We start from the raw sequence: 57,384 nt of genomic DNA on the forward strand, positions 1-57,384 counted from the left end.
CTGCTGGGACGGCGTCCACCTGGATTCGGCCGACCACAAGGGGCACATGGCGTACCCGGACCGGGCGACGCTGACGTGCCCCGCCGACCACCCGGTGGCGGTGCCGATGCTCGAGTTCAAGATGGCGTTCCCGGTCAGCGGCGACATGTCGGGGGTGCACCTGGCCAGCGGACGCGGGTACTCGTGGCACTACGACTTCTTCAACGCCTGGGACCCGCAAACCCTGGCCGCGCTGGTGACCCACTGCATCAACGGCGGCCTGCAGTGCGACCCGCGCGGGTTCGACCTCTACAAACCCGACCGCGGCACCGTGCTCGGGCCGAACTACCGGTTGCCCGGCCGCCCGTGAGAAGGCTGGCCTTGGGGGCGGCGGTGGTGGCGCTGTCCGTGGGCGGGTGCGCCACCACCGGCCCCACCCCCGCTCCCGGGCCGGCCACCGCCGCCTTCAACCCCACGGACGTGGCCTGGCTGCAGCTCGTGGTGCCGATGACGTCGAACGCACTCGCCGCGGCCCGGCTCGCCCCGGAGCGGGCCGGGAGCGCGGCGGTGCGAGAAGCGGCGAACGCGGTGGTGGCGCCTTCGCAACGCCTGCTGACGCGGTTGGAGTCGGTGCGCGACCGGGCCGGGCTCCCGGCCGCTGATGTCCACAGTGGACACCGGATGCCGGGCATGGTCACGCCGGCCGATCTGGCGGCGTTGCGCACCGACACCGCCCCCGAGTTCGACCGGCGCCTGATCGCGCTGCTGCGGGCGAACGCGGCGCAGGTCGTCGTGCTCGCCCGCGGCGAGCAGACGTCCGGGGCCGACCCGGAGACCCGCGAACTGGCCGGCGAGCTGGGCACCGAAGGCGCCCGCCAGAACGAGGTGCTCCCGAAGACCGCTTGAAATCCGTGAAGGCCACCTCGAAGGAACCTTCGAGGTGGCCTTCACGGCATTTCCGGCCGCCCGCCGGAGGCTCAGTACGTCACGGTGACCGGCGCCCGCCCGGGCCGGGCCGGGGCCTTCACCGTCAACGTGTGAGTGGCCGCGTCCCAGCTCCACGTCGACGACGGGGCCCACCCGCCACCGACCTTCACCCGGCTCGGGGCCGCGGACACGCCGAGGAACTTGACCGTCCACTCCCGGTCCGCCACGCGGTACCGGCCCTGCGGCGGCGCCACCGTCACCGAGCGGGAGCCGCCCCGCTCGACGTAGGTGATCTTCGTCGTCGAGCTCTGCGCCGACGACGTGCCGTTGTCCTCGTACAGGGAGAACGACCCGGCCCCGCCCGGCGCGACCGTCACCGTCACCCGGTTCAGCGGGCTCTGGACGTCGTTGGGCACGTCCGCCGTCCGGGTCGCGGTGATGCCGCCGCCGCGCTGGAACACCGGCATCGTGCCGAGGTCCGACGTGACCTGCTGCGTCGTGCCGCCCGCGTACGTCTTGCCGCTGAAGTAGTCCGTCCACTGCCCCGGCGGGAACCAGACCGACGTCGTCGCGGACGTCCCCGGCGTGGTCACCGGCGCCACCAGCAGGTCCGGCCCGTAGAAGTACTCGCTCGACGCCGCCGCGTACGCGGCCGGCTCGTCCGGGTACTCCAGGTACGTCGGGCGCACCACGGGCACGCCCGTCGTCGCGGCTTCCTGGGCCAGCGTGTAGGTGTAGGGCACCAGGTTTTCCCGCAGGTTCAGGAACTTCGTCGCCGACGCCTTCGCCGCGTCGCCGTACTGCCACGGGAGCCGGTCGCTGTGGTTGCTGTGCAGGCGGTCGATCGGCTGGAACGTGCCGAGCTGCACCCACCGGGCGTACATGTCGTCGGGCAGCTTGGCCGTCTGGCGCTGCTGGCCGCCCGAGGTGTAGGTCTCGCTGCCGCGCAGGCCCGTCGTGTCGTTGTGGCCGCCGATGTCGTGGCTGATCGCCGACATCCCCGTCGCCGCCGACTCGGCCGGGGTGATCCCGACCTCCATCCGCAGCGTGCCCCACGTCGAGGACGTGTCACCGGTGAAGTGGAGCGTGCTGCGCTTGTCCGCCCACGGTCCCGTCGACAGCCCGATCGGGCCGCCGTAGCCGCCGGCCTGCAGCGAACCGTAGGCCCGCGAGGTGACGAAGCCGCGGCCGGTCGCCGGGGCGGCCAGGTCGGCGTACTGCTGGTTGATCCACGCGTCCGGGGTGACGCCGGGCAGGCTCGACTTCGACCCGTCGCAGCACCAGTCCAGCCACCAGAAGTCGTTGCCCTGCTGCATCATCCCGGCGTGCAGGTCGAGGTAGGCCTTCAGCTGGTCCGGGTCGCCCCAGTCGAAGACGTAGCAGTCGGTGCCGCAGCCGGACTTCACCAGCTTGCCCTTCGCCGTCGCCTGCGCGCGGGCGAACTGCGGGTCCGAGCCCATGATGCTCGGGTGGGTGTTCAGGGTGTTGTGCAGCCCCTGCGCCTTGGACCACGCGAAGAAGCCGGCCGGGTCCGGGAACTTGTTCGTGTCGAACTGCCAGCCGTTCCAGGTGTCGGGTGCCTTGAAGTCGGTGTCGGTGACGAGCACGTCGAGCGGCACGCCCTCGCTGCGGAAGCGCGGCAGGATCGTGTCGCGGTAGTCGGCCGCGGTGCGGTCGATGTACTCCGAGTACCAGACGCCGTACGCCCAGCGCGGCAGCAGCTCGGGCGGCCCGGTCAGGGTCGCGAGGTCGCGCAGCCCGGCCTTGTAGTCGTGCCCGAAGGCGAAGACGTAGCCGTCCTGGTACGGGCTCCCGCCGTGCGACGGCCGCTGCGTGACCTTGCGGGTCGCGGTGTCGTACAGCGCCGAGGGGCTGTCGTCGAGCAGATACCAGCCGTCCTGGTGCAGGAGCCCCTCGGTGAGCGACGGGGTGCCGTTGTCGCCGTTGACGCCGTCGAGGCCGCGCCGGTACCCGCCGAGCGCGAGGTGCGGCTGCGGGGCCGCCGCGCCCGTCGCCGTGACCGCGACGGTGTCGACGTTGACGTGGCAGCTGGTGTCGTCGGGACAGCCGAGGACGACGTCGTTCGCGCCGACCCGCAGGTCGACCGGGACGGACGCGGTCTTCCACGCGTTCCAGTCGTCGGTCACCGGCAGGGACAGCGTGCGCGTCACGCCGTTCGCGGCGACGGTCGCGGTCCGCGTCTCGTGGCGCCCGTCGCCGCCGGTGCCGTTGGCGTACCGGACGCTCAGCTGGTACGTGCCGGCAGTGGCGACGTCGGTGATCCGCTGCGTCACTGCCGAACCCCGGTTGAGCTCGGCGACGAAGCCGCGCCCGGCGTAGCCCGGGTGATCGGTCGCGACTACGGCCGAGCCGGTCCGCAGCCCGGCTTCCGCCTCGCAGCTCACGCCGGCCGGGCAGCCGGTGTAGGCGCGGGCCGACGCGGGCGGGAAGGCCGCACCGGCGGGGAGCGCCGCGAGGGCGTCGACGTTGACGTTGCCGGAGTCCGCCGCGGTCCGCTGCAGGCGGACGCTGTGGTGGCCGGCGCCGAGGGTGACCGGGACGGACGCGACCGCCCAGGTGTCCCAGTCGGTGGTCGCCGGCAGGGTGAGCTTCTGCGGCGCACCCGCGTCGACCGAGACGCTCAGGGTGCGGGTGACGTGCTGGCCGTCCCCGCCCTGGCCGTTGGCGAAGCGGACGGCCAGCGAGTACGTGCCGGCGGCCGTGGCTTCGACGTCCGCGGTGGCCGAGGTGCCGGCGCTTTCGAAGCCCGCGAGGAAGCCTTCGCCCGTGTAGCCGCGGTGGTCGGTGGCGATGCCGAGCCCGTCGGCGGTCAGGTCTTCGGCCTCGCACAGCGCGCCGGTCCGGCAGGTCAGGTGGCGCCAGGGCGCGGCGAGCACCGGGGTCGCGCCGGCGGTGGTGCGCACTTCGAGGTTGCCGCCGTCGAACGGGCCGGAGTCCAGCCGGTAGGTCAGGGTCGTCGCGCTCGTCCGGATCGTGAGCACGCCGCCGGAAACCGTGGAGGTGTAGGGCGTCGGCGTGAACGAGCCGCGGCCGACGGCGTTGAAGGTGGCGGCGTCGGTGAAGCGGCCGTCGCCGGCGTACTCCGTCCGGATCACCGTCGGGGACAGCACCTGGAAGCGCGCGTTCCCGGCGGTGACGGTCTGGCGCCGGGGCGCGGCGGTGGCGGGGGTCGCGACGGTCACCGTAGCCGCGGCGACGGCGACCACGCACGTCAGCCGGAGGGCTCTCGCTGTTCTCGTCCGCACGGCGGAACTCCGTTCCGGTAAGGGGACTCGGCGTTTTACAACGTTGGAAAAGCGTTCAGATCCGACCACAGCGAGAGGGGTGATGTCCAGACCACTGACCGGAACTGTCCGGACAGATCAGCGGCCGGTGACGCCGTCGAGCTGCTCGCGCAGGATGTCGGCGTGCCCCGCGTGCCGGGCGGTCTCGGACGTCATGTGCGCGAGCACCCACCGGAGGGTGTGCGCGGTGCCCAGGACGGGGACCGCCACCGGCGCCGCCGGGTCGCCGGCCGCCCGGATCGCCGCGTCGCTCGCTTCGATCGCCGCCCGGTAGCCGGCCAGCACGTCCGCCGTCGACCGGCCTTCAGGGACGGTCATGTCCACGTCGCCGGGGTTTTCGCCGCCGGCGACGTGGTGCCCGAACCAGACCCGCTCGGCGAACGTGAGGTGGTGGACGAGCCCGAGCAGCGTGGTGCCGGACCCGACGAGGACCTCGCGCAGCTGCTCGTCGGTCAGCCCGTCGGTCTTCTTCAGGACGGACTCGCGGGCGAAGGTCAGGAACGCCGTCGCGGTGTCGAGCTCGCCGCCGTCGTTGCGCGGCACGGGTTTGCGCTGTGTCTCGGCCATGGGCCCAACGTAGTGCTCAGCCCGAGTCGCGGACCACGAGTTCCGGGTCGAAGATCACCGATTCGGCGCGCAGGTCCGGGTCGGCCATGCGGTCGAGGACCATCCGGGCCATCGCCGCGCCCATCTCCTCGACCGGCTGGCGGACCGTCGTGAGGCGGGGGCGGCAGCTCAGCGCGACGCGGCTGTCGTCGAAACCGACCACCGCCACGTCGTCCGGGACGCGGCGGCCGGCTTCGCGCAGCACCGTCAGCGCGCCGTACGCCATCAGGTCGTTGGCCACGAAGAGCCCGTCCAGCGCGGGTTCCTCGGCCAGCAGGCGTTCCATCGCCTGTTCGCCGCCGTGCTCGGTGAAGTCGCCCTCGGCGACCGCCACGTACGCGTGGCCGTGGCGGGCCATCGCGTCGCGGAAGCCGGCCAGCCGGTCCTGGCCCGCCGGGGTGCCCGCCGGGCCCGCGATCGTCGCGACGCGACGGCAGCCGCGCGAGACGAGCCGCTCGGCCGCGAGCCGGGCGCCGTCCTGGTGGGCGACGTCGACGTAGCACACCGGTGCCGGGCGGGCGGGCCGCGCGAACAGCGCCGTCGGCACGCCCGCGTCGGTCAGCGTGCGCGGCAACGGGTCTTCCGCCGGGTGCAGGGAGATCAGCAGGACGCCGCTGACCTGCTCCTGGCGCAGTTTCGGGACCAGCTTCGCGCGGTCGGTGTCGCTGTCGACGAGCATCAGCAGCGGGTGCAGGCCGTGCGGGCGCAGGTGGGAGACGACGCCCTCGACGACGCGGCCGAAGAACGGGTCGCCGAAGACCCCGCCGGTGAACGCCTCGACGTGCCGCTCCGGCTCCGACACCACCAGCGCGATCCCGCCGGTGCGCCGGGTGACCAGTGACCGCGCGGCCCGGTTCGGGACGTAGCCGGTGTCGGCGATCGCGCGTTCGACCGTCTCCCGCAGCTTGGGGTCGACGTTGCGGACGCTGTTGACCACGCGCGACACCGTGGCCCGCGAGACGCCGGCGACCCGCGCGACGTCCTCCAAGGTGGGCGGCTGCGTCGTCACCCGTCCTTTGTAGCACGCTGTGAGAGCGCTCTCCCAGTGCCGCGCCGCTGACAAATGTCATGACGGCCCGGTGTGCGACGGCACTGCCCCCGTGAGCGCCCGCGCCGGAGCATTTCCGGCATGACCACCACGACCCGCACCGCCGGTTTCCGGCCCGTGCTGCTGCTCACCGGCGCCTACGCGGCGCTCTCCGTGCTCACGCTCGCCGTGATCGTCCTGTTCCGCGACCACCCCGCGATGGTGACCGACGCCGTCTGGGTGCGCGCCACCCTCGTCGTCGCCAGTTCGCTGCTGACGTTCGCCTTCGCCCGCAGCGCCGCCCGCGGATCGGAGAAGGGGCTTCTGCGGCTGCGGATCGTCTCGGCGGTGATGCTGGTGGCGATCGTCGTCATCGTCGCGCTGCCCGGGCTGTTCCCGCTGTGGCTGCGCGTCGAACAGGGCGTCTGCGGGCTGCTGCTGCTCGGCGTCACCGTCCTGATCAACCGCCGTCGGGCCCGGTAGCGTTCCGGTGGTGGACGGGGCGAGCGACGTGCAGCGCTGGGTGCGCGGCTGGCGGCTGCGGCTGCTCGACGCCGGGATGCTCGTCTACCCGGCGGTCACGCTCGCGGGCGTGCTGCAGCACTCGACGGGCACCGCGGCGGTCGCGGGCTGCGTGGTCGTGACCGCGTTCGCCGTCGCGTACCTGCTCGCCGCGGCCGCCGCGGCGCGCCGGGCCGCCCGGCCGTTCTGGGTGCTCACGAGCACTTGTGCCGTGCTGTTCGGCGCCGCGCTCCCCTTCGCCGACGCCGACGCGTTCTTCCTCGCCGCCGTCGTCCTTTCCCTGGCCGCGCCGCGGCTCCCCCGGCGGGTCGCGGTCGCCCTGGTGGCCGCGGCGGCGCTCGCCGCCGTCGCCGTGCCGTGGCCGGACGGGCCGGGCTGGGCGCAGGCGGTGGCGCTCGTGTTCACCGTGCTGATGGTCGGCGCGTTCGCCGAAGCGATCCGGGCCAACACCGCGCTGGTCGCGGCCCGCGCCGAGGTCGCGCGGCTGGCGTCCGAAGCCGAACGCACCCGGATCGCCCGGGACCTGCACGACCTGCTCGGCCATTCGCTCACCGCGATCACGGTGAAGAGCACCCTGGCGCGACGGCTCGTCGATGCCGACGCCGTTCGCGCGGGTGAGGAGATGACCGCCGTGGAAACGCTGGCCCGCCAGGCCCTGACCGAAGTCCGCGCGGCGGTGTCGGGCTACCGCGAGGTCTCGCTCGCCGGCGAGCTCGCCCGGGGCCGCGAACTGCTGCGCGCCTGCGGGGTCACCGCCGACCTGCCCACGGCCACCGACGTCGTGTCCCCCGCCCACCAGGAACTCTTCGGCTGGGTGGTGCGGGAGGGGCTGACGAACGTGGCCCGGCACGCGCGAGCGAGCCGGTGCGCGGTGACGCTCTCGGCGTCCACTGTGGAGGTTCTCGACGATGGCGTGGGCGGTCCGGCCCAGGGCGGGTCCGGGCTCGAGGGACTGCGCGAGCGCGTCGACGCGGCCGGCGGTTCCCTCTCGGCCGGGCCGGTGGACCCGCGCGGCTGGCGGTTGCGGGTGACGGTGTGACGATCCGCCTGCTGCTCGCCGACGACCAGGAGCTGGTCCGCCAGGCGCTGTGCGCGCTGCTCGCGCTCGAGGACGACTTCGAGGTCGTCGCGTCGGTCGGCCGCGGGGACGAGGTCGTCGCCGCGGCCCGCGAACACCGGCCCGACGTCGCGCTGCTCGACATCGAGATGCCAGGCCTGGACGGCCTCGCCGCCGCGGCGGTGCTCGCCGCGCAGGTGCCGGACTGCCGGGTCGTCATGCTCACGACGTTCGGCCGCGCCGGCTACCTGCGCCGCGCGATCGAGGCGGGCGCCGCCGGGTTCGTGGTCAAGGACGCGCCCGCCGACGTCCTCGCCGACGCGATCCGCCGCGTCCGGGCCGGCGAACGGGTGGTCGACCCGGCGCTCGCGGTCGCCACCCTGGCGGCGGGCGAATCCCCGCTGACCGCCCGCGAACGCGACGTCCTCATCACCGCGCGGACCGGCGCGACGATCGCCGAGATCGCGTCCCGGCTCTACCTGTCCGAAGGCACGGTCCGCAACTACGTCTCCGCGGCGATCGCGAAGACCGGCGGCCGCAACCGCGTGGAAGCGGTCCGGATCGCCGACGAGCGGGGCTGGCTCTAGGGTCGCGCGCCGAGGTTGCCCGCCGGCCGGGCGACGGACCTTGGACGCGCGATGCTAGGCGTTCTCGTCGAACGGGATGCCGGCCGGCTTGGCCTTGGCGAGGTTGCCGGCGAACTGGTCGTCCTTGATGCCGAAGGTGGCGCTCCCGAAGTCGGCCTGGGTGAGCTTGTCCCGCAGGCCCGCCGGGTAGCCGTCCCAGCCGACGGGGGCCGGGTACTGCCAGGTGCCTTTGTGGTTCTCGGGCGGGTCGTCGTTGCCGTTGGCCGCGCGGAAGCAGTGTGTCGAGCCGCCGTCCTTGTGGTAGACGACTTTCGCGTGGGTGCCTTCGAAGCGCAGGCTCGCGCGGTCGTGGACGGCGAAGCCGCCGTGCTGGGAGGTGGCGACGTACTCGACCTGGTCGTCCTTGACCCAGACGACGACGTGCTCCCAGTCGTGCCGGTGGCCGGCGCTGCCCGGGCCGAGGGAGGCCTGGTCCTTCTCGAAGTAGAGGGTGAACATCACCGCGCACCAGCCGTTGTCGCACTTCTGGCGCGAGTAGGAGTTCGTGTTGTCGAGGTCCCAGGAGTCGCGGCAGTGGCCGTTGGTGTCGCCGCCGAGGGACAGGCCGGGGGCGATCATGCCGTCGGGGCCGATGGCGGGGGTCGGGTAGCAGCCGTCCTTGTCGTAGTCGAAGGCCGGCTGGAACGTCTTCTCGAAGTCGCTCGCGTTCGCGGGCAGGGCGCCCGGCGGGTCGGCGAGAGCGGTCGCGGGGAAGAGGACGGAGAGGGCCAGCGCGCCGGCGGCAGCGGCGGCCAGGGTGCGGGAACGGTGCGCCATCGCGGGCTCCTGCGGGTTCGTCGGTGATTTTCCGACCAGGCTCGTGTGATCGCTCCGGATTGGCAACCGCGGCGGCGCGAGTCTGCCCGGCTGCCGCTATCCGTGGGGCACGAACGCGCAGAACTGGTTCCGCGGCCGGGGCGCGGCTACGTTTGAAGCATGCCCGAACCCATCCTGATCTCCATCGCCGCCGCACTGGCGGCGAAGGGGGCGACTGGCCTCTACGACCTGGTGAAACGCAAGTTCGCCAAGGACCCTGCGGCCACTTTGGCCCTGGAAGCGGCCGCGTCGGCGCCGTCGTCCGACACCCAGCCGATCCGGGCGCTCGCCGAGCGGCTGGAGTCGGCCGGGACGGAGGACCGGGAGTTCGCGGAAGCCCTGCGCACGGAGTGGGAGAAGCTCCCGGAGGGCCGCGTGACGTACGGCGGCGTGCACAACACGGTGACCGGCACCGTGACGGGCAAGGTCATCCAGGCCGGCGACGTGCACGGCAACATCAACCTCTGAGCCGGGCCTCGGCGGCGTCCCAGTCCCCCTGGCCCGACGGCTCGTAGCGGCGGATCTCCTGCGTCTCCCGCACCAGCGCCCGCATCGCCGCCAGGTCCGGCAGGTCCTCCCCCAGCGCCCGGGCCTGCACCAGCACGTTCCCCAGCGCCGCCGCCTCCACCGGGCCCGCCAGGACCGGGACGCCGCACGCGTCCGCCGTCGACTGGCAGAGGAGTTCGTTGCGGGCGCCGCCGCCGACCAGGTGGACCGCGTCCACCACGCGGCCGGTCAGCTGGGCTGCCTCGCGGATCGTGCGGCGGTGGGCCACCGCCAGGCTGTCGATGATGCACCGGACCATCGCGGGCCGGTCCGCGGGAACGGGCTGACCGGTGGCCGTGCACGCTGCCGCGATGCGGGCGGGCATGTCGCCCGGGGGCAGGAACTCCGGGGCGTCGATGTCCACCACCGCCGCCGGTGCCGGGGACGAAGCCGCGGCCGTCAGCAACCCCGGGAGGTCCGGGGATGACCACGTGCGCAAGGTCTCCGACAGCACCCACAGGCCCATCACGTTGCGCAGGAAACGAATGGTGCCGTCGACGCCGCCCTCGTTCGTGAAGTTCGCCGCCAACGCCGCGTCGCTCAGCTCCGGTGCGGGCAGCTCCAGGCCGGCCAAGGACCACGTGCCCGACGAGATGTAGGCGAAGTTCTCCCCCGGAGACGCCGGGACCGCGACCACCGCCGACGCCGTGTCGTGCGAGCCCACCGCGATCACCGGGACACCGGAAAGCTCCGGAGCCGTGCCGACCACCGTGCCGGGATCACGCAGCGGGGGCAGCAGGCGCGACGGGATGCCCACCCGCGAAGCGAGCGGATGAGCCCACTCCCGGGAACGCACGTCGTACAGCTGGGTCGTCGACGCGTTGGTCCGCTCGGCCCCGATCGAGCCCGTCAGCCAGTAGTTCAGCAGGTCCGGGATCAGCAGCAGCGCCGACGCGGCCTCGAGCCGGTCGCCCTCGGCCACCAGCTGGTACAGCGTGTTGAACGGCAGCTGCTGCAGGCCCGTCACGTCGTACAGCTCGCGCGCGGACACCGAGGCCGCCACCTTTTCCGCGACGCCGTCGGTGCGGGGATCGCGGTAGCAGAAGGGATTGCCGAGCAGCGCGCCCCGGGCGTCCAGGAGGCCGTAGTCGACGGCCCAGGAGTCGATGCCGACGCCGTCCACCGCGCCGGCGTCGCGGATCCCCGCCAGGGTTTCGCGGTAGAGCCCCAGGACGTCCCAGTACAACGCCGGCCCGGCGCGGACGCCGCCGTTCGGGAAGCGGCGCACCTCCGCCAGGCTCAACGTCGAAGGACCGACGGTGCCGGCCATCACGCGCCCGCTGGACGCGCCGAGGTCGACGGCCGCCACCCGCTTCACGGGCGCACCACCGTCAGCTCCAGGCCGAGCAGGTCCGCGACCGCCGTCAGCTCGGCGACGCGGTGGCCGGTGCCCAGCGCCCAGTGGTGGGCGATGCCGCTGGCCGACCACGCGTCGGTCCACTCCCCCGGGTCGCAGCCGAAGTCGACGCGGGAGGTCGTGTTGCCGATGCGCAGCAGCGGCCCGGGCACGACCGTGCCCTCGGACGCGATGAGCGAGAACGTCCCGTCGCGCCGCTGCCCGAGGCCGCACAGCGTGACCGGGCCCGGCTTGACGTCGAACTCCACCGACACGCCCCAGCCGCGCTTGCCGTGGTAGACGCCGAGGCCGCGCAGCAGCGGCTTGCGGGCGCTGATCCCGAGGTGCGCCGGGCCGTCGTGGCCCATTTCGACGACGCCGTCGTGGAAGTTCAGCGCCTGCAGCTCGGTGAACGAGCCGCCCGCGCCGAGCCGGTCCATGATCAGCATCGCCAGTGACGTGCGCAGCTCGTACTCGCCGACCGCGGGGATGCCGCGCGCGGTGAGCAGCGACGCGCCGAGGATGAAGCCGGCGCCGACGCGTTCGTGGGTCTCGCCGTCGAGGCCGCGGTGGTAGTACGCCAGCGAATCCAGCGAGAAGTCCTCGACGAGCCGGTCGAGCGCCACGGAAACCCGGGCGCCCCAGGCGAAGTCTTCGTCCACGACGGACTCGTCCACGGTGAACACGTCGCACGCCAGCGCGACCCGGGCGGCCGTCTCGTCGTCGGACACCTTCTCGACGCGCACCCGCAGGTCGTCGACCTCGAGGATCTCGACGTGCCCGCCGAGCTGGGCCGAGACCAGGGTCGGGTCGGTGGAGACGTCCATCATGCCCGGGTAGAGGTGCCCGAGCAGGCCGTGGCGGCCGTGGCGCAGCGCCGCCCGCACGCCGGCCGCCTTGATCCAGCGTTCGATGCGGGTCCACGCCCGCGGATCTTCCAGGTACCCGGACACCGAACGGAATTCGACGCCCAGCCGGCGGAACGCGTTGGCCATCTCCGGCAGCGGGCACGCACCGCAGTAGGCGAGCCAGGCGCCGGTGTCGAAGGACTCGTGGTCCATCGACTCGGTGGGCTGCAGGTTGAGCAGCAGCACCGGCGCGCCCGAGCGCTGCGCGACCGGGGCCAGCATGCTGGACGTCAGGTACGTGGTGAGGAACCCGATGATCAGGTCGCACCCGGCGACGCGCAGCTTCTCCGCCGCGGCCGCGCCTTCGGCCGCGTCCGAGACGAACCCGGCGTCGACGACCTCGCAGTCCAGTTCGGACAGTCGCGAAGAGACGCGGCGCGCCGACGCCTCCAGCTGGGGCAGCAGCGAAGGGAACTGCGGCCAGTACGCGCCGAGCCCGCCGGAGACGAGCCCGACCCGGGTCTGGCGCGGCGTGATGCGATCGAGGGTCATCGGCTCTCCTAGCGCAGGAACGCGGCGGCCACCCCGGCGTCCACCGGCACGTGCAGGCCGGTGGTGTGGGTGAGGTCGCCGCCGGTCAGGGCGAACACCGCGGCCGCGACGTGCTCGGGCAGCACCTCGCGCTTGAGGATCGTGCGCTGGGCGTAGAACTCGCCCAGCTTCTCCTCCGGGACGCCGTAGACGGCGGCGCGCTGGGCGCCCCAGCCCCCGGCGAAGATGCCCGAACCCTGGACGACGCCGTCGGGGTTCACGCCGTTGACGCGGATCCCGTACCCGCCGAGCTCGGCGGCCAGCAGCCGCACCTGGTGGGCCTGGTCGGCCTTCGCGGCCCCGTAGGCGACGTTGTTGGGGCCGGCGAACACCGCGTTCTTCGACGAGATGTAGACGATGTCCCCGCCGATGCCCTGGTCGATCATCACCTTCGCCGCGGCACGGGCGACCAGGAACGACCCCTTCGCCATGACGTCGTGCTGGAGGTCCCAGTCGCGTTCGGTGGTTTCCAGCAGCGGCTTCGAAATCGACAGCCCGGCGTTGTTGACCACCAGGTCGAGCCCGCCGAAGGCGAGCACGGTCGCGTCCACCGCGGCCTGGACCGCGGCGGCGTCGGTGACGTCCGCGGTCACCGCGATGCCGCCGGTCTCCGCGGCGACTTCGGCGGCGGCCGAAGCGTTCAGGTCGGCGATGGCCACGCAGGCGCCCTCGGCCGCGAGCCGGACGGCGATGGCCTTGCCGATGCCCGACCCGGCCCCGGTCACCAGCGCGATCCGCCCGGCCAGGGGCTTGGGCTTCGGCATCCGCCGCAGCTTCGCCTCTTCCAGCGCCCAGTACTCGATCCGGAACTTCTCGCTCTCCGGGATCGGCGCGTACGACGAAACGACCTCGGCCCCGCGCATCACGTTGATGGCGTTGACGTAGAACTCCCCCGCCACCCGGGCGGTCTGCTGGTCGCGGCCGAAGGAGAACATCCCGACGCCGGGCACCAGCACGATCGCCGGGTCCGCGCCGCGCATCGCGGGCGAACCGGCGACCGCGTGCCGCTCGTAGTAGGCGGCGTACTCCGTGCGGTAGGAGGCGTGCAGTTCCTTCAGCCGCGCGACGACGTCGTCCAGCGGCGCGGTCGCGGGCAGGTCCAGTACCAGCGGCCGGACCTTCGTGCGCAGGAAGTGGTCCGGGCAAGACGTCCCGAGCGCGGCGAGCGGTCCGAGCTTCTCGCGGGCCAGGAACTCCAGCACGACGTCGCTGTCGGTGTAGTGGCCGAGCACGCGCTGGTCGGTCGAGGCCAGCCCGCGGATCACCGGCGCCAGGGCCGCGGCGCGCGCGTGCCGCTCGGCCTCCGGCAGCGCCTCGAACCCGGGTACGACCGGCCCGAACGGCTCCGGCGCACCGCGGGAGGCGAGGAACTCCTCGGCCGTCCGGATGATCTCCAGGGAGTTGCGCTCGCACTCCTCCGAAGTCGCGCCCCAGGCGGTGATGCCGTGCCCGCCGAGGATCACGCCGATGGCCTGCGGGTTCGCCGCCTTGACCGCGGCGATGTCCAGGCCCAGCTGGAAGCCCGGCCGGCGCCAGTCCACCCACGCGACCCGGTCGCCGAAGCACTCCTTCGTCAGCGCGGGTCCGTCGGCCGCGGTGGCCAGCGCGATGCCCGAGTCCGGGTGCAGGTGGTCGACGTGGCCGGCGTCCACGAGACCGTGCATCGCCGTGTCGATGGACGGCGCCGCGCCGCCCCGGCCGTGCAGGCAGTAGTCGAACGCGGCGACCATCTCGTCCTCGCGCTCGACGCCGGGGTAGACGTCCACGAGGGACCGCAGCCGGTCCAGCCGCAGCACCGCGAGCCCGGCCTCGGTCAGCGTGCCGAGGTCGCCGCCGGACCCCTTGACCCACAGCAGTTCCGCGGGGGTGCCGGTGACCGGGTCGACCGCGGTGCCCTTGGCGGAGGTGTTGCCGCCGGCGTAGTTGGTGTTCCGGGGGTCGGCGCCGAGCGCGTTGCTGCGCGCGACGAGTTCTTCCGGGACGGTCATGCTCATGCTCCCCACCCGGCCTGCGTGCCGCCGGCGCGCTCGGCCACGATCTTCTCCTGGTACCCGCTGCGCTGGTAGGCCGCGACCGGGTCCGGGTCGAGCCCGGCGTCCGCGCGCAGCTCGCCCAGCAGCGGCCGGACGTCGGTGTTGTAGGCGTCCATCAGCACGGCGTTGGCCCCGAGGACGTCGCCGGACTGCTGGGCCGCGCGCAGCGCCGTGCGGTCGACCAGCAGCGCCTTGGCCGTCGCTTCCTGGACGTTCATCACCGACCGGATGATCGCCGGGATCTTGGCCTCGATGTTGTGGCACTGGTCGAGCATGAACGCGATCCCGTACGACGGATCGAGTGCTTCGCCGCGGACGATCTCGTACATGATCCGGAACAGCTGGAACGGGTCCGCCGCGCCGACCATCAGGTCGTCGTCGGCGTAGAAGCGCGAGTTGAAGTCGAACGCGCCCAGCTTCCCGGCCCGCAGCAGGAACGCCACGATGAACTCGATGTTCGTACCGGGGGCGTGGTGGCCGGTGTCGATGCACACCGTCGCCTTCTCCCCCAGCTCGACGCAGTGCGCGTACGACGTGCCCCAGTCCGGGACGTCGGTGGCGTAGAAGGCGGGCTCGAAGAGCTTGTACTCCAGCAGCATCCGCTGATCCGGGCCGAGCCGGTCGTAGGTCTCCTTCAACGCCGCCGCGAGCCGGTCCTGGCGGTCCCGGATGTCGTCCTGGCCCGGGTAGTTGATGCCGTCGGAGAACCACAGCTTCAGGTCCCGCGACCCGGTCGCGTCCATGATGGAGATGGCTTCCAGGAGGTGGTCGGTCGCCTTGCGGCGGATCCCCGCGTCGGGGTTGGTGACCGAGCCGAGCTTGTAGTCCTCGTCCTGGAAGACGTTGGTGTTGATGGCACCGATCTCGATGCCCAGGTCCCGCGCGTACGCGGTCAGGGCGCCGAAGTCGTCGACGCGGTCCCACGGGATGTGCAGCGCCACGCTCGGCGCGACCCCGGTGAACCGGTGCACGGTCGCCGCGTCGGCGATCTTCTCCTCCGCCGTCCGCGGGACGCCGGGTTGCGGGAACACCTTGAACCGGGTGCCCGAATTCGCGTACGCCCACGACGGCGTCTCGATGCGCTGGGCCCGCAAAGCCGCTTTGACCGCAGCCGAATCACCCATGGCGATCACTGTCCTTCCCGGACGTCGAGGTGGAAGACCTCGTCGAGCAGCTGGAACCCCGCATCCGGCGGACCGCCATCGAGGCCGGTGAAGAACTCCGCCATTTCCGCCTGCCAGCGGGTGTTGACGTCGGTCTTCGCCATGGCGGCCCGCGCGGCTTCGAGGTCGTCCGCCTCGACGTACCCGATCAGCAGGCCGTCGTCGCGGAGGAACAGCGAATAGTTGCGCCAGCCGGTGTCGTGCAGGGCCTGCCGCATCTCGGGCCACACCGCCCGGTGCCGCTCGGCGTACGCGGTCATCCGGTCGGGCTTGACCTGGAGGCAGAAGCAGTACCGTGGCATCAGAAGTTGAACTTGTCGATGTTGTTCGCGTCGAACGTCGTCGGCGGGCCGAGGACGATCTCACCGCTCGCCCCGATCGTGTAGTCGCCGAGCTTGCCCGCCTTGAACTTCTCGCCTTCCTTGCCGGTGATCTGGCCCGACTTGAGCGCGACCCCGGCGTACGCGGCGAGGTAGCCGATGTCGGCCGGGTTCCACAGCGCGAACTGCTTGACGGTGCCGTCCTTGACGAACGCGCGCATCTGGTTCGGCGTACCCAGGCCGGTCACCGCGACCTTGCCCTTGTAGCTCGACGAGCTGACGTAGCGCGCGGCGGCCGCGATGCCCACGGTGGTCGGCGAGACGATCACCTTGAGATTCGGGAACGACTGCAGCAGGCCCTGGGCTTCCTGGAACGACTTCTGGTCGTCGTCGTTGCCGTAGGCGACCTTGTCCAGCTTGATGTTCGCGTACTCCGGCTTCGCCAGTTCCTTCTTGAGCACCTCGATCCAGGCGTTCTGGTTCGTGGCGTTCGGCGTCGCGGACAGGACCGCGATCTCGCCGGACCCGCCGGACAGGTCCTTCGCCTGCTTGGCCAGCGCCTCGCCGATGCCCTGCGTGGTGGCCTGGTTGATGAAGACGTCGCGGCAGTCCTTCGCCGCGTCGGAGTCGAACGCGACGATCTTGATGCCGGCGCTGCGGGCCTGGTTCAGCGACGGGCAGACGGCGTTCGGGTCGTTCGCGGCGATGCCGATGACGTCCTGCTGCTGCTGGATCAGCGTGTTGATGTAGCTGACCTGCGACGACGCGCTGGCGTCGTTCGGCCCGACCAGCTTGTACTCGCCCTTCAGCTCGGCCAGCGCGTCCTTGCCGCCGCTGACCTCGATGTCACTGTAGGGGTTGTTGAGCTGCTTGGGCAGGAACGCCATCTTGACGCCCTCCTTCGCCGCGGCGTTCGGGTTCGCCGCGGCGGTGGACGCACTCGCGCCGGACCCGGCGTTGTCGTTCTTGGTCGTGCCGCTGCAGGCGGCCAGGACCAGCACCAGCCCGGCCGACACTGCGCCGGTGAGGAACCTTCGGGACATCTTCGTCACCTTTCTGGGGATACCGGAGCGGTCGCCCGGCTCCGGCGGCGCAACGCCGTCCGGGCCGAAGTCACGACGTTGGGGAGCAGGACCGACACGATGAGGAGCACGCCGGTCACGATGTTGAGAGCCTCGTTGGACACGTCCTGCAGGCGCAGCGCGTTCTGCAGGGACGCCAGCAGGACCACCCCGGCGAGCACGCCGGGGAGCGTGCCCTTGCCGCCGAAGATGGACACGCCGCCGAGGAGCACGGCGGCCACGACGGCGAGTTCGAGGCCGAAGCCGTTGTCGGCGCGGGCGCTGGAGTAGCGCAGGGTCCACAGCACCCCGGCGAGCCCGGCGACCGCGCCGCTCACGACGTACAGCCAGAACTTGAGCCGCCCGGTGCGGATGCCGGCGAACCGGGCCGCCTGCTCGCCGGCGCCGGCCGCGAAGACGCCGCGGCCGACCGGGGTCGCGTGCAGCACGACGCCGAAGACCAGCGCCACCACGACCAGCGGGAGCAGGACGTTCGGGACCGGACCGTCGCCGATGGTCCCGGTGACCCAGCTCGTGTAGTCCCGCGGGAAGTCGGCGACCGCACCGTCGCCGAGCACCACGAACGCCAGGCCGCGGTAGAGCGCCAGGGTGCCGATGGTGACGGCGAGCGAAGGCAGTTTCAGCATGGTGACGAAGAAGCCGTTCAGCGCGCCGAGGACCGCGCCGAGCACGATGCACAGCGGGATGATGGTTTCGATCGACAGCCCCGCGTCCCACAGCGAGCCCATCACCGCGGACGTCAGCCCGAGCGTGCTCGCCACCGACAGGTCGATCTCGCCGGTGACGATGATGAACGTCATCGGCAGCGCGACCAGCGCGATCGGGAGCAGGTCGAGCAGCAGGAAGGTGAAGTTGCGGCTGGTGCCGAAGTTCTCGACGGCGCCGGAGGCCACGATCAGGACGAGCACCGTCACGAGCACGACGGCGGCGTCCCAGCTGAGCAGCCTGCCGAGCCGGTTCCCCTGGTCAGACATGGGAATCCCTCTTCTTCAGTGCCTTGGCGACCCGCACCGCGACGAGCCGGTCGGCGCCGATGGCGAGCAGGATCAGCGCGCCGACGATCGCCTGCTGCCAGAACTGGTTGATGTCGAGCACGGCGAGCGCGCTGCCGATGACGGTCAGCAGGAGCGCGCCGAGGCCGGCGCCCCAGACCGAGCCGCTGCCGCCGAACACCGCGACCCCGCCGACGACGGCCGCGGCGACGACGTTCAGCTCGTAGCCGGTGCCGGCGGCCGCGTCCACGGTGCCGAAGCGGGCGGCGAACAGGACGCCGGCGAGCCCGGCGAGGGCGCCGCTGACGAGGAACGCGGCGATGGTGTTGCGGCCGACCCGGATGCCGGCCAGCTGCGCGGCCTGCGGGCTCGACCCCATCGCGTACAGCTCGCGCCCCGCAGGGTAGCTGCGCAGCACGATCCCGGCGACCACCAGCACCAGCAGCGCGATCAGGACCAGCCACGGCACGCCGAGCACCGACGCCGTGCCGAAGTCCAGAAAGGACGCCGGCAGCTTGTCCGCGTTGATCTGCTGGCCGCCGGCCCAGAAGTAGCTGACGCCGCGGTAGGCGTAGAGCGTGCCGAGGGTGACGACCAGCGCGGGCACCTGGCCGAACCGCACGAGCGCGCCGTTGAGGAGCCCGCACACCGCGCCGACGGCGAAGCCCACGAGCACGGCGACGAGGACCGGCAGGCCCGGGTGGTCCTTCATCAGCGTGCCGACGGCGAACGCCGACAGGCCGAGCACCGAGCCGACCGAGAGGTCGATGTTGCGGGTGATCATCACGACCGCCTGGCCGACGGCGAGCACGGCCAGGATCGCGGTGCCCAGCAGGATGTCGCGGATGCTCTGCCCGGACAGGAACCGGGAGTTCTGCGTCGCGGTGAACGCCACGAGGACGATCAGGGCGAGGACGATGCCGGATTCGCGCGCCTTGAAGACGCTCGCGGTCCACGATCGTCCGGAGTGGACGGCCGGGTCCCTGGTCACCGGTGCCTCCTTGGTCGCGGTCATGCGGCGGCCCCCTGGCCCATCGCGGCGAACATGACGGCGTCCTCGGTCGCGTCGGCGCGCGGGAGCTCGGCCACGATCCGGCCTTCCCGCATCACGAGGACGCGGTCGGCCATGCCGAGCACCTCGGGCAGTTCCGAGGAGACCATGACGATGGCGACGCCTTCGGCGGCCAGCGCCGACATCAGCCGGTGCACCTCGGCCTTCGTGCCGACGTCGATGCCGCGGGTCGGCTCGTCCACGATCAGCACCTTCGGCGCCATCGCCAGCCACTTGGCGAGGACGACCTTCTGCTGGTTGCCGCCCGAGAGCGTCCCGACGGGGTCGCCGAGGCGGCGGTACTTGGTGCGCAGGCGTTCGGTCCAGCGGCGGGCTTCCCGGCGCTCGCTCGCGCCGGTCAGGAAACCGAGCTTCGAAAGCGCGCGGGAGCGCGGCAGCGTCACGTTCCGCTCGATCGACAGGTCCATGATCAGGCCCTGCTGGCGGCGGTCTTCGGGGACGAGCGCCATTCCGGCGCCCATCGCGGCCCGCGACGAGTGCGGTTTGAGCTTCTTGCCGCTCACCTTCACCACGCCCGCGTCGCGCTCGTCGACGCCGAAGACGGCCTGGACGACCTCGGAGCGGCCGGAGCCGACGAGCCCGGCGAACGCCACGATCTCGCCCGCCCGCACGGAGAAGGAGATGTCGCGGAAGACGCCGTCGCGGGCCAGGCCCTCGACTTCGAGCACGACCGCGCCGGGTTCGACGTCCTGCTTGGGGAACAGCGCGTCGAGGTCGCGCCCGACCATCCGCTTCACCATCTCGTCGACGGTGACGTCGTCGAGCGGGTCGGTGGAGACGTGCTTGCCGTCGCGCATGATCGTGACGCGCTGGCAGAGCTCGGTGATCTCCTCGAAGCGGTGGGAGATGAACATGATGGCCGCGCCTTCCTGGCGCAGCGTGCGGGCGACGGTGAAGAGCCGCTCGACCTCGATCTGGGTCAGTGCGGCGGTCGGCTCGTCCATGACCAGCACGCGGGCGTCGGCGCTGAGCGCCTTGGCGATCTCGACGATCTGCTGGTCGGCGATGGAGAGGCCGCGCGCCGGGCGGGCCGGGTCGATCCGGACGCCGAGGCGGGAGAAGAGGCGCTCGGCCTCGGCGCGGATCGCCGCCCGGTCGATCCGGCCGAAGCCGGCGCGGGGGTGGCGGCCCATCACGATGTTCTCCGCGACCGAAAGATCGGGGAAGAGCGTGGGTTCCTGGTAGATCACCGCGATGCCGGCGGCCTTGGCGTCGGCCGGCGAGCCGAACTCCACCGGACGGCCGTCCATGAGCAAGGTGCCGTCGTCGGGCTTGTGCACCCCGGCGAGCATCTTGACGATCGTGGACTTGCCGGCACCGTTTTCCCCCACCAGTGCGTGGGCTTCGCCGGCGTAAAGGCCGAAGCTCACGCCGGCGACCGCCGCGACGGCGCCGAACGACTTGGTCACACCGCGCACCTCCAGCAGAGGGGCTGGGCCCGGGTCCTGCCGCGTCATCGCGACCTCCGGATTGAAAGGTTTCACAAACCTGGCGCGGTGACGCTACTATGCGACGGAGAAGCAAGTCAATGAATCGGCCGAACCGTGGCCGAACGTCTTCGTCCGCCGATAGTTCGTGGCGATATTACGTTTCAATGAGGGGGTCCGATGACGGTCCAGGAGTCCGGTGCCGAGCCGAGAGCCGCGGGCATCAAGGACGTTGCGGCGGCGGCCGGCGTCTCCCTCGGCACGGTGTCGAACGTGCTCAACCGCCCCGACCGGGTCAGCCCCGCGACCCGCGCGAAGGTCGAGGCCGCGATGGCCGAACTCCGCTTCGTGCGCAACGAATCCGCGCGGCAGCTGCGCGCCGGGCGCAGCCGCGTGCTGGCCTACGTCATGCTCGACGGCAGCAACCCGTTCTTCACCGACGTCGCCGCCGGCATGGAGGACGCCGCCGACGCGGGCGACCTCTCGCTGTTCCTCTGCAACAGCGCGCACCAGCCGGCGCGGGAGGCCGCGTACCTCGGGCGCCTGGAACAGCAGCGCGTGCAAGGCATCCTCATCACCCCGGTCGACCCGGACGCCCCGCTGCTGCACGAGATCGCGCACCGTGGCACGCCGGTGGTCGTCGTCGACCGCACCCCCGGCGGCACCAGCCACTGCTCGGTCGCGGTGGACGACGTCTGCGGCGGCGAGATCGCCGTGCGGCACCTGATCGAGCAGGGGCACGAGCGGATCGCGTTCATCGGCAACCACACGACGGTGGGCCAGGTCCGCGACCGGCGGCTCGGCGCGCTGAAGGCGCTGGACGCCGCGGGCCTCGCCCCGGACCACCTGGTCGACCTGACTACGACGGCCCTGACCGTGGCCGACGGCCGCGGCGCCGGCGAACGGCTGGCGGGCCTGCCCGCCGACGTCCGCCCGACCGCCGCGTTCTGCGCCAACGACCTGGTCGCGCTCGGGCTGCTGCAGACGTGCGCGAACCTGCGCATGGGCGTCCCGGACGACCTGGCGATCGTGGGCTACGACGACATCGAGTTCGCCGCGGCGGCCGCCGTCCCGCTGACGTCGGTCCGCCAGCCCCGCCGCCGGCTGGGCCGGACGGCCGCGGAGCTGCTGCTGGCGGAGACCAGCGAGCCGAACCACGAGCACCGGCAGGTGGTGTTCACGCCGGAACTGGTGGTGCGCGCTTCGACGCTGCGCTGAGCCACGGGCCCGAGTGGGCGCGGCGGGCTTGCCGCGGGGCCGCAGCCCGGCGTTCCCGGCCATCGCGTGTAACCCGCGGGGCCCCACGCCTGATTCACAGGGGGAGAAGCATGATCGGGCGGACCACGCCCCGCGGCTTACGGAGGTCGTCATGGCCGGCGACGAGCGGCGGCTTTCGCGGCGCGGGTTCCTCGCCGCGGGCGGAGCCGCGCTGCTGGGCGCCGTCGTCGCGGGGTCGGCCGGGCTCGCCGCGCCCGGCCCGGATTCCGGGCTGCTGACCGATTTCTGGCTGTTCGGGCGGTACGCCGACGGCTGCACCGACGCCGGGTTCGACGAGGCCGGCCTCGATCCCGTGCAGCTCCCCCACTGCGTGGCGCCGCTGTCCTGGACCGGCTGGGACCCGGCGTCGTGGCAGGACCGGTGGATCTACCGCAAGCACTTCACGGCGGCCACGGCCGGACGGTACCGGGCGCGCTTCGAGGGCGTCATGACGAACGCGGCGGTCTACCTCAACGGCACGCTCGTCGCCTCCCACGAGGGCGGCTACCTCCCGTTCGAGGTCGAGCTGCCCGGGGTCGCCGACGGCGACAACACCCTCGCCGTGGTCGTCGACGGGCGGTGGGCGCTGGACGTCCCGCCCAACCTGCCCGGGGCGAGCCCGGCGGTGCTCGACTTCTACCAGCCGGCCGGGATCTACCGCCCGGCCACGATCGGCACCGTGCCGCGCACCCGGATCACCGACGTCTTCGCCCGCCCCGTCGACGTGCTCTCCCCCGGCCGGTCGCTGCACGTGCGGTGCGAGCTCGAAAGGGCCGTGCCCGCCCAGGTGACCGCTTCGGTGCGGCAAGCGGGCCGGGAGCTGGCGCGCGGGTCCGCGTCGATGCCGGCGGTCGGGACGGTGGTCGAGTTCGACGTCCGGGGGCTCGACGGCGTCCGGCTGTGGGACGTCGTGGATCCGGCGTTGTGCGACGTCGTGGTGACCGTCCGGGCCGGGGCCGCGGTGCTCGACCGGCGCACGGTGCGGACCGGGTTCCGCGAGGCCCGCTTCACCCCGGACGGCTTCTTCCTCAACGGCAGGCGGCTCAAGCTGTTCGGCCTCAACCGCCACCAGTGGTACCCGTTCGCCGGCGGCGCGATGCCGGACCGCGTGCAGCGCCGCGACGCGGAGATCCTGCGCCGCGAGCTGAACTGCACGATGGTCCGGTGCTCGCACTACCCGCAGTCGAGCGCGTTCCTCGACGCCTGCGACGAGCTGGGCCTGCTGGTGTGGGAGGAGATCCCGGGCTGGGGGCACGTCGGGGACGACGCCTGGCAGCGGCGGAACCTCCAGGACGTCGCCGCCATGGTCGTGCGCGACCGCAACCACCCGAGCGTCGTCGTGTGGGGCACGCGGGTCAACGAGGCCAACGGCACGACCGCGATGTACGCCAAGACCGGGCGGCTGGCGAAGGAGCTGGACCCGTCGCGGCCGACGAGCGGCGCGCTGGCCAGCACGACCGGCGCCCGGTACGCCGGCGGCGACGTCGAAATCCTGGCCTACAACGACTACATCGCGCGCCGCGGAGCCCCGTTCCGGCTGCGCCCGCCGCGGCCGGGGGTGCCCTACCTGGTGACGGAGGCGATCGGGACGCTCGCCGGCGTCCGCACCTACCGCCGCACCGACCCGCCCGCGACCCGCCAGCTGCAGGCGGAACTGCACGCGAAGGCCCACGACCTGGCCGCCGCGGACGACCGCTACTGCGGGTTGCTGGCGTGGTGCGCGTTCGACTACCCGTCGGGCTGGCAGCGCTCGGTCGGCGGCTCGAAGTTCGCGGGGGTGGCCGACATCTTCCGGATCGCGAAGCCCGCGGCGGCGTTCTACGCGTCGCAGGGGCCGCCGGACGTGCGGGCGGTCGCCGAGCCCGGGTTCGACTGGGACTTCACCGCCCAGCCGGCCGGGCCGGGCCGCGGTGCGACGATCTGGTCGAACTGCGACCGCCTGGCGGTGTTCCTCGACGACCGTCCGGTGGGCGACGCGCGCAGCCGCCGGGCGGACTTCCCGCACCTGCCGCACCCGCCGTTCGCGGTGGACCTGGTGGTCCCGCGCGGGCAGCGGCCGCAGCTGCGCATCGACGGGTACGCCGGCGGGCGGCTGGTGGTCAGCCGCCGGTTCAGCGGCGACCGGAGCCGGGACGTGCTCGGCTGCACGCCGGACGACCCGTCGTTGCGCGCGGACGGCGGCGACGCGACCCGCGTGGTGATCGCGGCGACCGACCGGTTCGGGACGGTCCGCGCGGGGACGACCGGGGCGGTTTCGGTGGCGCTGGCGGGTCCGGGCGAGCTGATCGGGGACGCGAAGCTCGACTTCGGTGCGACGGGCGGCGCGGCGGCGGTGTGGGTCCGGCCGTTCGCGGGCCCGCCGGGGACGCTGGTGCTGACCGCGCGGCACGACACGCTGGGCACCGCGACGGCGACGATCACGACGACCGCGACCGGCAAGACGGCCGGGACCGGCTCATGACGACCGGCCGCCCGCAGCCCTCGGGGCGCCGGCGAAACCGCGGCAGCGGCTCCGCCGGAGTCGCCTCACCCCTCGCCGGTGAGCAGCCCCGCCAGCACCGCCGCCTGGCTGATCGAGGGCGAGCCGCTCGCCGTCAGCAGCGTCAGCGGGCCCGCTGCGGCCAGTTCCCGCAGCCGCCCCAGCGCCTCCGCGCGGTCCGGCTCGAGCAGCTCCGCGCGGTACCGCTCGGTGAACTCCGTGAACCGCTCCGGATCGTGGCCGTACCAGGTGCGCAGGTCGTCGGACGGGGCCAGGCCGCGGTACCAGCCGTCCAGGACCACCGCCGTGCGTGCGGTGCCGCGGGGCCACAGGCGCTCCACGAGCACGCGCGTGCCGTCGGCGGGCCCGGCCGGGTCGGTCAGGCGCGCCACCCGGACGACCGTCGGCTGCATGCGCGCATTCTGCGGTGCGCCCGCGTGCGCCGCCACCGGAACGGGGCGGTGACCTGGTGCGCAACCGCGTGACGCCGGCCGGCGACGTCGTCGACGTTCCCCTGCGGGGTGCGTGGACCGGCAACCGGGGCGTCCTGCACGACGGCCACGAGATCGTCCGCTTCCACGCCGGCGACCTGTGGATCACCTGCGCGCTCGAGTTCCGCGGCCGGTGGCGGGAGCAGTGGCTGCCGAACCGGTACACGCACCTGTTCTTCCACGACGAGGCCGTCTCCTTCGCCGCCGGGCACCGGCCGTGCGCGGAGTGCCGCCGCCGGGCCTACACCGCCTACCGCGCCGCGTGGCCGGGCCCGGCCACGCCGTCGGCCGCCGGGATGAACCGGCGGCTGCACGCCGAACGCCTGGTCCGCGGCACCCACCTCCGGCGGCGGCACGAACTGCCGTGGGCCGGGCTGCCCGACGGCGTCTTCGTGCTCCGCGGCCGGCGCCCGGAACTCGTCGTGGGCGGGCAGCTGACGGAGTGGACGACCGCGGGTTACGGCACCAGGCGGAAGCTGCCCCGGGCAGGGACCGTCCCCGTGCTCACCCCGCCGGCCACCGTTGCCGTGCTGCGGGCCGGGTACCCGGTGCAGATCGACGACTCCGCCCGCTGAACGCGCGAAGGGCCACCCCGGCGACCGTGGAGGGGTCGCCGGGGTGGCCCTACCCCCAGCTCCCGCCGCGGGGGAACAACAGCCGAACCCGCCGTTCCACCGGCGGTTCGAGCCGGTGCGTGGACATCGTCGCCGGTGGTGTCCCGCAGCCCGGCCAGGATCGCGGACCGGACGTGCAGAAAGCTTGCAGTACGCTTGCACGCCTTGCCCCGGCCGGGTGAACGGAGGTGACCGGGTGGAGTTCCGCGTCCTCGGTGCCGTCGAGGCCACGGCGGACGGCGCCCCGGTCGACCTCGGCTCCCGCAAGCAGCGGCTCGTGCTCGCCGTGCTGCTCCTCGACGCCGGCCGCCCGGTGTCGCGCGACCGGCTCGTCGACCTGCTCTGGCCCGCCGATCCCCCGGCGAGCGCCCGCGGCACCGTCCAGGCGCTGGTCTCCCGGATCCGCGCGGTCTTCCGCGCCGCGGGCGGCCCCGAGCTGGTCACCGAAGGCCACGGGTACGTCCTGCGCGCCGCCCCGGACGCGGTCGACGTCCACCGCTTCACCGCGCTGGTCCGGCGGGCCCGCGCAGCCGGCGACGAGACCGCCGTCGCGCTGCTCGGCGACGCGCTCGCGCTGTGGCGGGGCGACGCGCTCGCCGGCGCCGCCGACCCCGACGTCGCCGAGCGGCTGCTGGCCGGGCTGAACGAGGCCCGGTGGAGCGCGCTCGAGGACCGGATCGACGCGCAGCTGCGGCTGGGGCAGGGCCGCGCCGTCCTGGCCGAACTCACCGAGCTCGTCGCCGCGCACCCGCTGCGGCAGCGGTTCGTCGGCCAGCTGATGCTCGCCCTGCACCGCGAGGGCCGCACCGACGCCGCACTCGCCGCTTTCCGCGGCCTGCGCGCCCGGCTCGCCGCCGAGCTGGGCCTCGACCCGGCCCCGGAGCTGACCCGCCTGGAAGCCGCGATCCTGGCCGGCGACCCCGCCCTCGATGTCGCGCCCGAGCCGCCACCGGAGCCGGTGCGCCCGGCCCAGCTCCCCCACGACGTCCGCGGCTTCACCGGCCGCGCCGCCGACCTGGCCCGGCTCGACGAGCCCGCCGGCGGCCCCGGGCCCGACATCCGGCTGGTCACCGGCACCGCGGGCGTCGGCAAGACCGCGCTCGCCGTCCGGTGGGCGCACCGCGTGCGCGACCGGTTCCCCGACGGCCAGCTCTACCTCGACCTGCGCGGGTTCGATCCCGACCACGAGCCGCTGACACCCGCCGTCGCGGCCGCGCAGCTGCTGCGGGCGCTGGGCACCGACCCGCGTGCGATCCCGCCCGACCCGGACGGGCGGACGGCGCTGTGGCGCTCACTGCTGGCCGACCGGCGGGTGCTGGTCCTGCTCGACAACGCCCGCGACAGCGCGCAAGTGACGCCGCTGCTGCCGCCGTCGGGCACCGTGCTGATCACCAGCCGCCAGCGCCTCGGCGACCTCATCGCCCGCACCGGCGCCCGCGCGGTGCCGCTGTCCGTGCTGCCGCCGGACGACGCCCGGCAGCTGCTGGAGACGATGCTCGGCCCGGCCGCCGTCGCCGCCGAGCCCGCCGCCGCGGCCGAGCTGGCCCGGCTCTGCGGGCACCTCCCGCTGGCGCTGCGGCTGGCCGCGGCGAACCTGGGCGCCGGCGAGGCGGCCGGGATCGCGGAGCTGGCCCGCGAGCTGGCCGGCGGTGATCCGCTGGCCGGGCTGAGCGTCGACGGCGCCGAGGAAAGCGCGGTGACGACGGCGTTCTCGGTGTCCTACCGGGCGCTGCCCGCCGAGCACCGCCTGCTGTTCCGGCGGCTCGCGCTGGTGCCGGGGCAGACGTTCACCGCGCCGGTCGCGGCCGAGCTCGCCGGCGTCACCGAAAGCCACGCGGCCCGGCTGCTCAAGGCCCTGGCCGCGGCCCACCTGGTCGAACGGCACCTGCCCGGCCGCTACCGCTTCCACGACCTGCTGCGCAGCTACGCGGCGGGCCGGTCCGCCTCCGACGACCCTGCCGGGGATCAGGAGGCGGCGCGGCGCCGGCTGTTCGACCACTACCTCGCGGCGGCCGACGCCGCGGGCCGCGTGCTGATCCCGCACTTCCTCCGCCTCCCCCGGCCCGAACCTGCGCCCGTCTTCGACGGTACGGAAGCCGCCCTCGACTGGCTGGACACGGAGTGGCCGAACCTCGCCGCGGCCGTCGAGCACCCCGAGGCCCGCGAGTACGCGTGGCACCTCGCCGACGCGCTCCGGGCGTTCTTCCACCACCGCGGCCACCACACGGAGTGGATCGACACGGCCACGACCGCGCTGACCGCCGCCGAAGCCGCGGGCGCGCGCCGGGCCCAGGCGGCGATGCGGCTGTCGATCGCGCTCGCCGGCGTCAACAGCGGCCGCTACGCCGAAGCCCGCGCGCACCTGACGACGGTCCTGCACGACGGCCTGGCGGCGGACTGGCCCGCCGGCCGCGCGGCGGTCCTCAACAACCTGAGCGCGGTCCACCAGCGCCTCGGCGACCCGCACGAGGCGATCGCGTGCGGCCTGGAGTCGTTGCGGCTGTGCGAACAGCTCGCGATCCCGGGCGTCACGATGGCGCTGGCGAACGTCGGTTTCGCCTGCGGCCAGGTCGGCGACCTGGACGAAGCTTTGACGCACTTCGGCCGCGCGCTGGAGATCGCCGAGCGCGACGGGGCGAAGTTCAGCGTGGCGGTGGTCCTGGTCGACCTCGGGCATGTGCACCGCGACCTCGGCGACACGGCGGCGGCGACGGCGTTCTACGAGCGGGCGCTGACGGCGAACCGCGAGCTGGGCTACCAGTACGGCGAGGCGGCGGCCCTGTCCGGCCGCGCGGTGCTGGAGTCCCGCGCCGGCGACGCCACCCGGGCTTTGTCCGACGCGGCGGACGCGGTGGAGCTGACCCGGCGGATCGGCGACCGGGGTACGGAGGCCTCGGCGCTGGCGGCGTGGGGCGAGACGTGCTTGCGCCTCGGCGACCCGACGGACGCCGCCACCCACTTCGCGGCGGCGTTGGAGATCGCGCGGGAGACGAGCTTCACGTGGTGCGAAGCGGCGGCGCTGACCGGACTGGCCGAAGCGGCACTCGCTCTGGGCGACGCGGAGCCGGCCCGCACGCACGGCGAAGCGGCGGCGAAGCTGGCCGCGCAGTCCGGCTACCGCCCGTTGGAGACGCGGGCCGCGGAGACCCTCGGGCACCTCGCCCGCTGAGGCTTGCGAGTTCGCGTCCCGGCCGGGACTGCCGGGATGGATCAGCCGTTCTCCGGGACCACCGCCACTCTCGTCGATCGGGCGCGGCAGCACGCGCTCGGTGATCTGCTCCGCCGGACCGCTTTGCGCGTGCCCGGCAAGCTCGCCGTGATCGATGGCGAACGGCGGTTCACCTTCGCCGAGTTCGAGGCCGCCGCCTACCGGTGTGCGCACGCCCTCGCCGCGCGCGGGCTGCGCAGGGGCGACCGGCTCGCGCTGCTGAGTCACAACTGCCGGCAGTACGCCGCGCTCGCGTTCGCCACCGCCAAGCTCGGGGTGCTGCTCGTGCCGGTCAACTTCATGCTCGGGGCCGACGAGATCGCCTGCCTCCTCCGCCACGCCGAAGTCGCCGCGTGAACCCACCGCACGAAAGGTGCTGGAGCTCGGCGACGTTGTGCGTGGCCGGGTCGGAGCGGGCGGCGAGCGGGAGGACGTCGACCGGTGGCTGTCCGAAGGGGACCCGAGCCCGCCGGACATCTCCGGCGCGATCGACGGCGGCATGAGCGGCGTCGAGGTGCTTCCCCACCGCTGCACCACTGCGCGCAGCTGAACTGTTTCTTCTCCGTCGACGTCCACCTCGGCGCCACCAGCTTCAGCCTGCCCGGGCCGGGCACGGCCACTCTTCGCGCCGCCGACGGTGTGGATCTCCTTGCTGCGCCAGGAAACTTCGACCGCACCGACCTCTCCAGCCTGCGGAAGGGGTACTACGGCGCGTCCGCGATGCCGGTCGAGGTGCTGCGCGAGCTGCGCCGCCGGCTGCCGGACGTCGACCTGTGGAACTTCTACGGCCAGACCGAAATGGCGCCGCTGGCGACGATCCTGCGCCCGCACGAGCAGCTCGAGCGGGCCGGGTCGGCCGGGCGGCCGTCGCTCGACGTCGAGACCCGGATCGTCGACGACGAGGACGAGCCGGTCGCGTCCGGCGTGGTCGGCGAAATCGTGCACCGCAGCCCGCACGCCACGCTCGGCTATTACCGCGACGAGGACAAAACGGCCGAAACGTTCCGCGGTGGCTGGTTCCACTCCGGCGACCTCGGCGTCGTCGGCGAGGACGGCTACCTGTCCGCCGTGGACCGCAAGAAGGACATGATCAAGACCGGGGGCGAGAACGTCGCGAGCCGCGAAGTCGAGGAGGCGCTGCACCTCCTCGACGGCGTCGCCGAAGCCGCGGTGTTCGGGATCGCCCATCCACACTGGATCGAGGCGGTCACCGCCGTCGTCGTACCGCGCGAAGGCGTCACCCTCACCGCTGCGCAAGTGCTCGACCACGCGAAGTCACATCTCGCCGGTTACAAATGTCCCAAGTACGTCGTATTCACGGAGCGGCTTCCCAAGAATCCGAGCGGTAAGATCGTCAAACGAGAATTGCAGGAACGGCACAAGGGTCTCGCCACGAGCGACTGGCCACCGATTTGTCCTTGCCCGGCACGGAAAACGACGGATACCGCCGACCGCGGACCGGCGTTTTCCGGAGAACGCGGGACACCCGTCCCGCCAGGGCCGACCGGCCCGCGAAGAATCCGCGGAAAGCCGTGGCGCGCGCTGTCCGTCGGGTCTAGGAATAAGGCCGTTCGCCGTTCTCCGTTCCGAAGGGATTCGCTCGTGTCCGTTTTCATCGCCGTCCTCCTCGCCCTGGCCGCCGGGCTGCTCGTCGGCAGCCGGGTCCACAGTGCCCGCGAGGCCCGCGCCAACTACTCCGCCTACCGGGCCCGGACCGCCAAGGGCTTCGGGGAGATGATCCGGTCGGCGGTCTCCGCCGTCGTCGCGGTGGCCGGCGCGCTCGTGCTGCTCTTCATCCTGCTGAACGTGCTCCAGCAGGCCTGAACCCGGAACCCGACTCATGGCGGGTTGTTGCCGCCCCCACCGCGGGGGACCCTTTTCCGTGGCCCCGACGGACGGGGCCGCGAAAGGACTCCCCCATGAGATCGAGGGTGCTTTCTGCTGCGCTCGGTGCGGCCGTAGGCCTGCTGGGCACAGTCGCCGTCGCCGCGCCGGCCGAGGCCGCGGCGGTTTGCGGTGACCAGGTCGTCGGCAACGGCGGGTTCGAAAGCGGCACCACGCCGTGGACCCAGACCAGCGGGGTCATCTCCGCCGCCACCACGGCGGAACCGTCGCACGGCGGCACGATGGACGCCTGGCTCGACGGCTACGGCAGTACGCACACCGACACCCTGTCCCAGTCGCTGACGCTGCCCGCGGGCTGCGCGTCGGCGGCCCTTTCGTGGTGGGCGCACGTCGACACCAAGGAGACGACGACCACCACCGCCTACGACAAGCTCGTCGTCCAGGTCGGCACCGACACCCTCGCGAGCTACTCGAACCTCGACAAGAACACCGGGTACGTCCAGCGCACCGTCGACGTGTCGCGCTACCTGGGCCAGACGGTGACGCTCAAGGTCACCGGCACCGAGGACTCGAGCCTCGCCACCAACTTCCTCCTCGACGACTTCTCGCTGACCACCACCGGTTCGCAGAACCCGCAGTCCCCGGTCGTCACCTCGCCCGGCGCCCAGACCGGCGCCGTCGGCCAGGCCGCGTCCCTGCAGGTCCAGGCCAGTGACCCGCAGGGCGACGCGCTCACCTGGACCGCGACCGGCCTGCCCGCCGGCCTGACGATCGGCGCGAGCACCGGGAAGATCACCGGCACGCCGACGGCGGCCGGGACGTCGTCGGTGACGGTCACCGCCAAGGACCCCGCCGGCAACAGCGGCAGCGCCACTTTCGCGTGGACGATCACCGCGGCACCCGCCGACTCGACGCGCACCCCGATCAACCCCGCCTACACGGTGAACCTCACGTCGAACACCGCGGGCGACACCTGGAACGGCCACCAGAGCGTCAGCTTCACCAACGGCTCCGCGACCGCGCTGCCCGAGGTCTACCTGCGGCTCTGGGACAACTACCACGGCACCTGCCCGACCACGCCGATCACGGTCACGAACGTCACCGGCGGTACGCCGTCCGCGCTGAGCGTGGACTGCACGGCCATGAAGATCACGCTGCCGGCACCGCTCGCGCAGGGCCAGTCGGCGACCATCGGGTTCGACCTGAAGATCGTCGTGCCCAGCGGCGCCGACCGGTTCGGCCACGACGGCGCGTACAACATGATCGGCAACGCGCTACCGGTGCTCGCGGTCCGCGACGGCGCGGGCTGGCACCTCGACCCCTACACCAACAACGGCGAGTCGTTCTACACCGTGATCAGCGACTTCGACGTCACGCTGGTGCACCCGACGGCGCTGCTGACCCCGGCCACCGGGACGTCGACCGAGACGACCAGCGGCAGCACGACCACCACCCGCGCCGTCGCGAACAAGGTGCGCGACTTCGCCTGGGGCGCCGGGCCGTTCGCCAAGATCAGCACGACGTCCGGCAAGGGCGTGCGGGTGAACGTCTACTCGGTCAGCGGGATCTCCACCAGCAGCGCCAACCAGATGCTGAGCCTGGCCGCCGACTCCATCGACGTCCACTCGGGCCGCTTCGGCGACTACCCGTACGGCGAGGTGGACGTGGTGCTGGACAACAACTTCTGGTTCGGCGGCATGGAGTACCCGGGCTTCGTGCTGGACCTCGTGTCGACCACGGCGCTCCCGCACGAGCTGGCGCACCAGTGGTTCTACGGGATCGTCGGCGACGACGAGTACAACTCCCCGTGGCTGGACGAGAGCTTCACCGACTACGCCACCGACCTCTACCGCGGGGTCACCGGAAGCGGCTGCGGCATCACGTGGCAGTCGAGCGCGGAGAAGCTGACCAACTCGATGGCCTACTGGGACGCGCATTCGTCGCGGTACTCCACGGTCGTCTACAACTACGGCAAGTGCACGCTGCACGACCTGCGGCGGCTGATCGGCGACACGGCGATGGCGAACCTGCTGAAGTCCTACGCCCAGTCGCACTGGTACGGCGTGTCGACCACCGCGGAGTTCAAGGCGGCGGCGCAGGCGGCGGCCGGGTCGACCGACCTGACGTCGTTCTGGGCGTCGCACCGCGTGGAGGGCTGAGCGAAATTCGGTTCCGTTCCCCGTCCACGTCCGCCACCCTGGGGACATGGACGGGGAACGGCTTTTCTGCGACGTCGCGCTGGCGGCCCGGATCGAACGCGCCGAGGTGCGGCTGGTCGTCGAGAGCAGCGATGCGGCACGAGCCCGCCGGGGCGACGACGTCGGCTTCGCGCGGCCGTTCGCCGGCGGGGTCGCGAGCTTCGCGGAGGCGGACTCTCCGTACAACAAGGTCGCCGGGGTCGGCTTCGACGGCCCGCCCGACGGGCTGGAGGAGATCGAAGCGGCCTACGCCGAGCTGGGCGCACCAGTGCAGATCGAAGTGTCACAGCTGGCGGACGCGTCCTTCGGCGGGCACCTGACCGACCGGGGCTACCGGCTGGAGAACTACGAGAACGTGCTCGGCCGCCGGGTCGCCGACGCCGGCTTCCCCGACTTCGTCCGGCGCTCCGGGGACGACGAGCTGGAGACGTGGCTGGCCGCCATCGCCGACGCGTCCGTCGTGGCCGACACCGAAGGCCTGGCCTCGCACGAGGAGTTCTCGCGCGAGACCATCGTCGACGCGCTGCGCGACATGCCGGGGATGCTGCGGTTCACGGCGGAACGCGAGGGCGAATTCGCCGGCGGCGCCGGGCTTCGCGTCGCCGACGGGATCGCGCAGCTGGGCGCCGCGGCGACGCTGCCCGCCCACCGCCGCCGCGGCGTGCAGACGGCCCTGGTGCGCGCCCGGCTCGCGACCGCCGCCGCCTTGGGGTGCGACCTCGCCGTCGTCACCACGCAGCCGGGGTCGAAGTCGCAGCAGAACGTGCAGCGGCTGGGGTTCGAACTGCTCTACGCGCGGGCGATCCTGGTGAAGGGCGCCTCGGCGGCGAGCTCCTCGGGCGCCGAAAGCCGCCAGGCCTCGTAGAGCAGTTCGGCCAGCTCGTCGGCGCCGATCCCGTCGAGGTACACGACCACCCAGCCGAACCCGCCCGCGGTGAACTGGACCTCGAAGACGTCGGGGCGCTCCGCCACGAGCGCCAGCTGCTCGGAGATCTCCTGCTTGAGGCCGACGGTCCGGGTCCGCGGCCAGAAGTAGCCGAACCGCTTGCCGCGCACGCTGAACGACGAGTAGTCGCGCGCTTCGGAGCGCTGGACCTCCGCCAGCCCGTCGAGCAGCCGTTCGAGCTTCTGGACCGTGACCGTCACCTGTCGTTCCCCCTGTCTCCGGCGCCTACGTTAGCGCGCCGGTACGGTGCGGGACATGAGCATCCGCGAAGCCGTTCTCGACGACGGCCGCGTGGTGGTGGTCAAGCGCGGGCACGCCCCCGGCGCGGCCGCCGCCGAGGCCGCCGGGTTGCGCTGGCTGGCCGCGGCGGACGCGGTCGCGGTGCCGGTGGTGCACAGCCACGACGACGAACAGCTGGTGCTCGACCGCGTCCCGGCCGGACGCCCGAGCGCGGCGGCGGCCGAGCGGTTCGGGCGCGGGCTCGCGCGGCTCCACGCGGCCGGGGCGCCGGCGTTCGGCGCCGCTCCCCCGGGCGGACCCGCCGACGCCTGGATCGGCCTGGCCCCGATGGCGAACGTCCCCGGGGAGGACTGGGCGTCGTGGTACGCCGCGCACCGGGTGCTGCCCTACGTCCGGCGCGCGGTCGACGCCGGGACGTTCGGCCCGGCCGAGGCCGCGGTCTTCGAGCGCGCCTGCGCCCGGTTCCCCGCGCTCGACGAACCGCCGTCCCGGCTGCACGGCGACCTGTGGAACGGCAACGTCCTGTGGGACGGCGAAGACGGGTGGCTGATCGACCCGGCCGCGCACGGCGGGCACCGCGAGACGGACCTGGCGATGCTGCAGCTGTTCGGCTGCCCGCACCTCGACCGCGTCCTCGCCGCCTACCAGGAGGAAGCCCCGCTGGCCGGCGGCTGGGCGGAGCGGATCGAGCTGCACCAGCTGTTCCCGCTGCTGGTGCACACCGTCCTGTTCGGACGGTCCTACGCCGGGCAGGCGCTGGCGGCGGCGCGCTCGCTGCGTTAGCAGTGCTGCAGCATCGACTCCAGCGCCGTCTTCTCCGGCACGGTGATCGTCAGGCCGTAGTTGCGCTTCACGACGATCCAGTCCGTGGCGTAGGTGCACCAGTACGAGACGAGCGGCGGCTTCCACTGGTCGGGTGCCTTGTCGCTCTTCTGCTCGTTGAGGTTGTCGGTGACCGCGTGCAGCTGCGGGCGGACCAGGTCGTTCGCGAACTGCTCGCGGCGCTCCTGGGTCCACGACTTGGCGCCGCTGACCCACGCCTGCCCCAGCGGCACCATGTGGTCGATGTCCACATCGGACGCCTTGTGCCAGGTCTGGCCGTCGTAGGCGCTCACCCAGGTGCCGGACTTGGCGGCGCAGTCGGAGTTCGTGGTGACGTCCTTGCCGTCGCGCTTGAGGACCTGCTCGCGGGTGTCGCAGGCGCCCTCGACCTTGTCCCAGTGCGGAAACTTCTCGCGGCTGTATCCGTCCATGGTCCCGCGCACGGCGACCTTCAGCTGTCCCAGCTCGGCCCGCGCTTCGGCGGGCGCGACCGGCGCGGCGGCGGCGGTTCCGGTCGGCTGGGCCCCGGAGGCCAGGTCGTCGGGCACCTTGCAGCCGGTGACGGCGGCACCGGTGAGGACGGCCAGCAGAACGAGCGCTTGGGTGCGCGGCATCGTGAACCCCTTTCACATCTACCGGGAGGTGCCCAGCCGACGTCGCGGGGAAACGGTGCAGATGGCCTAGTTGGCGCGATCTTTACGAGCCGTGGAAGACCTGCGCGACGAACACGGCGGCGATGACGCCTGCGGTGACGAGCAGCGTCAGCACCGCCAGCAGGCCCCAGGGCACCTGCCGGATCGGCCGGGGCCGCGGGAAGACCGCCGAACCCGGCCGCCGGGGCAGCGGGACGGCCGGCTCGCCGGGTTCCTCGGCGGCCGGCGGGGGTTCGGCCGGGATGGGCACGACCGCGGGCAGCTCCGGCAGCCGGGAGCGGTCCGGCAGGCGCACCGGGAACCCGTCGGCGACCAGCGCGGACCGGGGCGGGGCCAGGTGGGCGAGGGAAAGCGCGTAGCAGGCGTCGAGGACGTCGTCGGCCGACCAGACGGTCCGCCAGCGGTTGTGCTGGACGATGATCCGGCGCAGGCTCCGCGGGTCGGCCAGGACGACGGCGACCCCGGGGACGGTGGCGGGCTCGTCCCAGTGCGCACCCGGGGCGGGCAGTCCGGGGACGACCGCGACCAGGCCGGTCACGTACCGGCCGCCTTCGTGCCCGGCGAGCGCTCCCTGCGCCGCCGCCACCGCCGCGCCCGCCCGCTCCCCCGATCCCGGGTCGGGGCCGGGCTCGTGCGCCGCGATCACCACCACGCCGGTGCGGGTGAAGACCAGGGCGTCGACGAACTCGGGGCCCGGCAACGCGATGCCCGCCAGCGCCAGGCCCGTCAGGTGGTCCGGTCCCCGCCCCCAGGAACGCAGCAACTCCACGACGTGCTCCGCCGCGGGCGGCAGAGCACGTTCGGTACCGGTGCGCTGGAGGGCCACGAGCAACGCCGGTCACTCCTCCCACGAAATAGGGCACTACGACGGTAAAAGCCCGACCGCCGCCGCCCCAGCAGCCGAACGAGTGATCGAACACCACCGTGCGTGACCGAGGGCATGCTGGACGCACCCGACGAAGGAGAACGCCATGGGCGCACCCCCACCCGCCTACCAGGGCGCCGCACTCGAGGTCGACCGGTCGTTCTACCGGCGGCTCGCCGCCGAGCCCGGCCGGGTGCGGGTCGACGCCTTCGAAATCCCGATCCGCTCCGGCCGCGCGTGGCGGGTGCCGAAGGGCCACCTCTGCCGGCTCAGCACCGTCGAAGGCCCGCAGGTCGGGGACCTCAACCTGTGGCACGCCGACGACCCCCGCGAACGGTTCTGGGCGGCCCGCACCCGCCAGCTCCAGCGCGCGCACGTCAGCACGTTCGACCGGCTGTGGTCGACGCTGCCGTTCCTGCGCCCGCTGGCCACGATCACCGCCGACACCCTCGAGCACCACGGCGTGGACGGCGACGGCGGCCGCGTGCACGACCTGCTCGGCACCCGCTGCGACCCGTACGTCAACCGGCTGCTCACCGGCGAGGACTTCGACTTCCACTGCCACTCGAACCTGGTCCGCGCGGTCGCGCCGTTCGGGCTCACCGAGTTCGACGTGCACGACGTCCTGAACGTCTTCCAGTGCACCGGGCTCACCGAAGACGACCGCTACTTCATGAAGGCGTGCCCGGCCCGCCCGGGCGACCACTTCGAGTTCTTCGCGGAGGCCGACCTGCTGTGCGCGCTGTCGACGTGCCCGGGCGGCGACCTGTCCGTCCCGCTGTGGGGCCCGGACGCCCGCGACCCGATCGACGTCTGCCACCCGATCGGCGTCGAGGTGTTCGCACCGCGCGCCGACCTGTTGGAAGGCTGGTCCCCACCGGCGCGCGCGGCCTACCGCGGGCTGCACGGCGTCCGGCTGCCGGAGTGGGCCGACCTGCCCGATCGGACGGGTCGGCGCGGCGAACCCGCGGGGTAGCCTGGCCGGAAGTCGACGGCGTTCCGACTCCGAGGGCCTCACCATCGCGAAGTTCCACGCTCGTCGCTCTTGCCGAAGCCTCCTCGAGCGGGAACGGCTTGGTCGGTTCGCCGACCTGCACGGGGCGTCCCGCTCCCGAACGGGCTCAGTGCGAGCCGACGCTCTTTGCGTTGTGGCGCAAGCGATCCGGCGTACCCGGAAACCGTCCGGCCGGGGCGGGCGGGCACCGGCCCGGTCGGAAAGGTTCACCTGGCGGCCGGTCCGTGTGATGATGGCAGGCCGGGTACACCGATCGGGTCGCTCGAGGAGTGCGCGTGGACCTGCGGACCGAGATCGCGCAGTCGTGGCGGCGGGCGGAGCTCTCCGGGCTCTCGCCGGCGTCCGCCATCGACCGGCTCGACGTCGCCGACGTCGACAGCCGCAGCCGGTTGCTGCGGGCCGCTTCGCCCGTGCTCGACGAGCTGGCCCGGCAGCTGGCCGGCACGCGGTTCTGCGTCGTGCTCGCCGACGACGAGTGCCGCATCGTCGCGCGGCGGTTCACCGAGCGGTCGGTGGAGCTGGCGCTGGAGAACGTCAGCGCGGTGCCCGGCTGCCAGTTCATCGAGGAGCGGACGGGAACGAACTCCCTCGCCACGCCGTTCGAGACCCGCCGCGGTGTCTCCGTCGACGGTGACGAGCACTTCCTCGAAGCCATGAAGCAGTTCACCTGCTACGGCCACCCGCTGGTGCACCCTTCGACGCGGCGGCTGGCCGGCGTCCTCGACATCACCGGGCCGGCCGGCGACGCGAACCCGCTGCTCGGGCCGTTCCTGCGGCGCGCGGTCGCCGACATCGAACGGCGGCTGCTCGACGGCGCGAAGCTCGCCGAGCAGCAGTTGCTGGCCGCGTTCCAGTCGGTGCAGCACCGGGCCTGTGCGGTGCTGGCGCTCGGCCAGGACGTCGTGCTGGCCAACACGGCGGCGACCGAGCTGGTCGACACCGCCGACCACCGGCTGCTGCAGGACCTCGGGCGCACCCAGCGGGGGCTCCGGCGCATCCGGCTGACCTCCGGCACGCCGGTGGAGGTGCGCGTCGAAGCCGTGTCGGCGAACGCCGGGCTGCTGTTCGAGCTGGCGCCGGTGCGCCCGGCGAGCCCGGTGGTGTCGCGCCCGCGCGCCGCGCGCGGGCTCTTCCCGGCGCCGATCGAAGACCGCCTCCACCGCGCCGGCCACGCCCGGCGGCGGGTGCTCGTCTGCGGCGAGCCCGGCGCGGGCCGCAGCACGGCGGCCCGGGTGATCGCCGGGGACGAGCCGGTGCGCGAGTTCGACGCGTCCGACGTCGTCGCGGGCGAAGCCGACTGGTGCGCTCGCGTGGAGGCGGCGGCGAGCTCCCGTGGCCTGCTGGTGATCGACGGGATCCAGCTGCTGCCCCCGCTCGCGGCAGTCCGCCTGGCCCGCCTGCTGGACGAGTCACCGGCGTGGTTCGCCCTGCTCAGCGGCCCGCCGTCGGAGCTGCACGGCGAGCAGGCGACCCTGGCGGCACGCGTCCACCGCCGGATCGAGCTGCCCCCGCTGCGCGAGCGCCGCGACGAGATCCCGGCGATCGCCCGCGAGCTGCTACGCGGCTTCGGTGCTTCGCTGCGCCTGACGCCGGGCGCGCTGGAGCTGCTGGCGTCCCAGCACTGGCCGGGCAACCTGCGCGAGCTGGAGGGCGTCCTGGCGGCGGCGGCCGACCGCCGCTCGGCCGGCGACCTGACGGCGGCCGACCTGGCCCCGGACTGCACGGAGACGGGCGGGGCCCTGACCGGCTGGGAGCAGGCCGAGTACGACGTCATCGTCCGCACGCTGCGAGCCTGCGACGGCAACAAGGTGCGGGCGGCGAAGCAGCTGGGCATCAGCCGCTCGACGCTCTACAACCGCATGCGCGCGCTGCGGGTCCGCTGAGAGGGGTGTCCGGGATTCGGACACCCCACGGCCGCGGCCGCTGCTCACAATCGACGGGCGAGGACGCACGCCGCACGTCAAGGAGATGGCCGTGAAGACGAAGGCAGCCGTACTGTTCGATGCCGGGAAGCCGTTCGAGATCATGGAGCTCGACCTCGACGGGCCCGGTCCCGGTGAGGTGCTCATCAAGTACACCGCCGCCGGGTTGTGCCACTCGGATCTGCACCTGATCGACAACGACCTGGTGCCGCGGTTCCCGATCATCGGCGGGCACGAGGGCGCCGGGGTCATCGAAGAGGTCGGCCCCGGTGTCACCAAGGTCGCGCCCGGCGACCACGTCGTGTGCAGCTTCATCCCGAACTGCGGTACCTGCCGCTACTGCTCGACCGGCCGCCAGAACCTCTGCGACATGGGCGCCACCATCCTCGACGGCCACCTGCCCGACGGCACCTTCCGCTTCCACGGCGGCGGCCAGGACTTCGGCGCGATGTGCATGCTCGGCACGTTCTCCGAGCGCGCCACCATCTCGCAGCACTCGGTGGTCAAGGTCGACGACTGGCTGCCGCTGGAGACCGCGGTCCTGGTCGGCTGCGGCGTGCCCACCGGGTGGGCCACCGCCAACTACGCCGGCGGGGTCCGCGCCGGGGACACCACCGTCGTCTACGGGATCGGCGGCATCGGGATCAACGCCGTGCAGGGTGCCGCGCACGCCGGGGCGAAGTACGTCGTCGCGGTCGATCCCGTCGAGTTCAAGCGGGAGGCTGCGCTCAAGTTCGGCGCCACCCACGCGTTCGCCACCGCGGCCGAAGCCGCCGAGAAGGTCAACGAGCTCACCTGGGGCCAGCTGGCCGACCAGGCGCTGATCACCGTCGGCACCGTGGAGGAGGACGTCGTCAGCGAAGCGTTCAACGTCGTCGGCAAGGGCGGCACCGTCGTCATCACCGGGCTCGCCAACCCCGAGAAGCTCACCGTGCACGTCTCCGGCGGCGTCATGACGCTGTTCGAGAAGACGATCAAGGGCACGCTGTTCGGCTCGGCGAACCCGCAGTACGACATCGTCCGGCTGCTGCGGCTCTACGACGCCGGGAAGCTCAAGCTCGACGAGCTGGTCACCCGCAAGTACACCCTCGAGCAGGTCAACGAGGGCTATCAGGACCTGCGCGACGGGAAGAACATCCGCGGCGTGATCGTCCACGCGTAGCGGGGGGTCCACAATGGACCTCGACGCGCCGTACCGGGTGAACCCCCACGAGCCCTTCGAGGTGCTCGTCCACCGCTGCGAGCACCGGGACGGGTGCCTGCTCGGGACTCCCGACGTGGTCCGCTTCGTCCGGGCGCTGGCGATGCACGCCACGGCGCGCGACGCGATCGACGCCGCCGAGCTCGGCGAGACCACGCGGGCCCGGGTGGTGGCGGCGCTCGAACACCTCGCCGCCACCGGCGTCATCGTCGCCGAGCCGTGAAACCCCCGGTGGCCACCGCGATCCCGACGCGGTGGCCACCGGCTCCACAGGTACCAAGGCAAGCATCGACGACATCTGCCATGTCAGCCTCACCGCCGAACTTCTCGACTCGAGGACGCCGGCCCCAGATCAGCGGTGCGGGCGCATGCCGCGGCCAACTTCTGCCGCCAGGGCTCTTTCGCGAACGCGGGCAGACGCCGCTTGAGGGTCGCGTACGCCGACCTGCCTCCTCGACCACCCGCAGACTGTCCAGCTTGCTGGTCGGCTCGACGATCCTTGCCAGCACCAGTAATCGGAACACCTCGTCACCACCAGCAGCCTCCTCCAACCCCCACAGCTGGTAGGCGTGGCCGAGCGCGTCCCACAGGTACTCCATCCGCGACGACGTGATCGCAAGCGGCCCACCACCGGCCTGCAACGCCGCTGCCTCGCCACCGCCGTGAGCGCCTCCAACGCCGCATCGTCATGCGCCGAGCCGATGTGCTCGATGTCCCGCGACCCGCGGAGAACACGATCTGCACCGCAGATCTTCGCCGTTCACACGACGAAACCGCAGCTCAACAGCCGGCACCCTACCCAAGATCAGCGATCTTGAGCCAAAGGCAGGTAAGGTGACGGAATGGTCATGCGGGTGGCGATTCCCGTGCTGCCGTGCCGAGATGTGCAGGCAGCGCGGTCGTACTTCACGGACGTGCTCGGATTCGACACCATATTCACCTGGGAGACCCCACCCAGCTACGCGGCCGTGATCCGCGACACCGCCGAGTTCCACCTGTACGCCGAAAGCAGCGTCGGCCCGGCCAGGGTGACGGTTGTCGTCGACGACGTCGATTCCTGCCACGACGAGCTGCGCGCCCGCGGTGCCGACATCGTCGAGCCACTGGCCGACCGGCCCTACGGGATGCGCGACTTCAACGTACGGACACCCGATGGGCACTTGTTGATCTTCAGCCAGCCGCTTACCTAGTACGGGTGACCATCAGCGGACCAGCCGGAAGAATGACCGGACCTCGTCGACGAACAACGCCGGCTGCTCGAACGCCGCGAAGTGGCCGCCCTTGCCGGGCTCGTTCCAGTACCGGATGTTCGGGAACCGGCGCTCCGCCCACCGCCGAGACGGGCGCTGCATTTTTTGGGGAAGACCGGACAGCCGGTGGGTACGGTCACCAGCGCGCCGGCCGGCCCGGAGATCCATTCGTTGACCTGCCGGAGGCTTTCCCAGTACAGCCGGGCGGATATCCGCTCGATCCCCCACCCAGGCGCGGCCGGCTTGTCGCTGAAGCCGTAACCGGGAAGCGATGGGCAGACCCCTAGGACCGGCCACTTAGTGCGCAGAGCCAAGTCAGGTTGCCTGGTGGCAACCGATTCCCGCCTGCGTCTATGACAGTCGGACAGCACTCCTGGGTCACGGGCGCGGGGCGTTGCGCAGGTTGGCGCGCGCCAGGTCGACCATCTTGCCGACGCCGCCGTTGAGCACCGTCTTCGTCGCGCCCAAGGCGAAGCCGCGCACCATCTCGCCGGTGATCCGCGGCGGGATCGACAGCGCGTTCGGGTCGGTCACCACCTCGACGACCGCCGGGCCGGGGTGGGCGAACGCCTTCTCCAGCGCGCCGCGGACGTCGGCCGGGTCCTCGACCCGCTCGGCGAAGACGCCGCACGCGGCCGCGATCGCCGCGAAGTTCACCGGCGCGTGGTCGGTGCCGAAGTCCGGGAGCCCGTCGACCAGCATCTCCAGCTTCACCATGCCGAGCGTGGCGTTGTTGAACACCACGACCTTCACCGGCACTTCGTAGGCCGGCAGCGTCAGCAGGTCGCCCATCAGCATGGCGAGCCCGCCGTCACCCGAGAGCGACACGACCTGGCGGCCCGGCTGGGACAGCTGCGCGCCGATCGCGTGCGGGAGCGCGTTCGCCATGCTGCCGTGCCGGAACGAGCCGAGCACGCGGCGGCGGCCGTTGGGGGTCAGGTAGCGCGCGGCCCAGACGTTGCCCATGCCGGTGTCGACGGTGAACACGGCGTCGTCCGCGGCGACCTCGTCGAGCACCGAAGCGACGTACTCCGGGTGGATCGGACGGCGCTGCTCGATCTTGCCCGTGTACGCGCCGACGACCTTCTCCAGCTTCCGCACGTGCTCGCGCAGCATCCGGTCCAGGTACGCGCGCTCGGTCCGCGGGCGCAGCAGCGGCAGCAGCGCGCGCAGCGTCTCCTTGACGTCGCCGTGCACCGCCAAGTCCAGCGGCGTGCGGCGGCCGAGGCGCGAAGCGTCGTGGTCGACCTGGATCGTGCGCGCCTGCGGGAGGAACTTGTCGTACGGGAAGTCCGTGCCCAGCAACACGATCCGGTCGGCTTCGTGCATGGCGTCGTAGCAGGCGCCGTAGCCGAGCAGGCCGCTCATGCCGACGTCGAACGGGTTGTCGTACTGGATCCACTCCTTGCCGCCGAGCGAGTGCCCGACCGGGGCGGCTAGTTTTTCCGCCAGGGCCATGACTTCTTCGTGCGCGCCGCGGACGCCCGCGCCCGCGAACAGCATCACTTTCTCCCCCGAGTTCAGCAGGTCGGCGAGCTTCTGCACGGCGTCCGCGGACGGCACCGGCGGCGACGGCTCGACCAGCGGGAGCCGCTCGGTGAGCGGGCCGGTGGCCTTGCGGTCGGCGAGGTCGCCCGGGATGGTCAGCACCGCGACGCCGCCCTTGCCGACGGCGGCCTGGGTGGCGATGCGCAACAGCCGCGGCAGCTGCGCCGGGTCCGCGACGACCTCGCTGAAGTGGCTGCACTCCGTGAAGAGGCGGTCCGGGTGGGTCTCCTGGAAGAACCCGGTGCCGATCTGGTTGGACGGGATGTGCGACGCGATCGCGAGCACCGGCGCGCCCGAGCGGTGGGCGTCGAACAGGCCGTTGATCAGGTGCAGGTTGCCCGGCCCGCAGCTGCCCGCGCACACCGCGAGCTTGCCGGTGACCTGCGCTTCGGCCGCCGCGGCGAAGGCGGCGGTCTCTTCGTGGCGGACGTGCACCCACTCGATGCCGTCGATGCGGCGCACGGCGTCGACGATCGGGTTCAAGCTGTCGCCGACGATGCCGTAGATGCGCTCGACGCCCGCGTCCCGCAGCGTCCTGACCAGTTGTTCTGCCACCGTAGCCATGCCCCCAGCCTGCCCCGCCCCGGCGCATGCGTCCAATGCCTGATCGGCTGAACTTCCATACACTGGGCGCATGGACGTCCAGATGCTGCGGCTCTTCCGCGAGGTCGCCGGCGGCGCGACCGTCACGGAGACCGCGGCCGGGGCCCACCTGACCCAGCCCGCGCTCTCCCGGGCCCTGCGGCGGCTGGAGCACGAAGCCGGCGCCGAGCTGTTCCGCCGGTCCGGGCGGCTGCTGCGGCTGACGCCGGCCGGGCACGTCTTCAAGCGGCACGCCGGCCTCGTGCTCGACCAGCTCGACCAGGGCCTGCGCGAAGTCGCCGACATCGTCGCGCCGGGGGCCGGCGTCGTGCCGCTGGCCTTCCTGCACACCTTCGGCACCTGGCTCGTGCCCGACGTCCTGAGCGGCTTCCTGCGCGAGCACGCGAGCACCCGCTTCGAGCTGCGGCAGCACGGCGAGGCCGGGCTCGAGGCGGAGTTGCTCGAGGGCACCGCGGACCTCGTCCTCACCAGCGGCGACCCCGGGCACCCCCAGCTGCACTGGGAACGCCTGCTCGTCGAGCCGTTGCGGCTGGCCGTCCCGCCGCACCACCGCCTCGCCGGGCGACACCGCGTCCGCCTCGCCGACGTCGCGGACGAGACGTTCATCCTGCTGCGCCCCGGTTACGCGCTGCGCGAAACGACCGAGCGGCTGTGCGCCGAGGCCGGGTTCGCCCCGCGCATCGGGTTCGAGGGCGACGAAGTCGAGACGCTGCGCGGGCTCGTGACCGCCGGGCTCGGCGTGTCCGTGCTGCCGCTGCCGCACACGGCGGCGTTCCCGGCGCCGCACCTGGAACTGACCGATGTGGACGCTGCCCGCGACATCGGGCTCGCGTGGGTGGCCGGGCGGAACCTCCCCGCACCCAGCGAAACCTTCCGGCGGCACGTGCTCGACACCGTTCCCGGGCGGTTCGACCGTCCACAAGGGACCATGTGAGAATCGCCGTACGACCACGCAAAGTGACCGCCGGTGTGACAGGGTGGAGACATGGCCGCGCTGAGATCCTTCCTGACGTCCTGGACCTCCGTCACCCCCGTGCTCGGCATCCTCGTGCTCGCGCTCGCCTGGGGCCGCGACCTCGGCCCGGTCTTCGTGGCGATCGTGGCGATCGCGCTCGGGGCGACCGTGCTGGCCGCGGTGCACCACGCGGAGGTCGTCGCGCACCGCGTCGGGGAGCCGTTCGGCTCGCTCGTGCTCGCGGTCGCGGTCACCGTCATCGAAGTCGCGCTGATCGTCACGATGATGGTCTCGGGCGGCCCGGACGCCGGCTCGCTGGCGCGCGACACCGTGTTCGCGGCGGTGATGATCACGACCAACGGCATCGTCGGCATCTCGCTCCTGGTCGGCGCCCGCCGCTACGGCGTCACCCTCTTCAACTCCGAAGGCAGCGGTGCCGCGCTGGCCACGGTCGCGACGCTGGCCACGCTGAGCCTGGTGCTGCCGACGTTCACCTCCAGCACGCCGGGCCCGGCGTTTTCCTCGGCGCAGCTGACGTTCGCCGCCGTCGCGTCCCTGGCGCTGTACGCCACGTTCGTGCTGACGCAGACCATGCGCCACCGCGACTTCTTCCTCCCGGTGGCGGCCGACGGCGAGGTCAAGGAAGACGACCACGCCGAGCCCCCGACGAACCGGGCGGCGCTGGGCAGCCTCGCGCTCCTGCTGATCGCCCTGGTCGCGGTGGTCGGCCTGGCGAAGGTGGAGTCCCCGGCGATCGAGGCGGGCGTCCGCGCGGCCGGCTTCCCGCAGTCGTTCGTCGGCGTGGTGATCGCCCTGCTGGTCCTGCTCCCGGAGACGCTCGCGGCCACGCGCGCCGCCCAGCGCGACCGGATGCAGATCAGCCTGAACCTCGCTTACGGCTCGGCGATCGCGAGCATCGGCCTGACGATCCCGGCGATCGCACTGGCGTCGCTGTGGCTGCCGGGCGAGCTGCTGCTGGGCCTCGGCTCGACGCAGATCGTGCTGCTGGCGTTGACGGTGGTGGTGAGCGTCCTGACGGTGGTCCCGGGCCGGGCGACCCGCCTCCAGGGCGGCGTGCACCTGGTGCTGCTGGCGGGCTTCCTGGTGCTGGCCGTCAACCCCTGAGAGCCCCCGGTCGTGAGTGGGAAACAGCGTTGGAACACCGTTTCCCACTCATGAGCTCGCCGACCGGACCTCGATCCCCACCACGCACGTGTCGTCGTCGGTGTCCGCCGTGCTGTAGGTCAGCAGTGTGTCCAGCTGGTGCTCCAAGCCACCCTCGTGGCGCTCCACCAGGGTCACCAGCCGCGAGACCGTCTCCTGGACCGGGCGGTCGCGGCGCTCGATCAAGCCGTCCGTGTAGATCAGCAGGATGTCGCCCTCCGCCAGGCGGATCTCCTCCTCCTGGTACGTCACGTCCCGGACCGCGCCCAGGAGCGAGCCGCGGATCAGCGGCAGGGTCGTCACCTCGCCGTCGCGGTGGCGGACGATCGGGGGCAGGTGTCCCGCGCGCGCCCAGCGCAACGCCCGGGTCGCCGGGTCGTACACCGCCGCGACCGCGGTCGCCGTCACGTGGTCGGTGAGGTGGTAGGCGACCAGGTTCAGCCAGGTCAGCAGCTGCGCCGGGCCGGCGCCCGTCGCCGCGAGGCCCCGGAGCGCGTTGCGGAGGCTCACCATGCCCGTCGCCGCGTCGATGCCGTGGCCGGCGACGTCGCCGACGCACAGCAGCACCTCGCCGGTCGGCAGCGCGACCGCGTCGTACCAGTCGCCGCCGACCAGGTGCTCCTTCTCGGCCGGCCGGTAGCGGACGGCCGCGCGCAGGCCCGGCATGTCGATCGGCCCCTTGGCCGGCGGCATGATCGCGTGCTGCAGCTGTAGCGCGAGCCGGTTGCGCTCGATCGACTGCTGCTCGGTCTCGGCCAGCTTGTCCCGCGTCGCCGCGAGTGCCACCTCGGTCCAGTGCTGCGACGAGACGTCCTGGTAGGCGCCGCGCACGGCGAGCAGCTCGCCGGCCGCGTCGGCGACCGGCTCGGCGACCACCCGGATGTGCCGGGCGACGCCGTCGGAGCGCTGCAGCCGGAACGCCGTCGAGGACGGGCGCTGGTGGTGCAGCACCGCCCGCAGGAACCGGCCGATCGCCGGCCCGTCGTCGGGGTGCGCGTGCGTGGCCAGTTCGTGCAGCGACAGCGGCGTGGCGGTCGGCGGCAGGCCGTACAGCGCGAACAGCTCGGTGTTCCAGGTGATCGTCCCGGTCACGACGTTCTCCTCGAACCCGCCGATCCGGCCGAGCCGCTGGGCGTGCTGCAGCAGCACGGCGAGCTTCGCCGCGTCGTCCTGGATGCGCAGGATGAGCAGCACGTTGCCGGCGAACCGGGTCACGCTCACGTCGGTGTGCACCGTCAGCGGCACCTGGTCGACGAGGGTGGTGACCGGCAGGCTGCCCGCGCGGAACGGCTCGCCGGTCGCGTAGACGCGGCGGATCTTGTCGAGCAGGCCGCTCTCCTCGGCCGCCAGCGGGTACGCCTCCAGCAGGCGGGTGCCGACGATCCGGCTGCGGGGACGGCCGCCGGGGTCGGCGAACCGGACGTTGGCGTGGTGGATGCGGAAGTCGGTGAGCCGGCCGCCGTCGACGCAGGGCGACAGCAGCACCGCCGGGTCGTGCAGGCCGTCGACGAAGTCCACCAGCTCGCTGAGGAAGTCCCCGGACCCGGCGGCCACCGGCGCGACCACGCCGTCCCACGTGTCGAGCGTGTGCCCGCACAGCTCGGCCAGCGCCTCCAGCTGACGGCGCTGCCGCCCGGGCTCGGCGGGCAGCGGCTCGGGCCAGCACATCTCGACGACGCCGATGATCCGGCCGCCGGTGCCGGTGGGCACCGCGACGCGCCCGCCGCCGGAGAGGGTGTGCTGCCCGAGCGAGGGCAGCCCGGCGCCGGACAGCGTCGGGTACCAGACCGTGTCGCGTTCGAGCAGCGCGTTGCGGGCCGGCGTCGCCACCCCGGGCGGGACGTACCGCCAGCGGGCCGCCTCTTCGGCGGAGAACCCCGCCGACCCGGCCAGCGTGAGCGAACCGTCCGGCCCGGCGAGCCACACCGCGACGGCGGTCGCGCCGAGCGGGCGCAGCGCGTGCTCCAGGATGGACTCCGCGACGCGCTGGGTGTCCCCCGCCGCGAGCACCCCGCTTTCCGCGGTGCGCAGCCGCACCGCGACGGAGTCTTCGCCCTCCGCGCGGGCCAGGAACTCCTGCGCCACTTCGGTGATGCGGTCCTCGGCCGCTTCGCCGACGACGTCCGCGGCGAACTCCAGCGGCGTCAGCCCGGCCCGCCCGGCGAGGCTTTCCAGCTGCCGGGCGGCGTCGGCGGGCGTGCAGTGGAGGCGTTCCATCAGCACGCCCTTGGCCAGCTCGATCAGCGCGCGGCCGTCGGCGACGGCGTGCGCGTGGTCGACCTCGCCGCGCAGCCTGGCGACGGTCTCGGCGAGCCGGGCCAGGTTGGCCGACACCTCGGCCGGGCGCCCCGGGACCGGGAGCAGCTCTTCGTCGGCGGTCACCCGATCACGCCGTCACGTGCCGCTTGATGCGGGCGATCAGGTCGTCCGCGTCGACCGGCTTGGTCACGTAGTCGGTCGCGCCGGAGGCGAGGCTCTTCTCCCGGTCGCCCGGCATCGCCTTGGCCGTCACCGCGACGATCGGGATGGCGGCGTGCTCGGGCATCGCGCGGATCTTCGCGGTCGCGGTGTAGCCGTCCATCTCCGGCATCATCACGTCCATCAGGATCAGGTCGATGCCGGGGTGGGCGGCGACCGTCTCGACGCCCTTGCGGCCGTCTTCGGCGTGCAGCACCTGCATCCCGTGCAGCTCCAGGATCCCGGTCAGCGCGTAGACGTTGCGCGGGTCGTCGTCGACGATCAGCACCGTGCGCCCGGACAGCGTGGTGTCGACGTCGGCCGCCCGCACCGGCGCGGCCGGCTCGTCCGGGCGGACCAGCGGCAGCACCGCGCCGGGCTCTTCGGCCGACAGGTGCAGGGCGATCCGCTCGCGCAGCTCGTCCAGCCCGGACAGCACTTCGAGCGACTGGACGTCCGCGCGGGACTGCACCAGCTGCTCCAGTTCGCTGTCGAGGCGGCGGCTGTTGTGCGCCAGCACCGGCACCAGCCGCAGCGCGCTGTCGCCCTGCATCGCGTCGAGGAACCCGAACGCGGTCCGGTCCGGCAGGTCCAGGTCGAGCACCACGCAGTGGTAGGCGTCGGTGGCGAGCGCGGCCGCGGCCTCCTGGGTGCCGACCGCCGTCACGACTTCGACGTCGGCGGGTGAGAGGCCGATGTCCCGGCTGTCGGCGAGATCCGCGGCGGCGCTCTCGGCGACGAGCGTCAGCAGCCCGTGCTGGCGCTCCTCCACGACGAGCAGCCGCCGGTACGCGCGCGGCGCGGACGTGGTGAGCGCGGTACCCGGATCACCCGCCACGACGAGCGCGCCGGGGTGGTCACCGGCGGGCAGCGTCGCGAAGTCCGGGCGGGCGACCGGCAGCGAGAAGGTGAACGTGCTGCCCTCGCCCAGGGTGCTCTCGGCGGTGATGAACCCGCCGAGCAGCTGGGCGATCTCGCGGCTGATCGACAGGCCGAGCCCGGTGCCGCCGTACTTGCGGCTGGTGGTGCCGTCGGCCTGCTGGAACGCGCCGAAGATCGATTCGAGCTGGTGCTCGGCGATCCCGATGCCGGTGTCGGTGACGCGGAAGGCGACGGCGGCGCCGTGCGCGCGCAGCGGCCGCGGCAGCGTTTCGACGTCGACCGCCTCGATGTGCAGCTCGATCCCGCCGACCTCGGTGAACTTGACCGCGTTGGACAGCAGGTTGCGCAGCACCTGCCGCAGCCGCGAGTCGTCGGTGAGCAGTTCGGGCGGCGAGCCGGGGGCGACGGTGATCCGGAAGTCGAGATTGCGCTGGGAGGTCATCGGCCGGAACGTCGCCTCGACGTAGTCCAGCAGGCCACGCAGCGACACCTGCTCCGGCGTGACGTCCATCTTCCCGGCCTCGACCTTGGACAGGTCGAGGATGTCGTTGATCAGCTGCAGCAGGTCCGAGCCCGCGGAGTGGATGATCCCGGCGTACTCGACCTGCTTGGCGGTGAGGTTGCGGGTCGGGTTCTGCGCGAGCAGCTGGGCGAGGATGAGCAGGCTGTTGAGCGGGGTGCGCAGCTCGTGGCTCATGTTGGCCAGGAACTCCGACTTGTACTTCGACGCCAGCGTCAGCTGCTGGGCGCGGGCCTCCAGCTCCTGGCGGGCCTGCTCGATCTCCAGGTTCTTCGTCTCGATGTCGCGGTTCTGCGTGACCAGCAGCGCCGCCTTCTCCTCCAGCTCGGCGTTGGACGACTGGAGCTCTTCCTGGCGTGCCTGCAGTTCTTCCGAGCGGGCCTGCAGCTCCGCGGTCAGCCGCTGGGACTCCCCGAGCAGCTCGTCGGTGCGGGCGTTGGCGACGATGCTGTTGACGTTGACGCCGATCTGCTCCATCAGCAGCTCGAGGAACCCGCGGTGCACCGTGGTGAAGCCGTGCACCGACGCCAGTTCGATGACGCCGAGCACCTGGTCCTCGACCACGATCGGCAGCACGAAGAGGCTGGCCGGCACGGTGCTCCCGAGGCCGGAGGAGATGGTGGCGTAGCCGGGCGGGACGTCGTCGACGGCGATCGGGCGGCGGCTGCGGGCCGCCTGCCCGACGAGCGACTGGCCGATCCGGAAGCGGGCCACCGGGCCCTCGCCGTCCGGGTGGCCGTACGCGCCGACCAGCCGCAGCTCGGGGACCTCGGCGGTGTCGTCGGCCAGGTAGAACGCGCCGTACTGGGCGTTGACCAGCGGGACCAGCTCGTCCATCACCGCGGCCGCGACGACGGCGAGGTCGCGCCGGCCCTGCATGAGCCCGGTGATGGTGGCCAGGTTGGACTTCAGCCAGTCCTGCTCCTGGTTCGCCCGCGTCGTCTCGCGCAGCGACTCCACCATCGAGTTGATGTTGTCCTTCAGCTCGGCGACCTCGCCGGAGGCGTCGACGGTGATCGAGCGGGTCAGGTCGCCCTCGGCGACGGCGCTGGTGACCTCGGCGATCGCGCGGACCTGCCGGGTGAGGTTCCCGGCCAGCTCGTTGACGTTCTCGGTCAGCCGCTTCCAGGTGCCCGAGACGCCCTCGACCTCGGCCTGGCCGCCGAGGCGGCCTTCGCTGCCGACCTCGCGCGCCACGCGCGTGACCTCCGCGGCGAACGCCGAGAGCTGGTCGACCATCGTGTTGATCGTGGTCTTGAGCTCGAGGATCTCGCCGCGGGCGTCGACGTCGATCTTGCGGGTCAAGTCGCCCTGCGCGACGGCGGTGGTCACCTGGGCGATGTTGCGGACCTGCCCGGTGAGGTTGTTCGCCATCGAGTTGACGTTGTCGGTGAGGTCCTTCCAGGTGCCGGCGACGTTCGGCACGCGCGCCTGGCCGCCGAGCATGCCTTCGGTGCCGACCTCGCGGGCGACGCGGGTGACCTCGTCCGCGAACGCCGAGAGCGTGTCGACCATCGTGTTGATGACGTCGGCCAGCGCCGCGACCTCGCCCTTGGCCTCGACGGTGATCTTGCCGGAGAGGTCACCGCGGGCGACGGCCGTCGCGACCTGGGCGATCGAGCGGACCTGCCCGGTCAGGTTGGACGCCATCACGTTGACGTTGTCGGTGAGGTTCTTCCACGTGCCGGAGACCCCGCGGACGGTCGCCTGGCCACCGAGGTTGCCTTCGGTGCCGACTTCGCGGGCGACGCGGGTGACCTCGTCCGCGAACGCGGACAGCTGGTCCACCATCGTGTTGATGGTGTCCTTGAGCTCGAGGATTTCGCCGCGCGCGTCGACGCGGATCTTCTGGGACAGGTCACCGCGCGCGACGGCGGTGGTGACCTGGGCGATCGAGCGGACCTGCGCGGTGAGGTTGTCGGCCATGACGTTGACCGACTCGGTGAGGTCCTTCCAGGTGCCGGAGACGCCCTTGACGTCCGCCTGGCCGCCCAGCCGTCCCTCGGTCCCGACCTCGCGCGCCACCCGGGTGACCTCGTCCGCGAACGCGGACAGCTGATCCACCATCGTGTTCAGCGTGTCCTTGAGCTCCAGGACCTCGCCGCGGGCGGTCACGTTGATCTTCTGCGAGAGGTCGCCCTTCGCCACCGCGGTGGCGACCTGGGCGATGTTGCGGACCTGGTCGGTCAGGTTGCCCGCCATGAAGTTCACCGAGTCGGTGAGGTCGCGCCAGGTGCCCGAGACGCCCTTGACGTCGGCCTGGCCGCCCAGCCGCCCCTCGGTGCCCACCTCGCGGGCGACGCGGGTGACCTCGTCCGCGAAGGAGGACAGCTGGTCCACCATCGTGTTGATCGTGCTCTTGAGCTCGAGGATCTCGCCCCGGGCGTCGACGGTGATCTTCTGCGAGAGGTCGCCCTTCGCCACCGCGGTGGTCACCTGGGCGACGTTGCGGACCTGGTCGGTCAGGTTCCCGGCCATGAAGTTGACCGAGTCGGTGAGGTCGCGCCAGACGCCGCCGACGCCGGGCACCTGCGCCTGCCCGCCGAGGCGGCCTTCGCTGCCGACCTCGCGGGCCACGCGGGTGACCTCGTCCGCGAAGGAGGACAGCTGGTCCACCATCGTGTTGACGGTGTCCTTCAGCTCGAGGATCTCACCGCGCGCGTCGACGTCGATCTTCTGCGAGAGGTCGCCCTTCGCGACCGCGGTCGCCACCTGCGCGATGTCGCGGACCTGGGTGGTGAGGTTGCCGGCCATGGCGTTCACCGAGTCGGTGAGGTCCTTCCAGGTGCCGGACACGCCGGGGACCTTCGCCTGCCCGCCGAGCTGGCCCTCGCTTCCGACCTCGCGGGCGACGCGGGTGACCTCGGAGGTGAACAGCGACAGCTGGTCGGCCATGCCGTTGAACACGGTGGCGATCTCACCCAGCAGGCCGTCGGCCCCGCCGGGCAGCCGGATGCCGAAGTCGCCGTCGCGGACCGCGGTCAGCCCGGCCAGCAGCCGGCGAAGCTCCTGCTCCCCCGCCTCGCCCACGCCTGCGACCGCGCCTTTGGTCCCCGGGCGCGCCCCTTCGACCATTGCCCCACCCATCCGCCACCCGTTTCTCCGGTCGTCGGCGCCCCGGCGCCGTCCCGGTGAGCACACCGGATGGCTCAGCATAGTGCAGCTGCACTATCCTGAGCGGCAACGGTTGAGCAACCAGCCGCGCCCGTGTCCGCGCGCGCTCCCCAGGCGGTGCTCGAGAGCCTTTCCTTTCCCCCCCAGGCCATCCGGCCACGTTGACCCATTCGGCTGAACGCGCTCCCAGACAGCGGTACCCCACGCACGAGGGGGTCACCGCCCGTTGTCGCGCGCGGCGGTGAGGGGTCCACAATGGACGCTCCACTGTGGACGAGATGGGTCGCGCCGTGGTCGCGAATGAGTCATTCGCGACCATGGCACCGGCGTGTCGCCGAGGCCGGAGCGACCTCGAGCAGGCGGCGCACGGGGGCACAAGCAACTCGGCGCGACCCGGCAGCGAGCACTGCGGTCCGGCAGCAACCGCGCGGCGGCCCCAGGCAGCCCCGCGGCGAGCACCCGGCGGCAAATTGCGCGGCGGCAGCAACCCGCGAGCGGCGGCGTGGGGGCGACCGCAAGCACCCCGGCGGCAGCGAGCAGCGGCGCGGACAACCGCAAGCACCCCACCGGCAACGCGGCGACGGCAAACAACACCGCGAGCAGCCGCCACCGAGCGACGGCGCAGGCGACCGCAAGCACCCCGCCGACAGCGAGCAGCGGCGCAGACAACCGCAAGCACCCCACCGGCAACGCGGCGACGGCAAACAACACCGCGAGCAGCCGCCACCGAGCGACGGCGCAGGCGACCGCAAGCACCCCGCCGACAGCGAGCAGCGGCGCGGACAACCGCAAGCACCCCACCGGCAACCCGCGGCGACACGGGCGACGGCACGACTATCCCGCCGCCCCCGGGGTACCCCTCCGGCATGGATGCCGAGAACCTGGTCGTCGTCGGAAGCGGGCCGGCCGGTGTGTCGGCGGCCCGCGCCTACCGGGAAGCGGGTGGCACCGGGCCGGTCCGCCTGCTCACCGCGGACCCCGACCCGCCCTACGAGCGCCCGCCGCTGTCCAAGGAATTCCTGCGGGGCGAAGCCGATCTCCCACCGCTGGACGAAGAACTCGCCGAAAAGCACGACCTCACCATCACGCTGGACGACCCCGTCACCGAACTGGGCGAGGACAGCGTGCGCACCGCCTCGGGCGCGGTGCACCCGTTCACCGCCTGCGTACTCGCCACCGGCGCGGAACCCGTCCGGCCCGACCTCCCGGGTGCCGACCACCCCGACGTGCGGACCCTCCGATCGGCCGCCGACTCCCGTGCACTGCGAGCGGCCGCGCACGGAGTGCGCAGCGCGATCGTCGTGGGCGCCGGATTCATCGGCTGCGAAGCCGCCATCTCGCTCACCCGGCTCGGGCTTCAGGTGACCATCGTCTGCCCCGACGACGTCCCGCAGGAGAAGCGGCTCGGCCCCGACGCCGGGCGATTCCTCTTGCGCTGGCTCAAATCCGAGGGCGTGAGCGTCCTGCGCGGGACGAAGCTGCTGTCGGTCGAGGGCGGCCACCGGGTCCGCACCGACCTCGTGCCGGTCCTCGACGCGGGGCTCGTCGTGCTCGCCACCGGCGTCCGGCCCCGGATCGGGCTGGCCGAAGCGGCCGGGCTCGCCGTCGAACGAGGCCGGATCCGCACCGACGAACACCTGCGCACCAGCAAGCCCGGCGTGCTCGCCGCCGGCGACGTCGCGCTGGCCTACAACCCGGCGGCCGGGCGCGCACTGGCCGTCGAGCACTGGGGTGAGGGCCTCGCGATGGGCGAAGTCGCCGGGCGGACCGCGGCCGGTGAAGACGCCGTCTGGGACGAGGTTCCCGGCTTCTGGTCGGTGCTCGGCGACCGCGTCCTGAAGTACGCCGCCTGGGGCGACGGCTTCGACCGCGCGCGCCCCTTCCCGCGCGACGACGGGGGTTTCACCGTCTGGTACGAGCGCGAGGGGCGGACGGTCGGCGTCCTCACCCACGAAGCCGACGAGGACTACGAACGGGGCCGGGACCTGATCAAGCGCGGCGTCACAGCCAGTCCTTCTTCTTGAACAACGTGTACAGCCCGACCGAAAGCACCAGCATGACGGTCGTCGAAACCCAGAACCCGAGCGTCGTGCCGTTGCCCGGGTAAGGGACGTTCTGGCCGTAGAACCCGGTCACCGCGGTGGGCACCGCGATCACCGCCGCCCACCCGGTGACCTTCTTCATGATCAGGTTCAGCCGGTCGCTCTGCAGGTTCAGCTGGGTTTCGCGGACTGTCGTGAGGCGTTCGCGCAGCGCCTCGGCGTGGTCGGCGGCCTGCCGCGCGTGGTCGTGGACGTCCTCGAAGTACGGGCGGGTGGTGCCGTCGGCCAGCCTCAGGTCCGGGCGCATCAGCGAGGCGACGACGTCGGGCACGGGAGCCACGACCCGGCGCAGCGCGGTCAGGTTCTTGCGCAGGCGGAACGAGCGCCGCTGCAGCTCGGCGGTGTCCGGGCGGTCGTCGAACACCAGGTCCTCCAGCGCCTCGACCTCGTCGTCGAGCACCTGGACGGCGTCGAAGTGGCCGTCGACGACGTGGTCGAGCAGGCCGTGCAGCAGGAAGGGCACGCCGGACTTCGCCAGGTCGGTGGCCTGGTCCCAGCGGCGGGTGACGGCCTCGATGTCGAACCCGTCGTCCTTGCGGACGGTCACCAGCGCGCGGGGCGTGATGAACACGGCGAGCTCGGCGGTCTCGGTGCGCTCGGCCGCGGCGTCGAACCGGACGGCGTAGGCGGTCAGGAAGGCGTGCCCGTCGTAGCGGTCGAGCTTGGGCCGCTGGTGCTCCTGGACGGCGTCTTCGACGGCGAGCCGGTGCAGGCCCAGCTCCTCGGCGAGCTCGGCCAGGTCCGCTTCGGACGGTTCACAGAGGTCGACCCACACGGTGGTGTCCGGTTCGGCCAGGAAGTCGGAAACGGCCGCTACCGAGAAGTCTTCCTTGTGCAGCACGCCGTCGCGGTAGGCGCGGGTTCTCCTCATGGTCACCGGGTTCCCGATCGGGAAGGCGTTCACACGTCGGCGTAGGCCGCGCGAAAACGGGTACCCGTGGATCTTGTGAACGCACGCCTGCTGGCCGAGCAGCCGCCCAAGCCCCTGTCCTCGCCGCGCACCGCCGCCGTCGTCGGTGCCGAACTGCGCTCCCTGCACACCGCCGGCGAGCTGGACCTGCCGCTGCCCGGCGGCGACGGGACCGCGGCCCGCTGGGCGGCGCTGGCCGCGTTCGGCCGCCGCGACCTGACCCTCGCCCGGCTCGCCGAGGGGCACGCCGACGCCGTCGCGATCCTGGCCGAGGCGGGCCGCTCCCCCGTGCCCGGCGCGCTCTACGGCGTGTGGGCGGCGAAGTCCGGCGGCACCGGCGCGGTGCTCGAAGACGGCGTCCTCACCGGCACGGTCCGGTTCTGCTCGGGACTGTCCCTGCTCGACCGCGCTCTGGTCGCCGCGGGAGATCGGCTGGTGGAGGCGGATCTCGCCGGCCCGGGCGTGCGGCGGCACCCGGACGCCTGGCAGGCGGTCGGGATGGACGCCTCCGACAGCGGCGACGTCGTCTTCGACGGCGTGCGCGCGGACGTCGTCGGCCCGCCCGGCTGGTACGTGGCGCGCCCCGGGTTCGCGCTCGGCGGCGCCGGCGTGGCGGCGGTCTGGCTCGGCGGCGCGGCGGGCGTCTTCGACGGCGTCCTCGCCTACCTGCGTGAGCGCGGCGGCGCCGACGAGCACCAGCTGGCGCACGTCGGCGCGATGCACACCGCGTTGTCCGCCGCCGAGGCCGTGCTCGCCCGGGCCGCCGAGGGACCGGTGGCTCCGCTGCTCGCGGGCACCTGCCGGGCCGCGGCCGAACGGACCGCCGTCGAGGTGCTGGAACGGGCGCTGAAGGTCACCGGGCCGACGCCGGCGTGCCGGGACCGGCGCTTCGCCCAGCGGGTCGCCGATCTGCCGGTGTACGTGCGGCAGCACCACGCCGAGCGGGACCTCGCCGCGCTCGGCCGCGACGTCCTGGGCACGCCGTGACCGCGTATGTTCCCGAAGCCGACTGGGCCGCGCGGCCCGCGTCGCCGGACTGGCCGGCGCAGGCGTTCGAGCGCGCGCTGGTCGTCGCCGCCCACCCCGACGACGAGACGCTCGGCGCGAGCGGGCTCCTGCAGCGCCTGCACGCCGCGGGCACCGGGGTGACGCTCGTCGTCGCGACCGACGGCGAGGCCGCGTTCCCCGCCTCGAGCCCCGCGGAACGCCGTGAGCTGGGCCGGACGCGTCGCCGGGAACTGCGGGATTCCCTGCGGGCACAGGGGCTTTCCGACGTCGAGCCGGTGTGGCTCGGCCTGCCGGACGCCGATCTCGCGGCGTACGGCGGCGAACTGGCGGCGGCGTTGCGGGAGCGCGCCGGCGGTCACGACCTGTGCTTGTTCCCGTGGCCGGACGACCCGCACCCGGACCACCAGGCCGCCGCGCGGGCCGCGCTCGCCGCCGCGCCGCTCACGGCGCAGTGCTGGTCGTACCCGATCTGGCTGTGGCATTGGCTGCGCCCGGACGATCCGGCCATCCCGTGGGCGCGGGCCCGGTCGCTCCGGCTCACGGCGGCGGAGCGCGCCGGCAAGGCGGCCGCGATCGAGGCGTTCCCTTCGCAGCTCGGGCCGGGTCCGCGCGGCGAGGACCCGATCCTGCCGGCGGAGGTGCTGGCCCACTTCGCGCGCGACACCGAGGTGTTCTTCCGCGAGCCGCCGCGGGGTTCGGCGCCGGTCAGCCGGTTCGCGGAGCTGTACGCGGGTGCCGAGGACCCGTGGTCGGTCGGGACGAAGTGGTACGAGCGGCGCAAGCGGGCGGTGGCGCTGGCGTGCCTACCCGACGAGCGCTACGGCACGGTCGTCGAGCCGG

The 57,384-nt window shown here is 72.8% G+C and carries 48 protein-coding genes and 1 pseudogene (2 of these 49 running past the window's edge); 26 read left to right on the forward strand and 23 right to left on the reverse strand.

Features of this window, described 5'->3' with window-relative positions:
- A protein-coding gene (locus MUY14_RS14260) for a DUF1996 domain-containing protein (protein WP_247023473.1) crosses the window boundary here: on the forward strand, nt 1-349 show its 3' portion. Its footprint begins 584 nt before the window's first position; 349 of the gene's 933 nt are visible here — the last part of the coding sequence; its start codon lies beyond the left edge, outside the window; the stop codon is at nt 347-349.
- Nucleotides 350-360: 11 nt separating this feature from the next.
- Nucleotides 361-885, forward strand: coding sequence for a DUF305 domain-containing protein (locus tag MUY14_RS14265; protein WP_247023475.1), 525 nt, complete (start codon nt 361-363; stop codon nt 883-885).
- Nucleotides 886-956: 71 nt separating this feature from the next.
- Here MUY14_RS14265 and MUY14_RS14270 read toward each other — a convergent pair whose 3' ends face one another.
- The 3 genes from MUY14_RS14270 to MUY14_RS14280 all read right to left on the reverse strand — a co-directional run bounded on the left by MUY14_RS14270 (nt 957) and on the right by MUY14_RS14280 (nt 5,826).
- Nucleotides 957-4,172: a TIM-barrel domain-containing protein gene (locus MUY14_RS14270; protein ID WP_247023476.1), complete on the reverse strand. Its 3,216-nt coding sequence runs from the start codon at nt 4,170-4,172 to the stop codon at nt 957-959.
- A gap of 117 nt (nt 4,173-4,289) precedes the next feature.
- On the reverse strand, nt 4,290-4,778 hold the full coding sequence (locus MUY14_RS14275; RefSeq protein WP_247023478.1) for a DinB family protein: 489 nt from the start codon (nt 4,776-4,778) through the stop codon (nt 4,290-4,292).
- 16 nt (nt 4,779-4,794) lie between these two features.
- On the reverse strand, nt 4,795-5,826 hold the full coding sequence (locus tag MUY14_RS14280) for a LacI family DNA-binding transcriptional regulator (RefSeq protein WP_247023480.1): 1,032 nt from the start codon (nt 5,824-5,826) through the stop codon (nt 4,795-4,797).
- Between the two features lie 120 nt (nt 5,827-5,946).
- Between MUY14_RS14280 and MUY14_RS14285 the strand changes: the two genes are divergently transcribed.
- From MUY14_RS14285 to MUY14_RS14295, 3 genes are read left to right on the forward strand one after another with little or no spacing between them, the layout of a single operon-like run.
- Complete coding sequence (locus MUY14_RS14285; protein ID WP_247023481.1) at nt 5,947-6,327, forward strand: hypothetical protein; 381 nt, start codon at nt 5,947-5,949, stop codon at nt 6,325-6,327.
- Nucleotides 6,328-6,337: 10 nt separating this feature from the next.
- Nucleotides 6,338-7,405 (forward strand): sensor histidine kinase, encoded by a 1,068-nt coding sequence (locus MUY14_RS14290; protein WP_247023482.1) that lies wholly within the window; start codon nt 6,338-6,340, stop codon nt 7,403-7,405.
- A complete protein-coding gene (locus tag MUY14_RS14295) occupies nt 7,402-8,010 on the forward strand; it encodes a response regulator transcription factor (protein WP_247023483.1) in 609 nt (202 codons plus the stop codon). Before MUY14_RS14290 ends, MUY14_RS14295 begins: the two co-directional genes overlap by 4 nt.
- A 54-nt stretch (nt 8,011-8,064) precedes the next feature.
- On the opposite strand, the gene MUY14_RS14300 is transcribed toward MUY14_RS14295, so the two are convergent.
- Nucleotides 8,065-8,826: an NPP1 family protein gene (locus tag MUY14_RS14300; RefSeq protein WP_247023484.1), complete on the reverse strand. Its 762-nt coding sequence runs from the start codon at nt 8,824-8,826 to the stop codon at nt 8,065-8,067.
- A gap of 159 nt (nt 8,827-8,985) precedes the next feature.
- On the opposite strand from MUY14_RS14300, the gene MUY14_RS14305 reads away from it, so the two are divergent.
- Complete coding sequence (locus MUY14_RS14305) at nt 8,986-9,333, forward strand: hypothetical protein (protein WP_247023485.1); 348 nt, start codon at nt 8,986-8,988, stop codon at nt 9,331-9,333.
- Here MUY14_RS14305 and MUY14_RS14310 read toward each other — a convergent pair.
- The 9 genes from MUY14_RS14310 to MUY14_RS14350 are packed head-to-tail and all read right to left on the reverse strand — an operon-like array spanning nt 9,323 to nt 20,305.
- Nucleotides 9,323-10,720 (reverse strand): rhamnulokinase family protein, encoded by a 1,398-nt coding sequence (locus MUY14_RS14310; RefSeq protein ID WP_247025131.1) that lies wholly within the window; start codon nt 10,718-10,720, stop codon nt 9,323-9,325. The genes MUY14_RS14305 and MUY14_RS14310 overlap by 11 nt on opposite strands.
- 5 nt (nt 10,721-10,725) lie before the next feature.
- Complete coding sequence (locus tag MUY14_RS14315; RefSeq protein WP_247023486.1) at nt 10,726-12,147, reverse strand: L-fucose/L-arabinose isomerase family protein; 1,422 nt, start codon at nt 12,145-12,147, stop codon at nt 10,726-10,728.
- A gap of 8 nt (nt 12,148-12,155) precedes the next feature.
- Nucleotides 12,156-14,174 carry a bifunctional aldolase/short-chain dehydrogenase gene (locus MUY14_RS14320; RefSeq protein ID WP_247025132.1) on the reverse strand — a complete coding sequence of 673 codons (2,019 nt, stop codon included), beginning with the start codon at nt 14,172-14,174 and terminating at the stop codon, nt 12,156-12,158.
- 2 nt (nt 14,175-14,176) lie between these two features.
- A complete protein-coding gene (gene rhaI, locus MUY14_RS14325) occupies nt 14,177-15,343 on the reverse strand; it encodes an L-rhamnose isomerase (RefSeq protein WP_247023487.1) in 1,167 nt (388 codons plus the stop codon).
- 5 nt (nt 15,344-15,348) lie between these two features.
- The gene (locus MUY14_RS14330; protein WP_247023488.1) at nt 15,349-15,684 is read right to left on the reverse strand and encodes an L-rhamnose mutarotase; all 336 of its coding nucleotides are present in this window, start codon (nt 15,682-15,684) and stop codon (nt 15,349-15,351) included.
- Nucleotides 15,684-16,745, reverse strand: coding sequence for a rhamnose ABC transporter substrate-binding protein (gene rhaS, locus MUY14_RS14335; protein WP_247023489.1), 1,062 nt, complete (start codon nt 16,743-16,745; stop codon nt 15,684-15,686). Before rhaS ends, MUY14_RS14330 begins: the two co-directional genes overlap by 1 nt.
- Before the next feature lie 5 nt (nt 16,746-16,750).
- Nucleotides 16,751-17,758: an ABC transporter permease gene (locus MUY14_RS14340; RefSeq protein ID WP_247023490.1), complete on the reverse strand. Its 1,008-nt coding sequence runs from the start codon at nt 17,756-17,758 to the stop codon at nt 16,751-16,753.
- Nucleotides 17,751-18,791 carry an ABC transporter permease gene (locus MUY14_RS14345; RefSeq protein ID WP_247023491.1) on the reverse strand — a complete coding sequence of 347 codons (1,041 nt, stop codon included), beginning with the start codon at nt 18,789-18,791 and terminating at the stop codon, nt 17,751-17,753. Before MUY14_RS14345 ends, MUY14_RS14340 begins: the two co-directional genes overlap by 8 nt.
- Nucleotides 18,788-20,305 (reverse strand): sugar ABC transporter ATP-binding protein, encoded by a 1,518-nt coding sequence (locus MUY14_RS14350; RefSeq protein WP_247023493.1) that lies wholly within the window; start codon nt 20,303-20,305, stop codon nt 18,788-18,790. Before MUY14_RS14350 ends, MUY14_RS14345 begins: the two co-directional genes overlap by 4 nt.
- Nucleotides 20,306-20,455: 150 nt before the next feature.
- Here MUY14_RS14350 and MUY14_RS14355 point away from each other — a divergent pair, with 150 nt between their 5' ends.
- Together MUY14_RS14355 and MUY14_RS14360 are read left to right on the forward strand one after the other, a co-directional pair.
- Nucleotides 20,456-21,493 carry a LacI family DNA-binding transcriptional regulator gene (locus MUY14_RS14355; protein WP_247023494.1) on the forward strand — a complete coding sequence of 346 codons (1,038 nt, stop codon included), beginning with the start codon at nt 20,456-20,458 and terminating at the stop codon, nt 21,491-21,493.
- A 151-nt stretch (nt 21,494-21,644) separates the two neighbouring features.
- Nucleotides 21,645-23,993, forward strand: a complete 2,349-nt coding sequence (locus tag MUY14_RS14360; RefSeq protein WP_247023495.1) for a glycoside hydrolase family 2 TIM barrel-domain containing protein — start codon at nt 21,645-21,647, stop codon at nt 23,991-23,993.
- Nucleotides 23,994-24,058: 65 nt separating this feature from the next.
- Here the strand turns inward: MUY14_RS14360 and MUY14_RS14365 are convergent, their stop codons facing one another.
- Nucleotides 24,059-24,424: a DUF488 domain-containing protein gene (locus MUY14_RS14365; protein WP_247023496.1), complete on the reverse strand. Its 366-nt coding sequence runs from the start codon at nt 24,422-24,424 to the stop codon at nt 24,059-24,061.
- 56 nt (nt 24,425-24,480) lie between these two features.
- Here MUY14_RS14365 and MUY14_RS14370 point away from each other — a divergent pair, with 56 nt between their 5' ends.
- The 7 genes from MUY14_RS14370 (at nt 24,481) to MUY14_RS14400 (ending at nt 33,232) form a co-directional block, all read left to right on the forward strand.
- Entirely contained in the window at nt 24,481-25,077 is a 597-nt protein-coding gene (locus MUY14_RS14370) for a hypothetical protein (protein WP_247023497.1), read from the forward strand.
- Between the two features lie 235 nt (nt 25,078-25,312).
- Complete coding sequence (locus MUY14_RS14375) at nt 25,313-28,285, forward strand: BTAD domain-containing putative transcriptional regulator (RefSeq protein WP_247023498.1); 2,973 nt, start codon at nt 25,313-25,315, stop codon at nt 28,283-28,285.
- Nucleotides 28,286-28,321: 36 nt separating this feature from the next.
- Complete coding sequence (locus tag MUY14_RS14380; protein WP_247023500.1) at nt 28,322-28,681, forward strand: AMP-binding protein; 360 nt, start codon at nt 28,322-28,324, stop codon at nt 28,679-28,681.
- A 16-nt stretch (nt 28,682-28,697) separates the two neighbouring features.
- Nucleotides 28,698-28,874, forward strand: a complete 177-nt coding sequence (locus MUY14_RS14385) for a hypothetical protein (RefSeq protein ID WP_247023501.1) — start codon at nt 28,698-28,700, stop codon at nt 28,872-28,874.
- Nucleotides 28,875-28,963: 89 nt separating this feature from the next.
- Nucleotides 28,964-30,148, forward strand: a complete 1,185-nt coding sequence (locus MUY14_RS14390; protein ID WP_247023502.1) for an AMP-binding protein — start codon at nt 28,964-28,966, stop codon at nt 30,146-30,148.
- 107 nt (nt 30,149-30,255) lie between these two features.
- On the forward strand, nt 30,256-32,328 hold the full coding sequence (locus MUY14_RS14395) for a putative Ig domain-containing protein (RefSeq protein WP_247025133.1): 2,073 nt from the start codon (nt 30,256-30,258) through the stop codon (nt 32,326-32,328).
- A 46-nt stretch (nt 32,329-32,374) separates the two neighbouring features.
- Nucleotides 32,375-33,232 carry a GNAT family N-acetyltransferase gene (locus MUY14_RS14400; RefSeq protein ID WP_247023503.1) on the forward strand — a complete coding sequence of 286 codons (858 nt, stop codon included), beginning with the start codon at nt 32,375-32,377 and terminating at the stop codon, nt 33,230-33,232.
- Here MUY14_RS14400 and MUY14_RS14405 read toward each other — a convergent pair.
- Nucleotides 33,157-33,513, reverse strand: a complete 357-nt coding sequence (locus MUY14_RS14405; RefSeq protein ID WP_247023504.1) for an MmcQ/YjbR family DNA-binding protein — start codon at nt 33,511-33,513, stop codon at nt 33,157-33,159. The genes MUY14_RS14400 and MUY14_RS14405 overlap by 76 nt on opposite strands.
- A 55-nt stretch (nt 33,514-33,568) precedes the next feature.
- On the opposite strand from MUY14_RS14405, the gene MUY14_RS14410 reads away from it, so the two are divergent.
- Nucleotides 33,569-34,336 (forward strand): fructosamine kinase family protein, encoded by a 768-nt coding sequence (locus MUY14_RS14410; RefSeq protein WP_247023505.1) that lies wholly within the window; start codon nt 33,569-33,571, stop codon nt 34,334-34,336.
- Here the strand turns inward: MUY14_RS14410 and MUY14_RS14415 are convergent.
- Together MUY14_RS14415 and MUY14_RS14420 are read right to left on the reverse strand one after the other, a co-directional pair.
- Entirely contained in the window at nt 34,333-34,989 is a 657-nt protein-coding gene (locus tag MUY14_RS14415; RefSeq protein ID WP_247023506.1) for an HNH endonuclease family protein, read from the reverse strand. The two genes, MUY14_RS14410 and MUY14_RS14415, sit on opposite strands and share 4 nt — an antisense overlap.
- An 82-nt stretch (nt 34,990-35,071) precedes the next feature.
- Nucleotides 35,072-35,797 (reverse strand): hypothetical protein, encoded by a 726-nt coding sequence (locus tag MUY14_RS14420; protein WP_247023507.1) that lies wholly within the window; start codon nt 35,795-35,797, stop codon nt 35,072-35,074.
- A gap of 202 nt (nt 35,798-35,999) precedes the next feature.
- Here MUY14_RS14420 and MUY14_RS14425 point away from each other — a divergent pair, with 202 nt between their 5' ends.
- From MUY14_RS14425 to mftB, 4 genes are all read left to right on the forward strand, one after another.
- Nucleotides 36,000-36,869, forward strand: coding sequence for an urea carboxylase-associated family protein (locus MUY14_RS14425; protein WP_247023508.1), 870 nt, complete (start codon nt 36,000-36,002; stop codon nt 36,867-36,869).
- A gap of 314 nt (nt 36,870-37,183) precedes the next feature.
- A complete protein-coding gene (locus tag MUY14_RS14430) occupies nt 37,184-38,791 on the forward strand; it encodes a sigma-54-dependent Fis family transcriptional regulator (protein WP_247023509.1) in 1,608 nt (535 codons plus the stop codon).
- A 91-nt stretch (nt 38,792-38,882) separates the two neighbouring features.
- Complete coding sequence (locus MUY14_RS14435) at nt 38,883-39,992, forward strand: NDMA-dependent alcohol dehydrogenase (RefSeq protein WP_247023510.1); 1,110 nt, start codon at nt 38,883-38,885, stop codon at nt 39,990-39,992.
- Between the two features lie 13 nt (nt 39,993-40,005).
- Nucleotides 40,006-40,254, forward strand: coding sequence for a mycofactocin biosynthesis chaperone MftB (gene mftB, locus MUY14_RS14440; RefSeq protein ID WP_247023511.1), 249 nt, complete (start codon nt 40,006-40,008; stop codon nt 40,252-40,254).
- 113 nt (nt 40,255-40,367) lie between these two features.
- Here mftB and MUY14_RS14445 read toward each other — a convergent pair.
- A pseudogene (locus MUY14_RS14445) lies at nt 40,368-40,782 on the reverse strand (IS1634 family transposase); the annotation flags it as partial.
- Nucleotides 40,783-40,873: 91 nt separating this feature from the next.
- Here MUY14_RS14445 and MUY14_RS14450 point away from each other — a divergent pair.
- Nucleotides 40,874-41,221: a VOC family protein gene (locus MUY14_RS14450; protein ID WP_247023512.1), complete on the forward strand. Its 348-nt coding sequence runs from the start codon at nt 40,874-40,876 to the stop codon at nt 41,219-41,221.
- 12 nt (nt 41,222-41,233) lie between these two features.
- Here MUY14_RS14450 and MUY14_RS14455 read toward each other — a convergent pair whose 3' ends face one another.
- Nucleotides 41,234-41,383 carry a hypothetical protein gene (locus tag MUY14_RS14455; protein WP_247023513.1) on the reverse strand — a complete coding sequence of 50 codons (150 nt, stop codon included), beginning with the start codon at nt 41,381-41,383 and terminating at the stop codon, nt 41,234-41,236.
- A 276-nt stretch (nt 41,384-41,659) separates the two neighbouring features.
- Nucleotides 41,660-43,393 (reverse strand): pyruvate dehydrogenase, encoded by a 1,734-nt coding sequence (locus tag MUY14_RS14460; protein WP_247023514.1) that lies wholly within the window; start codon nt 43,391-43,393, stop codon nt 41,660-41,662.
- A gap of 70 nt (nt 43,394-43,463) precedes the next feature.
- Between MUY14_RS14460 and MUY14_RS14465 the strand changes: the two genes are divergently transcribed.
- Together MUY14_RS14465 and MUY14_RS14470 are read left to right on the forward strand one after the other, a co-directional pair.
- Nucleotides 43,464-44,366 carry a LysR family transcriptional regulator gene (locus tag MUY14_RS14465; RefSeq protein WP_247023515.1) on the forward strand — a complete coding sequence of 301 codons (903 nt, stop codon included), beginning with the start codon at nt 43,464-43,466 and terminating at the stop codon, nt 44,364-44,366.
- Nucleotides 44,367-44,417: 51 nt separating this feature from the next.
- Nucleotides 44,418-45,512, forward strand: coding sequence for a calcium:proton antiporter (locus MUY14_RS14470; protein WP_247023516.1), 1,095 nt, complete (start codon nt 44,418-44,420; stop codon nt 45,510-45,512).
- Nucleotides 45,513-45,560: 48 nt separating this feature from the next.
- On the opposite strand, the gene MUY14_RS14475 is transcribed toward MUY14_RS14470, so the two are convergent.
- Both MUY14_RS14475 and MUY14_RS14480 read right to left on the reverse strand, forming a co-directional pair.
- Nucleotides 45,561-47,933, reverse strand: a complete 2,373-nt coding sequence (locus MUY14_RS14475; protein ID WP_247023517.1) for a SpoIIE family protein phosphatase — start codon at nt 47,931-47,933, stop codon at nt 45,561-45,563.
- Between the two features lie 4 nt (nt 47,934-47,937).
- Complete coding sequence (locus tag MUY14_RS14480) at nt 47,938-52,485, reverse strand: HAMP domain-containing protein (RefSeq protein ID WP_247023519.1); 4,548 nt, start codon at nt 52,483-52,485, stop codon at nt 47,938-47,940.
- A 905-nt stretch (nt 52,486-53,390) separates the two neighbouring features.
- Between MUY14_RS14480 and MUY14_RS14485 the strand changes: the two genes are divergently transcribed.
- Entirely contained in the window at nt 53,391-54,548 is a 1,158-nt protein-coding gene (locus MUY14_RS14485) for an NAD(P)/FAD-dependent oxidoreductase (RefSeq protein WP_247023520.1), read from the forward strand.
- Here the strand turns inward: MUY14_RS14485 and MUY14_RS14490 are convergent.
- Nucleotides 54,526-55,497 carry a magnesium transporter CorA family protein gene (locus tag MUY14_RS14490; protein ID WP_247023522.1) on the reverse strand — a complete coding sequence of 324 codons (972 nt, stop codon included), beginning with the start codon at nt 55,495-55,497 and terminating at the stop codon, nt 54,526-54,528. The genes MUY14_RS14485 and MUY14_RS14490 overlap by 23 nt on opposite strands.
- Before the next feature lie 66 nt (nt 55,498-55,563).
- Here MUY14_RS14490 and MUY14_RS14495 point away from each other — a divergent pair, with 66 nt between their 5' ends.
- Complete coding sequence (locus MUY14_RS14495; protein ID WP_247023524.1) at nt 55,564-56,523, forward strand: acyl-CoA dehydrogenase family protein; 960 nt, start codon at nt 55,564-55,566, stop codon at nt 56,521-56,523.
- Nucleotides 56,520-57,384 carry the 5' portion of a bifunctional PIG-L family deacetylase/class I SAM-dependent methyltransferase gene (locus MUY14_RS14500; RefSeq protein ID WP_247023526.1) on the forward strand. The gene runs 419 nt beyond the window's last position, so the window shows 865 of its 1,284 coding nt (coding positions 1-865); the start codon lies at nt 56,520-56,522; the stop codon falls past the right edge of the window. Before MUY14_RS14495 ends, MUY14_RS14500 begins: the two co-directional genes overlap by 4 nt.

The sequence above is a fragment of the Amycolatopsis sp. FBCC-B4732 genome (assembly GCF_023008405.1).
GTDB classification, from domain to species: Bacteria; Actinomycetota; Actinomycetes; order Mycobacteriales; family Pseudonocardiaceae; genus Amycolatopsis; species Amycolatopsis pretoriensis_A.

Excerpts from the sequence above, each read along its gene's own strand:
- MUY14_RS14380 (WP_247023500.1), top strand. The coding sequence starts at position 28,322 with ATGGATCAGCCGTTCTCCGGGACCACCGCCACTCTCGTCGATCGGGCG.
- rhaI (WP_247023487.1), bottom strand. The coding sequence starts at position 15,343 with ATGGGTGATTCGGCTGCGGTCAAAGCGGCTTTGCGGGCCCAGCGCATC.
- MUY14_RS14350 (WP_247023493.1), bottom strand. The coding sequence starts at position 20,305 with ATGACGCGGCAGGACCCGGGCCCAGCCCCTCTGCTGGAGGTGCGCGGT.
- MUY14_RS14450 (WP_247023512.1), top strand. The coding sequence starts at position 40,874 with ATGGTCATGCGGGTGGCGATTCCCGTGCTGCCGTGCCGAGATGTGCAG.
- MUY14_RS14285 (WP_247023481.1), top strand. The coding sequence starts at position 5,947 with ATGACCACCACGACCCGCACCGCCGGTTTCCGGCCCGTGCTGCTGCTC.
- MUY14_RS14305 (WP_247023485.1), top strand. The coding sequence starts at position 8,986 with ATGCCCGAACCCATCCTGATCTCCATCGCCGCCGCACTGGCGGCGAAG.
- MUY14_RS14460 (WP_247023514.1), bottom strand. The coding sequence starts at position 43,393 with ATGGCTACGGTGGCAGAACAACTGGTCAGGACGCTGCGGGACGCGGGC.
- MUY14_RS14340 (WP_247023490.1), bottom strand. The coding sequence starts at position 17,758 with ATGTCTGACCAGGGGAACCGGCTCGGCAGGCTGCTCAGCTGGGACGCC.
- MUY14_RS14365 (WP_247023496.1), bottom strand. The coding sequence starts at position 24,424 with ATGCAGCCGACGGTCGTCCGGGTGGCGCGCCTGACCGACCCGGCCGGG.
- MUY14_RS14360 (WP_247023495.1), top strand. The coding sequence starts at position 21,645 with ATGGCCGGCGACGAGCGGCGGCTTTCGCGGCGCGGGTTCCTCGCCGCG.
- MUY14_RS14330 (WP_247023488.1), bottom strand. The coding sequence starts at position 15,684 with ATGCCACGGTACTGCTTCTGCCTCCAGGTCAAGCCCGACCGGATGACC.
- MUY14_RS14345 (WP_247023491.1), bottom strand. The coding sequence starts at position 18,791 with ATGACCGCGACCAAGGAGGCACCGGTGACCAGGGACCCGGCCGTCCAC.
- MUY14_RS14465 (WP_247023515.1), top strand. The coding sequence starts at position 43,464 with ATGGACGTCCAGATGCTGCGGCTCTTCCGCGAGGTCGCCGGCGGCGCG.
- MUY14_RS14300 (WP_247023484.1), bottom strand. The coding sequence starts at position 8,826 with ATGGCGCACCGTTCCCGCACCCTGGCCGCCGCTGCCGCCGGCGCGCTG.
- MUY14_RS14355 (WP_247023494.1), top strand. The coding sequence starts at position 20,456 with ATGACGGTCCAGGAGTCCGGTGCCGAGCCGAGAGCCGCGGGCATCAAG.
- rhaS (WP_247023489.1), bottom strand. The coding sequence starts at position 16,745 with ATGTCCCGAAGGTTCCTCACCGGCGCAGTGTCGGCCGGGCTGGTGCTG.
- MUY14_RS14490 (WP_247023522.1), bottom strand. The coding sequence starts at position 55,497 with ATGAGGAGAACCCGCGCCTACCGCGACGGCGTGCTGCACAAGGAAGAC.
- MUY14_RS14275 (WP_247023478.1), bottom strand. The coding sequence starts at position 4,778 with ATGGCCGAGACACAGCGCAAACCCGTGCCGCGCAACGACGGCGGCGAG.
- MUY14_RS14485 (WP_247023520.1), top strand. The coding sequence starts at position 53,391 with ATGGATGCCGAGAACCTGGTCGTCGTCGGAAGCGGGCCGGCCGGTGTG.
- MUY14_RS14425 (WP_247023508.1), top strand. The coding sequence starts at position 36,000 with ATGGGCGCACCCCCACCCGCCTACCAGGGCGCCGCACTCGAGGTCGAC.
- MUY14_RS14415 (WP_247023506.1), bottom strand. The coding sequence starts at position 34,989 with ATGCCGCGCACCCAAGCGCTCGTTCTGCTGGCCGTCCTCACCGGTGCC.
- MUY14_RS14320 (WP_247025132.1), bottom strand. The coding sequence starts at position 14,174 with ATGACCGTCCCGGAAGAACTCGTCGCGCGCAGCAACGCGCTCGGCGCC.
- MUY14_RS14470 (WP_247023516.1), top strand. The coding sequence starts at position 44,418 with ATGGCCGCGCTGAGATCCTTCCTGACGTCCTGGACCTCCGTCACCCCC.
- MUY14_RS14410 (WP_247023505.1), top strand. The coding sequence starts at position 33,569 with ATGAGCATCCGCGAAGCCGTTCTCGACGACGGCCGCGTGGTGGTGGTC.
- MUY14_RS14480 (WP_247023519.1), bottom strand. The coding sequence starts at position 52,485 with ATGGTCGAAGGGGCGCGCCCGGGGACCAAAGGCGCGGTCGCAGGCGTG.
- mftB (WP_247023511.1), top strand. The coding sequence starts at position 40,006 with ATGGACCTCGACGCGCCGTACCGGGTGAACCCCCACGAGCCCTTCGAG.
- MUY14_RS14315 (WP_247023486.1), bottom strand. The coding sequence starts at position 12,147 with ATGACCCTCGATCGCATCACGCCGCGCCAGACCCGGGTCGGGCTCGTC.
- MUY14_RS14455 (WP_247023513.1), bottom strand. The coding sequence starts at position 41,383 with ATGCAGCGCCCGTCTCGGCGGTGGGCGGAGCGCCGGTTCCCGAACATC.
- MUY14_RS14400 (WP_247023503.1), top strand. The coding sequence starts at position 32,375 with ATGGACGGGGAACGGCTTTTCTGCGACGTCGCGCTGGCGGCCCGGATC.